Here is a 56,436-nt window from a genome sequence, read left to right on the forward strand (position 1 = left end):
GGTGATAGCCACTTTTGTCGTCCCCGGATGCTGAACTGGTGTGATCGGCATCACGTCGACTACATCGTGGGAATCGCAAAGAACAGCCGGCTGCTCAAGGAAGTGGGCGTCCCCATGATGCTGGTGCGCAAGACCCAATGGCAGGTGGGAGGGAAAGTAGCGGGGACGTTCCGCTTCCAGTATCAAGCCCGCTCCTGGAAATACCCACGCTGGGTGGTGGCCCGCCTAGAAGAAGGTGAGTTAGGCTCTAATCCCCGGTTTATCATCAGCTCTCGTTACGATGACGGCTTCAAGCTTTACTACGAGCAGTACTGTGCCCGGGGTGACATGGAGAACCGGATCAAGGATCAACAACTGAGCCTGTTTGCTGACCGGACCTCCAGCACGCACTGGTGGGCCAATCAGTGGCGGCTGATCTTGTCGGGCTTCGCTTATACGCTGTTCGAGCGGTTACGGACTTACCTGAAGCACACGCCCTTCGCGCGCATGAGTCCAAGCAACCTGAGGCTCAAGCTCATCAAAGTAGGCGCGGTCATCCTCCGCAATACGCGCCGCATCCGGGTGTTGATGAGTGACAGCTACCCCTATAAAACGGCGCTATCCGATCTGGTCAGGCGGTTGGTGCCGAACTGACTGCTCGGGCGCCCCCGGCCCGACGCAATGGGGGAAAGGGGGAAGTGTGTCTGAAGGACGGAAAGTGGTTAAAAAATAGCCGATGTAAGTCGAGCCAGTAGGTGTTTAGCGGTGTTACAGCCTGAGTGCGGTACTGGCTGAGGTACTATGAGAAATCCAGGCTAGGTAGACTTCCCAGTAGATTTACTGAGCATGGCTGCCGGGCCGAGCCCGGCGCATGGCCAGGCTAAGCAGAATCACCGGCAAGATGCCGACCACCACAATAGCCAGCGACGCGGTGGAGGCCTCAGCCAAGCGCTCATCAGACGCCAGGCTATAAGCACGTACCGCCAGAGTATCGAAGTTAAACGGCCGCAGGATAATCGTCGCGGGTAGTTCTTTCATCACATCCACAAACACGAGAATTCCGGCGGCCAGCAGGCTGCTACGCATCAGCGGCGTATGAATACGGCGCAGCGTGCCGCCTGCAGTTTGGCCCAGAGTACGCGAGGCGGCATCCATATTGGGGGTGACTTTGCCAAGGCTTGCCTCAACCGCATTAAATGACACGGCCAAAAAGCGCACGACATAGGCATAAATTAAAATAAACGCCGAGCCGCTAAATACCAGACCGATAATTTTTCCGTAGTGGGCGTGTAGCCACGTATTCAGCGTGTTATCCAGCCAGGCAAAGGGAATCAAGATACCTACCGCAACCACCGAGCCGGGAATGGCATAGCCCATCGCGGCGACCCGGGTAAATAGCCGGGCCCCGGGCGAATTGTGTAGCCGAACGCTATAGCTCAACAGCACCGCCAGGCCCACGGCAATCAGCGCCGCGACCATGGCAAGGCTTAAGCTGTTGGTAGCGAAGCGGATAAAGCGCGTGCCCAGCAGGGCGTCGCCCTGCTGAATGGCAAGGTTCAGCAAGATGCCGCTCGGCAATAAAAAGCCGATGACGATAGGCAGCAAGCAGGCGAGCGTTGCGCCAAGGGCGCGCCAACCATGCAGGCGATACTCGGGCAACTGCTGGTAGCGGTTGGTGGTATGAAAATAGCGCCGCTTCCCGCGCGAGAAGCGCTCCAGCAGCACCAGTACAATCACAAACGTCAGCAAGCAGGCCGCCAGCTGCGCGGCTGCCACGGGTTCGCCCAGCCCAAACCAGGTGCGGTAAATGCCGGTGGTAAAGGTATCTACGCCAAAAAACTGCACCGCGCCAAACTCGTTGAGAGTTTCCATCAGCACCAGCGAAACGCCACCCACCAGGGCGGGGCGCGCCAGCGGCAGGGCAACGCTTGCAAACAGGTGCCAGGGGCCGCGACCCAGCGTGCGCCCTACATCGAGTACGCATACCGATTGCTCAAGAAAGGAGGCACGGGCGAGCAAATAAACGTAGGGATACAGCACAAACGTGATCAGCGTCGCGGCGCCGCCTAACGAGCGCACGTTGGGGAAATAGTAGTCGCCGTATTGCCAGTCAAACCACCCGCGAAGCGCACTCTGTAGCGGCCCTGCCACCTGCAAAAAATCCGTGTAAGCGTAGGCGATGACATAGGTGGGCACCGCCAGCGGTAATAAAAGTGCCCACTCGAAGATTCGTTTGCCTGGGAAGCGACACATCACCACCAGCCAGGCGCTACCGGCGCCCAGGATTAATGTGCCCAGCCCCACCCAGAGCACAAGCCAAAAGGTATTCGACAGATAGCGGCTCAACACGGTGCTCGCCAAGTGCTGCCAGACGCCTTCCGTCGGCACAAAGATATAGCTCAAGACAACCAGAATCGGCAATGCCACCGTCAGTGCAATCAAGAACAGCGCACATGACCAGGGTGTGAGTGATAGCCTAAAGCGGGATATACCGTCAGCGAGTAGCGCCAATCGTGAACGGCGAGCGGGAATGGGCACGTCGTTGTCTCCTAAGACGAGGCTGGCAGGCTGACTCGTCAATGCGAAAAAATAACAGCTGTAAATGGTATCACTTGAGTGAAGGAGTGTGGCTCATCAATATCGAGCAATGTCTGTTGAATAGGCAAAAAAATCCGGTATCCAATGAAGAATACCGGATTTTCTTAGAGTCTTCGGTCATAACCGAACAGCATTACGCCTAAGAGCGGGGTGGCCGGTTAATAGCCGACCATCAAGCTGGGTAAGCCTGTGACGAGCCAGGGGAAAGAGGCCATCAGCAAGCAGGCCAACAGGATAAGCGCCACAAACGGCACCACGGCTTTATACAGATCGACAATCTCCACACCGGGCGGAGCCACGCCTTTCAGGTAGAACAGGGCATAGCCAAACGGTGGGGTAAGAAACGAAGTTTGCAGCACCACAGCCACCATGACGACAAACCACAGCGGATCAATGCCCATCTGCTGGATGATCGGCAGCATGATGGGAAAGCTCAGCAGTACGATGCCGGTCCAGTCCAGGAACATACCCAGCACAAATACCAGCAGTAGCATCATGATCAACGCGCCGGTATTGCCGCCGGGCATGGCCAGCAACAGGTCTTGAATAACCTGCATGCCGCCACCGCGCGAGAACACGCCGGTAAACGCGGTCGCGCCGACCAGCACCAGCATTACCATGGTGGTGGTTTTACCCGCCTCCAACAGCGTTCTAAAGCAAGTGGATAGCCTCCTGTCACCAAAGATTAAAAACAAAATGAATGCGATAAAAACGCCAATTGCTGAGGCTTCTGTGGCGGTGGCAATCCCGGTAAACAGCGCGCCAAGTACCCCAAGGATCAACGACATGGGCGGCACCACGTACTTGCCTAGCATGATAAGAAGCTGCCGGGTGCTAACTTCCGCGCGTTCCTCCTTGGGCACTGGCGGGCCGTAAGACGGTTTAAAGTGGCAGATCAGCAGTACGTAAAGTGCATACATAGCGCCCAGCATTAACCCTGGCACCATGGCGCCCGCAAACAGTGCACCTACCGATACCGGCGAGTAGCTGGCCATCAGGATCAGCATGATGCTGGGCGGAATCAAAATGCCCAAACAGCCGCTGGCCATGATTACGCCTGCGCTTAGCTCCTTGTTATAGCCGTACTTGAGCATCGGTACTAAGGCGATCATACCCATTACCGCAATGGACGCGCCAACAATGCCGGTCGTCGCGGCTAGGAGTACCGACACAATTACCACGGTCAGCGCCAATCCGCCACGTAGGTTGGCCAGCAGCAGGCGCATGGCATCAAACATTCGCTCGGTAACCCCGGAGTCGTTTAGAAAGCGCGCCATGAGTATAAAAAGCGGTATCGCCACGAGTACGTAGTTATCCATGGCGTTACCATAGATATTGTTGATCAGCGTGCCCAACACCCGCTCTCCGGGGCCTAAAAACGCGCCAATCACTGCTACACCACCTAGCACAAATGCCAGTGGGTGGCCCATGAAAAGTCCCACCAGCAGGCCGCCAAACATCACCAGGGCGAGTAATTCAGGACTCAGGTTCATGCCGGAGCCTCCTGACGCAACTGTATAATAGCGCGCAGTACAATAGCGATGGCCTGCAGGAGCAGCAGCACTGCCGCCAGCACAATCACGCCTTTAATGGGATACACCGGAATCGACACCATACCGTAGGTAGTTTCGCCGCGGCTAAAAGCGCGCTCGAAAAACAGCCATCCGTACTTGAGCAGCATCCAGATAAAGGGCACAAAGAAAATCAAATACCCGAATAGAGTGAGCAGCGCCTGCTTTTTGCGCGATAACAGGCGCTTTAAAACGTCGACTTCTACATGGACGTGGTGGCGCAGACCATAAGCCGCCATCAGCATGAAGTGCGCCCCAAACAGCATTTTGGTGATATCAAATGCCCAGTCGCTGGGTCGGCCAAACAGGAAGCGCGAGGTAATGTCATAAAGCACGATAAGGGTAATGACGGCGATCAAGGGGGCTATCAGGCGTCCAAAGGCTTCGTTAATCGTATCAATGGCCTGGGCAATCGCATTCATGAAAGATCTCCGATCAGCACAACAAACGCCCCGGCATGGCCGAGGCGAAACATGAGCGCCTTACAGGCAGGCTTCGATCTCTTCCAATGACGGCAAATTATCCATGGTTCGGCTCATATTGAAGGGGGCCGAAGCGTCACGCCACGTCGCATAATCCTGCAAATAGGTAATCATGGAGTGATAGACCTTGGCATGATCGGGATTTTCACAGGCGCCTTGCACGATCACCTGATTGGTCACTTCCTGAATGCGTGCAAGATCTTCTTCTGAAAACTGGTTAATGGTCACCTCGGCATCAATAAACTTCTGGGTAGCCGCGTTGGACTCAAATTCAGACCAGGCCAGCGACCAAGCCATTGTGGCATCCGCGGCGATACGTAATTTCTCTTGGGTTTCCTCGGAAAGTGCATCCCAAGCATCTTTATTAATCATTACGCCAAAGACGCTGGCCGACTGATGCCAGCCCGGCGTGGCCCAGTTATCGGCGACTTCGGCGAAGCCTGCATTGTAGTCAACACCGGGTGTTGAGAATTCACCAGCGTCAATCACTCCGCGCTCTATCGCCTGGTAAATTTCACCCCCTGCAAGCGTTACTTGAGAGCCACCCAGCTGTTCCAGTACGCGCCCTTGGTCACGGCCTGAAAGACGCAAACGCTTGCCCTCAAGGTCAGCAATACTTGCAATGGGGGTGCGGCCCATAAATCCGGACTCGTTGTTAGTAATACCGTAGGGCAGATACATCATGTTGAACTGGCCATAAATATCTTCATAGAGTTCACGCCCGCCCCATTGCTGAATCCAGTTAAGGTAATCAACGCCGTTAAATAGGCTTGTAGTAGTGGCTAGTGGTGAAAAAGCAGGATTTAAGCCTGCCCAGTAACCTGGCCAATCGCCTGCAGCTTCTATGCTGCCGGTTTCAGTCGCATCAAACACTTCGGTGCCAGGCATCAGAGTGCCTCCGGCCCGGAAACTAATTTGTAGTTCATCGCCTGCCAATTTATTAACCAGCTCAACCCAATGCTGGTCAATCTTGATGAGATCAAGGTTGTCAGGCCATGTGGAAGTCATTGTCCACTGCTCTTGTGCTTGTGCCGTCGTAGCGAGTGCGGCTAACGTCACGCTTGCCGCCAGACTGGTAAGGCTGAATCGAGTGATCATTTTCATGTTATTTTTCCTGGTTGGCATAAGGCATTGTTAGTATTTGTTACCGTGATGCAGGAAAGCGTAGCTAAGAAGTTGACGCGTACGTAAAGTGGCGATGCTTCAAGAGTAAGTTAGCATACTCTCCCCGCTGCGGCGCAATATCAGTAAGCCAAGTAAATAAACACTAAATTTTCCATTTATTAAGACAATATTTTATTTTAAATCAATTGCTTGCTGTTTTTGTTTGCACATTTTGTAAAATGTGTTGAGGCTATAAACGTTGAAAATAGATATTTTGTTCAACCAAAGTCTTAACTAGGGGGCGTGTGCCAGGAGTCGTGATGCCAGGGTTGTCATCACCAGCCAGATTGACGAGAACGTTAAGCATGATTAGTGAGCGGCCAGTTCAAGCGCTAGTTGCCCATTCCAGGCGGCTGGAGAGGAGGCGTTGGCGTCAACTGGTATGGCTAACCGGTAGGCCTTGCGAATGTCGTGCCCACGCGCATCGGCTGTGGCAGGCGGCTAACTGGGCAGCACCTTTATGGGTCGCTCATCAGGCCGATGATGTGCCCGTTGCGCCCTGGATAACGCCCCGTAAGGCGCGCACGCGTTTAGGTGCAGAGCATCAGCTCATCGTGCTGGATGCCAGTGGTGAGGCGGGCCTTGATCCTGACGCGCTAGGCGCGCTGGCAGGCACGTTGATAGCGGGAGGCTTGCTGGTGCTTATTACTCCCAAGCCTTGGGGTCGTCATCCGGACCCGGATTACGCGCGTTTTGCTGACCACCCTTGGCACTGGGAGCAGTTAACGTCGCACTATCTGGCGCGATTGGCTCGCCTGCTTTATGAGCGTACAGATGTTATCCCTTGGCATGCCCCTGGAGTGCCAAAGCTTCCCCGTTTACCCGCCAGCACGAATTGTCCACAGAGCGTTAGCGATAGCGCGTGTCTCACGGCGGATCAATCGGCTATCGTTGCCCAGCTTGTACGTTTGAAGCGCCGCCGCCCAGTGGTGATTACCGCTGATCGTGGGCGGGGTAAAAGTGCCGCGCTTGGAATCGCTTGCGCACGCCTTTTAGAAAACGGGACCTCGAATATCATTGTCACGGCTCCCAGGTTAAGCGCCGTGGAGAGTCTGTTCGCTCGGCTTGAAGCCCTGTGCCCTGACGGAGCGCGCATCGCCCCAGGGCGCTTTCAACTCGCAGATAACCGCGAGCTGAGCTTTTTGCCCCCGGATGTACTTACCGAGCAGGTTGCGGCCAAACAGTTGGGAGGCGATGGCAGCTATTTAATGGTGGATGAAGCCGCGGCGATTCCTGCTGCCTTGTTGGGTCAGTGGCTGGCGGCGTTTCCGCGTATTGCGTTTGCGACCACCGTTGATGGCTACGAAGGTTCAGGGCGAGGGTTTGCCTTGCGCTTTAAAGACGTATTGACCCGGCTGACGCCGCAATGGAAAGCCTTGACGCTGGACACCCCCATCCGCTGGAATGCCGGTGATCCTCTTGAAGCCGCGATCAACCGGTTGCTGCTACTCAAGGCGCCTTTGCCAGCCTTAGGGCAACGTGACGATGACGCGGATAGTTCATATACACTCGAACGTGCTTGCCTTGCCCAGGAGGAAGCTGCTCTTGAAGCGCTGTTTGGCCTGTTGGTGCAGTCTCACTACCGGACCTCTCCAGGTGACGTGCGTCAGCTGTTAGACGGACCCGGAACCACGCTGCGTCTACTGGGGCACAAACATGCCCCTCAAGCGGTTCTGGTGGCACGAGAAGAGGGCGGTTTTGATGCCTCGCTTGCCGAGCAAGTCGCACGGGGCGAGCGCCGCCCGCAAGGGCATTTGATGGCGCAGTCGCTGGCCGCCCACGTGGGCAGCCGTACAGCACTGACCGCCCGCTGGCGGCGTGTCGTGCGTATCGCTACTCATCCAGACCGCCGCCGGGAAGGCCTGGGGCAACAACTTATTGCCGAGGATGTTCAGGAGGCCACGCAGCAAGGCATTGCGCTTTATGGCGCCACCTTCGGCGCCGAAGCGTCGCTACTGCGTTTCTGGCTTGCTCAAGGGTTTCAGCCCGTGCGGCTGGGCATCACCCGTGAAGCGGCTACCGGGGAATTTGCGGTGATGGTTGCCAAAGCGCTGAACGTTGAGGGGCGCGCGGTACTGCATTCGTTAACGGCAGGGTTCAGCGCTGCGTTACCCAGCTTGCTGGCGTTTGAATTAACCGCGCTGCCCGCCGAGGTAGTCACACTGTTACTACGTGGGCTGCCTTCTACACCGCTAACCCCAGAAGAGCGCCAAGCCATCAACGATGTCGCCTATGCGCATCGTGACCCGGCGCTGGCGCGACCTGCGCTACAAGCGCTGGCGCGAGAAGCCAGCCACGTGCCCTCATCAGGCATGGCAACCGCACACCACCAACTGGCGGCGTGGGCTTTTCAAAACCAGCCTTTAGCCGCTGCGCATAATGCGTCCGTTCGTGCACTACGCCAAGCGGTGGGGCAGGTGGCATCAATGCATGCTTTTCCCTCGTCGCCTTGAGGAGTAAAGTGGGTCGGTTACCGATAATGAAGAGTTTTTATGAACGCACATTTAGGCGCGTTAACGCCGCCTATCGTTTGGCGCCATTTTCGTACGCTGTGTAATACGCCGCGCCCTTCTGGCCAGGAAGCTGCGTTGGTCGCGATACTAGAAGCCTGGGCCGATGCTCAAGGGCTTGCTCACGACCGCGATAGTTTTGGCAATTTACGCATTTGTAAGCCGGCATCACCTGGCTGCGAACACGCCCCAGGGGTTATTTTGCAGGGCCATCTGGATATGGTGGCCCAGGCCAATGCTGACAGCGCTCATGATTTTTCGCGTGATCCAATAAGCACCTACGTCGCCGATGGTTGGTTGCATGCTGAGGGTACGACGCTTGGGGCTGACAACGGAATGGGCGTAGCGGCTATTCTTGCCGTGCTTGAGGATGCAGAGCTCACCCATGGTCCGCTTGAAGCGCTGTTTACTCTGGAAGAAGAGACCTCAATGGGAGGCGCGCTGAACCTGGCAGAGAACTGGCTGAAAGGTTCATTGCTGCTTAACCTGGACAGTGAAGACCGCGGTGAAGTGTATATCGGCTGCGCGGGCGGTGGTGATGTGGTGGTGGATGCCCAGCTACCCAGTGCCAAGCTACGCGACGATGAGCAACTGGTCGAGATTGCGCTGACAGGCCTTAAAGGCGGCCATTCAGGCATGGATATCCACAAGCCGCTGGGCAATGCCAATCGCCTGCTGGTGCGTGCGCTGCGTACCCTTGAAGGGTTTGATGGACGGCTGGTTAGCTACCACGGCGGCACGCTGCGTAATGCGATTCCTCGTGAAGCGTTTGCTCAGCTGGCCTTGCCCGCTGACGAAGTGGATGCCGCCTTCGACGCGCTAAAAGCGCTGGAAAGTACCCTGCGTGCCGAGCTTGGCAGTGGCGATAGCGGTCTGGTGCTGACGGCAACGCGTGCGGTGAATAATGCGTCAGTAGACCCGCTAACCCTGGACGCCAGTGCCATGTTGGTGGCCGCGCTTCACGCAGCGCCCTGCGGCGTCGAGCGCGTGAGCGCTGATGTGCCCGGTGTTGTTGAAACGTCCAATAATCTGGGCGTACTCAGCCTGAAAGAGGGCCGTTTGCATCTATGTGCGCTGGTGCGCTCCTTGCACGATACCGCAATGATCGCTTTGGCCGACCGTTTTGAGGCACTGTTTGGGTTGATTGGCGCACGTGTCCGTGTCGAGAATAGCTACCCCGGTTGGGCGCCGAATCCTGGCAGTGCGCTGTTAGCGATTTTTAACAAACGCCATGCCGCGCTGTTTGGGAAAGAGCCCGCTGTTAAGGTCATTCACGCAGGGCTTGAGTGCGGCATTCTGGGCAGTAAATATCCCCACCTGGATATGATCTCGTTTGGCCCGCTGATTCGTGGGGCTCACTCCCCGGAGGAGCGGGTGGAGCTTGCATCGGTCGATGAGTTCTGGCGTATGCTGCGCGCGTTGATGGAAGACCTCGCTCAGAAAGGCTAGTCTCAGCTAAACAAAAACGGCACCGCGAGGGTGCCGTTTTTGCATCTATCGCTAAGAAGAGCGCTTATCACTTACCGAGATAGGCGTTCAGCATCCAGATGGTTTTTTCCTGCTCGCGAATGTAGTCGCTGGCTAGTGAGGCTGTCCCTTCATCATCAGCGTCAGAGGCGAGTGAGAGCACTTCGCGCTGAAGCTCAATCAGGACCTGGTATCCTTTGATAATGCCGTTAACGCAGGCTTTGCCGTCGTGTACGTCTTTATCTTCCTGAATATGCGAAAGCGTGGCGTAGTCACTGTAGGCATGTACCGGCTTGTGACTCAGGGTGAGGATACGCTCGGCGACTTCATCTACCTTGGTCAGCAGGTCCGTGTAAAACTCTTCAAACTTGGCGTGCAGTTCAAAAAAGTCGCTACCCTTCACGTTCCAGTGGTAGCCGCGCACGTTCATGTAAAAAATCTGGTAGTTCGCCAGCAGGTGGTTGAGTTTCTCGGCAAGCTGGCTGGCACTGCCTTCATGAAGGCCGATGCTATTGGTATCGGTCATGCTGTCTCTCCTTGTTGGAGCCGTGTAGCACGGCTATCAAATCGTTTGATTAGCATAAAACGCTGCTGGAACATTGCAAAACAGGTTTTTTGCATCGTACTCATAGTGTTATGACATTACCGTGACGGCAACACCATCCGGTTTTAATAACTGGATCTTAAAACGGACCATGTATCGACGTGGCTTTCACGAACGCTGCCTAACAACAGTAATGCTGCCGTTCGAGATGTTTTTCAAGGGGCCGCCGGGGTTAACCATAAACGAATAATTGTTTCACAGCGTGCCGCCAGCAACTCGGCTGTTCTGGGTAAAGCCTGTTCCAGCGTCATGGGACCATCGGCCAAGGCAAAGGCAGCGGTTACACCTTCATCAAGACAGGCTTGCCAGCCATCGCCCAGGCTGCCCGCTAAAATAATCACTGGTTTACCCAAGCGCTTGGCCGCACGGGAAACGCCAATGGGTGTTTTGCCCGACATGCTTTGTCCATCCAGGCGTCCCTCACCGGTAATGATCAGGTCAGCGTTATTGAGCAGAGTGGGCATATTCGCGTGCTGCATAATCAATTCGATGCCCGGTTTCAGCGTCGCGTTAAGAAAAGCGCTGGCTGCAAACCCCATTCCGCCTGCGGCACCTGCGCCGGGCAGGTCTCGGTAGTCATGCGCCAACGTGCTGGCGCAAATATCGGCAAAGCGGGCAAGCGCCAAGTCAAGCTGAGCTACCTCTTCAGGGGAGGCGCCTTTTTGAGGGCCAAATACCGCACTGGCGCCCCGTTCACCCAGCAGTGGGTTATCCACATCTACCGCTGCTTCCACGCTGAGTGAGGCCAGGCGTGGGTCCAGCCCAGAAATATCCAGCGATTCAAGGCCTACAAGTGCAGCACCGCCTGGCGCAAGAGGCTTGCCATGTGCATCCTGAAACCTGGCGCCCAGGGCTTGTAGCATGCCAGCACCGCCATCGTTGGTGGCGCTTCCTCCTAGCAGTAGCAGTACGTTTTCGGCGCCCTGGTTAAGCGCTGCGAGAAATAACTCGCCTACCCCAAACGTGGAGGTTTGTAGCGCGTTGCGCTCTTGAGGGCTTAAGTGTTGTAATCCGCTGGCTTCTGCCAGTTCGATAAACGCGGTACGCTGTTCGCTAAGCCAACCCCAGGCGGCATCGCGGGGTCGTCCAAGTGCATCGTGAACCGTTTGATAGCACCGCTTGGCACCGGTTGCGGCAATTAATGCATCCAGACTTCCTTCGCCACCATCAGCCAACGGGCAGCAGTGTGTTTGCGCGCCGGGGACCGCACTACGTACGCCTTTAGCCATCGCCTTGGCTGCTAATTCAGCGCTTAGGGCGTCTTTAAAACTATCGGGGCAAAGCAGGATATTCATCGCACAATCTCCGCAAATGACGGTCTCTAATCTATTGTAATGATGAGAGGAGCTTAACGCGCTGCTTGCTGATAGACCAGTTGCTGATAGACCCGTTGTGATCATCGCTTGAGGATCTAACATGAAGTCGATACCGATTAGCTTAACCTGCCTGCTGGCGCTGGCTGGCTGCCAGGTGACGCCAGACCGTCTGCCCCAGGCCGAGCCTGCCCCCTCAGCGGCCTGCTATTTTTCTAACAGTGCTGAAAGAGACTCCCAGGAAGTGCTTCGCCAAAGCGTTGCGCTGCTCACCGAATCGGGATTTGAACTGAATTCGACGGATGCGACGTTAGGCCTGGTCACTGCTAGCCGCACCCAAGCGCTGCGTGGCTATTACGATCCTTATGATAACGCCTACGGTTATGGTCGCGGCATACGTGCCTTCGGCGGGTTTGGATTGGGAGGCGGCGGCGGTATCGGCATCGGAATGGGCTTTGGGGGCGGGCTGCAACAGCAGCCAGTCGAGGTCGAACGGGTCTCGCTGTTGATCCACGACGACCATATTCGTATCTCGCGCGATATCCGCCGCTTCGACCATCTGGGCGATATGCGGGAGTCGTACAGCGCGAGCAACGATGATTTTTGTCAGCGCTTTCAAACGGCGCTTGAGCAATACAGGGTGCCAACCGGGAGAGGGTTATGAGGCGAGGCCGTTGGGATATCAGATGGGTGGGCGTGATGCTTTTGGGGGCATGGCTTACCGGCTGCGCAACGACGTCGCCGTCTGTCCCGCGTGAGCTTGTCTATCCAACCTCGGTCGATACGACGTTTCGAAGCGCTGTCGAGCTGATGATGAAGCAAGGGTATGTGATACGCCATGCCGATTTGACCCTGGGGCGTGCAGAAGCCTCGCTAGCCCGTTGGCCTGAATACCGTTTGCAGCTACAGGTGAGTGAAGCGGGGAGTGGTAGCCAGGTGAGTGTCATGGCTTGGCGTGGCAATCAACCATTGGCACCTTATTTATTGGATCCGTGGCTAGTGGATTTACAAGCAACGTTGGGATTAGCACCGTGAAGCAGTGTTGTGATCAAAGAGTAAGTACTTTTTATAGCGGCAAATGTTGGGTACTGGGCGCTGGGTTGATCGGCTTACTGATGAGCCCGCTTGCAACCGCACATCCGCATGGCTGGATTGATTTCAGTATCCGAGTCATGACCGACGACGAGGGCGTTGTGCGCGGGTTGCATCACGCATGGCGGATGGACCCTTTTTATAGCCTGGTGGTGTTTGAAGAGCTCCAGCATGTGGATGGCGTTAGCCTGGAAGTTGGGCTTGACCGATTAGGCACTGAAATACGCGATAATCTTGCGGGTCAGCACTACTTTACAGACGTTCGTTTGGATGGCGAGCCGTTGGCATTGGGTGAGGTAACCGAATACACGGCCAGGGAACATGACGGGCGGCTTAGCTTTACGTTTATCCTCCCGCTACAAACGCCCCAACCCTTGGCGGGCCATGTGCTTGATTATCAAGTATACGATCCAACGTATTATATCGAGATGGTTCATGAGTCAGAAAATAACCAGCCTAAAGACGACGCCTTGGTGCTGCACGGGGAACCTGCCTGCGAGCTAAGCATCTTAATCGCCGAACCTGACCCTGAACTGGTCCTGCAAGCTGCTCTGCTGGACCAGGATGAGGAAGCCGAACCAGGGCTTGGACGATTTTTTGCCGAAACGGGACGTGTTGATTGCCGCTAATCACAAGCCGCAGACCCGACGAACTCTATAAATGTATGAAATAAGGTAGTGCTTTATGCGATCACTCGTTATGCGCAGGCCCATTATGCTGATTGCGCTATTAGCACTTGCTGCCGGGGCCGTGATATTTCTATGGGAAGGGGGATTACAGAGCACAAGCTACCAGATGCTGGCTTGGCAGCGGAGCTTTAACCGCTCGCTCACGCTAGCGATTACCGAGCTTGCCCGCGAACCTTCTCAAGCCACCTGGTGGGTATTATTGAGCGTCAGTTTTGGTTACGGCGTTTTTCACGCGGCAGGGCCTGGGCACGGGAAGGCGGTGCTGGCAACGTATCTGGCCTCTCATGGGGGCGCCGTGCGCCGCGCGCTAGGACTTTCGTTTGCCGCGTCGCTGTTGCAAGGCGTGACTGCCATCGTCATGGTGGCCATTCTGGTGCACGGCCTGGGGTGGCTAACGCGTCAGGCCATGGGCAGTGTTGTTTGGGTTGAGCAGGCCAGTTTTTTACTCATAACGCTATTGGGTGTTTGGCTATGCGTTCGGGCTTACAAGCAGCTGCGCCGCGCTTATCAGCCTATTGCGTTTTATCCGGTTCAGCACGACCACGGCAATGGCCATCATCTCAATCACGACCACCGCCATGGCCACCACCACTGCTGTGGCGGCGCGCATCATATTGAACCCGAGCAAGCGTTGGATTGGCGTACCGCCATCATGACGGTCGGTGCGATTGGTATGCGTCCTTGCAGTGGCGCGGTACTTTTACTCGGCGCCGCCAGCCTATTGGGGCAGTTTTATATTGGCGTTTTATCGGTACTGGCCATGTCGCTGGGTACAGGAATTACGGTGTCGGCGTTGGCGCTTGCCAGCGTGTTTGCACGTCGCTGGGCAACGCGGCGTTTAGCCAGGCAGCAGCACGCTTCTCAGTCGGCGCATAAAGTGGTGGGCTGGGCGGCGCTTGCCGGCGGCATATTGATTTTTTTATTGGGCGTTATGCTTGTCACGACGAGTGTTTCTCAACCCGCCGGGGCGCCCTTGCTTGGCGAGCCGCCCGCAAGGCAAAGCAGCCCGCTTTTAAGGCCCTGACAGCAGCTAAGCGTTTAAGCGGTCAATATGCGCAATAAGTTGATCGCGCAGGTCGGCAAGTGACTCCAACTCATACGGTTCGGCGCTGCCATTGCCCCATACCGGCGCAGGCCAAGTGGCATCAGCCTGGTGGCGCACGACCACGTGGATATGTAGCTGTTTGACGACGTTGCCCAAGGTGGCGATATTCAGTTTATCGCCCTCGAAGAGGGTTTTCATCACGCTGCCCAGTTGGGTGGCTTCCCGCCATAGCTGGGCCTGGTCAGGCTCGGAAAGCTCAAATACTTCGCTGATATTATTCAGCCGAGGCACCAGAATCACCCAAGGATAGCGCGCATCATTCATTAACAGCACACGGCAAAGTGGCAGGTCGGCGATGGGGAAGGTGTCAGCGTCCAGACGTTGGTCGAGAGTGAAATCGTTCAAAGAGCGCGCTCCAGGTAGTCTTCAATGGTGTATATGATAGCCGATGCTTTGGGTAGATGACGCGGTGTAGGGAGCAACCTTCGGGAAAACAGGCGAAATTACCCAAACACTGTTACGCTAAAAGTACCCCTTGGAAAGGGTAGGCGCTACCAGAGGCGCTGTTGCTAGACACGTTAAGGAGAACTCAAATGAAAAAGCTTTTAGCGACTGGTTTTATTCTACTTATGACAGCAAGCGCGTTGGCCGGCTGTAACACGGTGGCTGGCGCAGGCCAGGATGTGGAAAGAGGCGGCCAGGCCGTTCAGGACGCCGCAAGCTAAGGTCCATGAACCCTTGACGATGTCGAGTGGGCCAGGCAATTGCTTGGCCCACTGTGTGTTTGGCCTGCATGTTAATAATCATTCGGGGTAGGTTTATGAATACGTGGCGATTCACTTATGGGTTTCAGTACGTGAAATTATTAGCCGCCAGCGGCGGCATTGTTCTGCTTTCTGCATGCGCTGCCGGTTCTGACGCGGCTAGAACGTCGGGTTCGGGTGATCAAAATGGCCAACCGGTATCCATGGACAGCTGCGATACCGCCTCAATTCGCTACGCCATAGGCGAGGCCTTCGATGAAGCGAACGTTTCGCAGTTGCAAAGCGAAAGTCAGTCGCGCCAGGTGCGCGTGCTACGTCCAGGCGATGTGGCCACTATGGACCACCGGCCGGACCGCTTGAATATCCATGTTGATAGTAATGAAACGGTCGAAGCTTTACGCTGCGGTTAGCGCAATATCAGCACTACACAAGCGGCGGTGAGCACTCCCATGGTGACGTTAAATATTCGCCAGGCACCGTCGCTTTTAATCCAATGACCGATCGCCATGCCAAACCCTGCCCATAGCGCTAAACAGGGGAAGGCAACCAACTCTACAAAACCCACCAGGATTAACGCGTTTGCAACGGTTGAACCCTGATCAGGAATAAACCCCGCGATTAACGCAAGCCCCATGACCCACGCCTTGGGATTGGCGAATTGAAACGCGGCGGCCTGCCAGAAGGTAAGGGGTATGCTGTGTGCCTTGCTCTTTAAATCAGGCGGTGGCGCGCTGGCAATTTTCCATGCGAGGTAGAGCAAGTAAGCACTGCCTAACCAGCGCAGGGCTAATTGTAGGGAAGGATAGCGCTCAAACAGCACGCCTAACCCCAAAGCAATACTGAAAAACAGCAAAAAGCAGCCGCCGACAATACCCACCATATGTGGCAGCGTGCGTTTAAAGCCAAAGTTGGCGCCTGACGCGGTTAACATAATGTTATTAGGGCCGGGCGTTAGGGTCATCGACATCATGTAAAGGGCGGCTGGCCCAAGAATAACCCACTGACTATTCATAACGATCCTTCCAACGTTGGCGATTCACCTGCTCTTTAAGCATTTCAAGCATATCGTAAAGCACCAATTCTGTGATTCGTTGGCTGCCTTCATCGACGGTCAGCCAGCTGTTAAAGCCGCTCTCTGCGGTGCGTTCAACCACTTGCCTAAACTCGGGAGAATGGATGCCCAGCGCAAGCTCATCCACTAACCGTTGGGCAACGCCGCTAATAGACGCCTGCATGGCATTCGTGGCGGTTTGGCCCATCGGCAGGCGGTGCAAGCGCTGAATCTCGGGGCTTTCACGTAGCGTGCGGCTTACAAGTTCATCAATGGCTTGCATCGCGTGCGTGCGATTTTGTTGGTACGCCTCGCCCACGGTACTTTCCAGACGCTGCACAATTTCACTAATCAACTGCTTTTTGCGCGGCATGATGACTCGGTCGACCACCCGCTCAGTTAGCGAGTCGCTGGACAGAATTTGCTGCTGTACATTGCCCAAAAGCCGTAGCGCGATACGATCAGAAAGCTCTTCAAGCAGGATATCGTAATATTTAAAGAAAAATTGATATATCGACCAGTGAGTAATGTTAATAAGCCGCAGACGATGTAAGCGATGAAGTAATGACACCACACGCAGTATTCTGAGTAGGCGAAAACCGCTTAATGGAATACAGCCCAGAACGTCATACCAGTGCACAAAGGGGTAGAAAAACCAGCGATGATAGCGCCTTTCGGCCACGGCGACGGTCCAGCCCAGCAGAACATCGGCAACAAAAAAAGCGACAAAGAACAGATCAATCGTAAAAAAGCGGCTATGGACTTGGGTATCGTAAAATGTATAAAAGGTGGGTGCCAGGCCTGCAATGGCCTGGTTAACAGGCTCGATTAAAAACAGTGAATCAAACAGCAAAAGCCCTAAATTAAGCACCACCGCGATGAGAATCAGTAAATCCCAGCCAATATGAGCGTACTCAACAGGCTTGGGCAATTGTGGGTAGCGCCGTCTGGTGGGCATGTAACCTCCTTGTGAATGGGTATTAAAGCAGCATCAAGCGCTTAGCCCACCTGATTCGGCCGCTGCCTGCGACGCCTCGTAATATCCGGGTTAGCCTATTAAGCCTGCGCCTGACTATTAAGCCTGCGCCTGACAGTTAAGCCTGCGCCTGATAGTGCTGCTGGGTAAGTTTTTCTTCCTGCTCTGCCTGTTTACGATGCTTTTTTCGCAGTGCTGCTTTTTCAAAACGGAGCTGTTGAATAGGGGTGGTAAGCGTCAAAGGGGGAACGCTGGCGGGTTTTCCGTCAGGGTCCACCGCGACCATGGTGAGGTAGCAGCTATTGGTATGGCGAATGAGCTTATTACGGATATCTTCGGCGACCACCTTAATGCCGATCTCCATTGAGGAGCGACCAACATGGTTAACGCAGGCCAAAAAAGTGACGAGTTCGCCCACGTGAATGGGCTGTTTAAATAGCACTTGGTCGACGGAAAGGGTGACGACATAGTGCCCCGAATAGCGGCTGGCACAAGCGTAAGCGACTTCATCCAGTTTTTTAAGAATAGCGCCCCCGTGTACTTTACCGCTGAAGTTCGCCATATCGGGCGTCATTAGTACGGTCATTGACAGCTCATGCTGTCCTGGTAAGGCCGTGTGTGCGGCATCTGACATAACGTGTCCTTGGTTAACGCTGCCCGCCCTGTGGGGCGGGCAGATAAAAGCTTAGAACCAGACCAAGCCCATGGAAATAATCACCCCGGTGACAAACAGCTGAATCAGGCAGAAGCCCATAATATCTTTGGCTTTTAGGCCTGCGATGGCAAGCACCGGCAGCGCCCAGAAAGGTTGCAGCAAGTTCGTCCAGGCATCGCCCCAGGCAACGGCCATAGCCACCCGTGAGATATCGGCACCCAGCGCCTGGGCCGCTGGCAGCATCACGGGCGCTTGCACTGCCCACTGGCCGCCGCCGGAAGGCACAAACAGGTTAACAATGCCCGCGCTAATAAACGACCAAAAGGGCAGTGAGGTTGCTGTCGCAAACGAGATTAGCCACTCCGACATGCTTTGGGCCAAGCCTGACTGCACCATAATGGCCATAATGCCGGCATAAAACGGAAACTGAATAACGATGCCAGCGCCACCCTTAATGGCTTCGTTAAGGCTAATCAGCAAACTGCGTGGCGTGCGATGAAGTACGATAGCTAAAAACAGAAACAGAAAGTTCACGATATTCAGGTTTAAGCCGCCGCCCCGAAGAATAAAGTGATCAAGCAGATACAAAAGCCCTGGCACGCCCACCAGTAGCGAAAGTACCAGGCTATTTTCGAGTTTTTCCGCCGGGCGGGTAATACGCTCCTTCGGCGCGGGGGCATCTTCAAGCAGCTTGCTATCGACATACACACTGTCTTTTTCGTCGGGCAGCATTAACCGATTAACCAGTGGTACCGCGATAAACAGACACACAACAATCGCCAGGTTAAAAAAGGCGAAGATCGTTGAGCCGGTGCCAATCACGCCAATCGCATCGGCAGTGAAGTGTCCTTCGGTGGCGATAGTCAGCGGCACGGAACCCGCAAGGCCACCGTGCCACACGATGAAGCCCGAGTAGGCACTCGCCACGAGCAAGCGGTAATCCACGCGTACCAACCGAGCTAACTCCTTGGCAAACAGTGCCCCCACCACCAGGCCAAACCCCCAGTTAATCCAGCTGGCCACAAGCGAGACCAGCGTCACCAGGATAATCGCGCCACCGGCACTTTTTGCTGTTCCGGCAAGCTTTTGCAGGATACGCTTCACGGGCGGTGAGCTTGCCAGCATAAAGCCGGTTACCAGGACCAGCAGCATTTGCATCGAGAAGGTTAACAAGCCCCAAAAGCCGTCTCCCCACATGCGCATCACCGCAAGGGGCGTTTGGCGCTCCACGGCAATGGCGGCAGCGGCCGCCACGATCGTCAGTAGCAAAACAAAAATATACGGGTCGGGTAGATAACGCTCAACCAGCTTAACCGCTGGTTTCGATATCATTTTTAGCATGACGGGCTCTCTTGTTTGTTATAGGAAGTACATGGCTAATATACGGCGATGCGCCATGGCTTTCACATTTAAAGACGTACTTTAGAACGATAGCGCAGCTAGCCAATAACGGGAGGAGGGGTTTAAACGCTTATTGCCAACGCGAGTGCCGGTAGCGTTGATAGTAACCAATCAATACACCCGAACGCACCGTAATAAACAGGGTAAAAGCGAACCATAAGCCATGATTGCCTAGCCCTTGGGTCAGCCACCAGGCCGGCAGGTAAACCAGCATGGCGATAAAGATACTATTGCGCATTTCACGCACGGCGGTAGCACCAATAAACACGCCATCCAGAAGATAGCTCCAAACGGCAATCAGCGGCATCACCACCATCCACGGAAGGTATACCGCGGCCGCAGTGCGTACTTCGTCAAGCCCGGTTAAAAGTGCCACCAACTGATTGCCGCCAAGGGCAAACCCCAGTGAGGCACCGGCCGCTGTCCAAAAGGAGAATTGGGCTGCCCTGCGAACAATGAGTGAAAGCTCCTGCCAGTCACGGCGACCAAAGGCGCGACCCACCAGCGATTCTGCCGCGTGGGCAAAGCCATCCAGGGCGTAGCTGGTGAGCATAATAAATTGCAGTAGCACCGCATTGGCGGCCAGCACCGTATCGCCTTGGCGCGCCCCTTGAGCCGTAAAGAAGGCCATGACGAACAGCAAGCCAAGCGTGCGTACAAACAGGTTGGCGTTGATATTGAAAAGGGCCGTATAGGCCGACAGTGCCAGCAGGCGTACACGCGATAAATGCCCAGAAAGCGTTTTAAGTTGGCGCGTCACCAAATAGCCGCCAAACGCTAGTGCACTGTAGTCGGCAATAACGCTTGCCCAGGCAACACCATTGCTGGTCATGCCCAGGCCCACCACAAACCACAGGTCGAGCACGATATTGACGCTGTTGGTCAGCAACAAAATCATCAGCGTAACGCGAGAGTTTTGTTGGCCTAAAAACCATCCTAATATTGCATAGTTGGCCAACACGGCAGGCGCCGACCATAGGCGTATTTCGGCATATTCACGGGCCAGCGGCGTAGCTACCTCGCTACCGTCCAGCAACCAAAGCCCTAGGGAAATAAGCGGTGACGAGAAAAGAATCAGCAGTGCACCAATCGCCCCAGCAATGATCAGCGATTGGCCCAGTAACAGGCGCACATCGCTATCGCTTTCACGGCCGATAGCCTGAGCGACCAGTCCGGTGGTGCCCATGCGCAAGAAACCAAAGCCCCAGTAGAGAAAGCTGAAAAGAGTGGCGCCCAGCGTCACCGCCGCCAGATAACGTGAATCGGGCAGATGCCCAACCACCGCGGTATCGACCAGGCCCAGCAGCGGGACGGTAATATTGGAAAGGATAATTGGCCATGCGATGGCCCATATACGCACGCGATCGTCGCTTAGGCAGCAGTAATAATGCGGTACTTCTCTAACAGCTGCTGCTGCGTTTCCTTGCGTGCCGGGTCAAGCGGAATACAGTCTACCGGGCAAACCTGCTGGCACTGTGGCTCATCGAAATGGCCAACGCACTCGGTGCACAGGTTTGGATTGATGATGTAAATCTCTTCGCCGGGCGAGATAGCATCGTTCGGACATTCGGGCTCGCAGACGTCGCAATTAATGCATTCATCGGTGATCATCAGTGCCATGGGCATACCTCGCAAATGGCTGGCACACCCGGGAATAGCGGCAAGAAATACCCGAGTGTTTTACTCAACAATGTTAGTGGTTACGTAGTGTAGTGCTTACGCAAGGCTTCTGCGACCTGGGAAGGTACCAGTGGTGAAATATCGCCGCCCAATTTGGCAATTTCACGCACAATCGTGGAGGAAATATACGAGTTTTCTACGCCAGGCGTTAGAAAAACACTTTCCAGCTCCGGGTTTTGAGCGCGATTCATGTTGGCAAGCTGAAGTTCGTACTCAAAATCGGATGCGCCACGCAGACCACGTAAAATGATGGTGGCGCCTTGCTCGTGCATAAAGGTCGTCAGTAGATTGGAAAAACCCACTACTTCAACGTTGGAAAGCGACGCACAGACGTCTTTAGCCAAGGACATGCGGGCTTCTAAATCAAGGCTTGGCCGCTTGCCGGGGCTGGCTGCCACAGCAATGATGACCTTCTCGAACATCCTCGCACCACGCGCTATAAGGTCCATGTGACCGTTGGTGATCGGATCAAAAGTGCCAGGGTACACGGCAATATTGACGCGTGGCGTGTTCATTCCGAGGGCTCCTCGTTGATGCTACCAAAGGGGTTATCACTGGTAAGTGATACCGCCTGGGCATAGCCTGGAATATGAATGCGGTCAGCGTGAATATCCAGCTCCGGCCCTTCCAGCACCTCTTCGCCAAACTGATAGCGCGGCGCATAGTGGCCTCTATCCGCTTGAGCCAGATAGGCATCTGCCTGGGCGCGTACGGTTTCACGACGCGTTTTCCAGGCGTTGATGGCATCGGCGCCATGGCGCTGGAGCAACAGGCGCTCGGTAACATCGGGTGAAAGCACCACGCCGGTGGCGTTATTGCCGCCAAAGCCCTTGGCATTAATAAAGGCAGCATCTGCCTTAAAGGCGATAGGGGTTTGGAAAAAACGCAGCCGGTCGGCGTAGACATCGTCTGCCACTTCATTAAGCGTGGGGATGCCGGGCAATATGTCATGGGCAAAACTGCCGAGCGCGCTTACCAGCTGGTCGCCCGCTGCCGAGCCTTGGGAGTGGCCAATAAATGACTTGATGGCGACGACTGGCCAGTCGGTAATGCCATTCGCACGGGCAATTTCATCCAGCACATGGGACTCAGTCGTGCGATTTTTCGGCGTACTGGTGCCGTGAGCATGCAGAAAACTGCGCTCTCTTAGTGCTTTTTCCCCTAACAGGTCACGCACCAGCGATGCGGCCTTGCCCAGGGTAATGTAATTGCCAATACCCGGCGCGGAAATCGAGCGTTTAAAGCCGTCTGCGTTGACAAAGACATCCGGTACCGAGCCCAGAATGTCTGCGCCCAGCTCAAGCGCCAACGCGTCATCCATCAACAGGATAAACTGGCTGGCTTCTGCCATGGTAAAACCACAGTTAAGCGCAAACGGTCGGCTGGCGCGCTGGTAATCCGCATCTGTTAATAGCTCCAGGGTATCCAGCGCTTTTAAGCTAGCGTCGTCTGCCAGGGCGCCCATCGCGCGAAAACCTTCAATAATTTCCGGGGTGATCGGCGCGTCAGCGGTGCCTACCATGACCACTCTGCGTCGCCCCGAACGAATATCTTCAGTACCCAAGCGCAGGTTATAGAGAAAACTGGCGCAGGCACCTAATACCGCCCCGGTACTGCCAACGCTACCCAGCACATAGGCATTTAAAAAGTCGGCGGGCATTTGCCCGTACCCTAACGGCATCTGTTTTGAGGTGGCGCGTTGACCGCTCACCAGGCTCTTCATCAAGCCGCCCCAGCCCGCATCATCCAACTGACCAATGGAGTTGCCTGCATAAACGGCGATGTGGTCAGGATTAAGCGTTTGGCGCAGCGTCTCCCAGGATAAACCGCTGGCACCCAGGCAGTCGCTGGCGCCAAAAATCGCCATCGAGAGTCCGCGAGGGTGATGCACGCTGCGGTATAGGCTTGCCGGTTCAAAACCGTGAGGAAGCTGCGCGGCTGCACATACCTTGGGGCGCTGAGCGTCGGGCAGCAGCGTCTCAAAAACGCCTGCCGGTACAGTGACCTCTACCTCACGGGCGCCCAGTTCGCGGACCTGCCAGTTTTCCGGTAAATTTTCCGGAAGTTGGCGGCGGCGCAGCGTAAAGCGCAGCGGCTCGCTCAAATGAAGGCTGGCCTGACGATTGGCAGGCAGCCCCGGCTCCAGGAACCTGGGGTCCTCGTTGCGGCGAACCAATGTGTGGTTAAGCACCTGATCACGTAACGACTGAGCAGGCGAATCTACGGGCAGGCCTGCGCGATCGTGCCACCCTTTTTCGGAGTGCTCGACAAGCTGCATAAGGGCCGCCAGGCCCTCCAGGGTCTGGCGCTGCTGGTCAGCGGGAAGGGCATCAAGCACGGTACGACGGAAGGCCTGATGGCCTGAGGTCCTGCCGGCGGGATTGATGCCGCCCATGCCGACAATCACCGGTAAGTGTGACAAGCCGGGTTCCTCGTGGTGCGGTGGTTTTTAATAACAGTTATCGCCAATGGCAGGGTAAAAAGTACGCGGCCATTGAGCTTAATAAATATCTCGGGCGTGATCATAGCACCGGGCACCTTATGACGTCATGCTGCAAGCGCAGGAGACTGATAGAATCACCTCTTTTTAAGTCTGAGGGATGGCATGCAGAACACTTCTCGCCCCGTTATATCCAATCAGCCAGGCCCTCACCATGATCTAGCGCGCCGGATCGATCGAGCGTTGGCAACGCCACTACGTAAACCCATTGCGGCTCATACTCAGGAAGCATTTGAGCAGGCTAACCGCTGGTATCAAGCGCGTCATGCGCCGCTGATCATCGATGCCGGGTGCGGTGTTGGAATTTCGACCCGCCAATTGGCTGCACAGTTCCCTGACCATGCCGTGATCGGGGTCGACCGCAGTGAAGATAGGCTAGGGCGTGATCATGGCGCGCTACCGGATAATGCGTTGCTGGTCCGGGCGGACCTGGTTGACTTTTGGCGCCTGGCGGATCAGGCGCGGTGGCAACCTGAACGCCACTATTTGTTGTACCCCAATCCGTACCCCAAGGCCGCTCATTTAAAGATGCGCTGGCATGGGCACCCGGTTTTACCCACACTGTTGGCACTTGGTGGCCAGCTTGAGGTGCGTTCCAACTGGCCGCTTTATATTGAGGAGTTTGCCTTGGCAGTCGCGCAAGTGACGGGAAGGCAAGCAGACATCGGCGTATGGACGCCCGATAGTGAGTACTTAACCCCCTTTGAAGCTAAATACGATAAAAGTGGCCAAACGCTTTGGCGCTTACAGGTTCAACTCGAGCGCTTATAACGTTTGTGTTAGGTGAAAAACCTGGCCTGTCCGCGCGGATGGATATCGCCCTGATAGTGGTAGGTGTGGTGGTGATGCACGTGTTTTCAAAATGAATAGACATTGAGGCCGATAACAGTGACGTACTTCTTTAAAGCAACGATGCGCAAGTGGCGTGTGACGATGACCGCCGGGGTAGCCGCCGCTTCACTACTGGCGAGCCCTGCGCTATTTGCCGATTTTAGCCGTTTGGGGCAGTTGCAGGATAAGGGGTTTGCGATAAGCGCGGAGGCGCGCCTGCTTGATACTGATGCGCCTGAGTTGCTGGGAAGCATCAACCCAGAGCGCCAGATGGCGCCCGCCTCTGTTACCAAGGCCTATATGGCGGCCGCCCTGTTAAATCGCTTTGGCCCTCAGCATCGCTTTACCAGCCAGCTGGTAAGCAGTGGCGCTATCGATAACGGCATTTTGCGTGGGGACCTGGTGTTTGAAGGCGGCGGCGACCCTGGGCTTACGACAGAAAATCTGTGGCGCCTGGTGCAGCGCTTACAAATGGCCGGTGTTAATGAAGTGGATGGTGCGCTCGTCGTAAGCCAGTGGCGTTTTGGCCCTGTCGACTGTATTACCAACGACCGCTGCAACGCCCGCACCCGTGTGACCAATGCTTATAGCGCGCCGCTTACCTCCGCGGGGGTTAATTTCGGCAGCTGGTGTGTCAACGTAGCCCCTTCTCAAGTGGCGGGTGAACCCGCCCGTACCACGCTTTGTGATAGCCAGTTACCATTAATTGATATCGATAACCAGGTCATCACACGTCCGGCCAATAGCGGAACCGAAATTAGCGCCGAGCGCGTCACCGATGAGCGTGGCGATGTAATGCGCCTGAGTGGGCAAATTTCAACCAACGCCATGGCTCGGGATATTTATCGAGGAGCCGGCGACGCCGCTGAAGAGACCGCGCAGATACTGCTTGGCATGCTAAACCAGGCGGGCATTGCTGTCAGGGACCCATGGCGTGTCACTTCCACTCAGCCTCTTGCCAGTGCGAAGCGCTTGGCGGCGGTGGATAGCCAGCCGCTACAAGAACTCCTGCTGCGCACCATGAACTACTCCAATAACTATATGGCTGATGTGCTGGCCTTAAACCTGGTGGAAACGCCGCAAGCCCAGCTGCGTCAGGCGGGTTCAGCACTGGAAGTTTATGCCGAGAGCTTATCAGGCCACGGTCCTGTCACCTTATATAGCGGTAGTGGACTGACGACAGAAAACCGTACCTCGGCTCATGGCGTTAATGTAATGCTGGAAGACATGTATCTGAAGAGTTCGCTGTTTCCAAGCTTCGTGGCCGCCTTTCAGTCGCCTGCCAACGGCGTCATGCGATTTATTCGACGCGGCTCATCCACGTTTCAAGATAACGTCATGCTCAAAACCGGTACGCTGAATCAGCCTTTTGCCGTACGCGCTGTGGCAGGTTACTTTCGTACGGCCTCCGGGCGTTGGGGTGTTTTTAGTGTATTGGTGAACGGAAGTGGTAACACTCCTTATATAAGCTGGTCTGAGGTGCTTGATCCGTTGTCGCTCGATTTGGACGCAATGATTCTGGCTAATTAATTTCCTCGACGCTTAAAGTGAGACGACTTGCATGAAACCAGAGCATACCGGTCTAACCCATTTGGTGTACTCAACACGCTACTCCTGGAAAGGATTAAAGGCTGCCTTTCGTAACGAAACGGCCTTTCGCCAGGAAGTGTGTATTACCGCCGTGTTGTTGCCTTTTGCCTGGTGGATCAGTAATGACTCGCTAAGCTGGTTACTGCTGGTGGGCAGCTTGTTTCTCGTGCTCATTGTTGAGCTGTTAAACAGTGCGATTGAAAACGTGGTCGACCGCATTGGTACAGAGCATCACGAACTTTCCGGGCGGGCCAAGGATATTGGGTCCGCCGCCGTCATGCTGTCGTTAATAATGGCCGGGCTTACCTGGGGGCTCTTGGGTTGGCAAAAAATCTTTGGCTAGCGTGTAAGCGCTTGGCGGTGAGGTAGCTATGCAACAGGATAATTCGTTTATATCTTTAAACGCGCTGCCTGAGGTGCTTCAGCAAGAGGGCCAAAAGGTGGGCCAGCGGCTGAACGATGCGCTTAGTCAAGCGGATAATACTGCCTCATTGACCCAGCAGCCGCTGCCCTCGGAAGGTTGGCAAGCGCTTACTCAACCACGCCGCGAGGCGCTGGCCAAGGTGCTAAGCGTATCCACCTTTGTGCTGGATACCTTCACCCGCTACCCGGGCTGGCTTGCAACGCTTGAAGCCAACGGCGAATTGGATACGGCACCGGCCCGCCATGATCAACAACAGTGGCTGCACGACGCACTGGAACGCGCAGAAGATGAAGCGGCCATGCAGCGTGTGTTGCGGCGTTTTCGGCGTGCACGAATGGTGGGCATTATCTGGCGGGATCTAAATCGGCCTGATGGTTATACCATGTGGGATACCGCTCACGCGGTTTCTCAACTGGCTGAGTTGTGTCTTGAAGCCGCGTTACGTTGGCTTGAAGGTTTTTATGCGCCTCGTTGGGGTATGCCAGCGCCCCGTGCCGATGGCGCTGCCCAGCGCTTGGTCGTTCTTGGAATGGGGAAGCTGGGCGCAGGCGAACTGAATCTCTCCTCTGATATCGACCTGATTTTTGCCTTCCCTGAAAAAGGCGAGACGCAGGGCGGGCGCAAGCCGCTGGAGCATCAGGAATACTTTACCAAGCTGGGCCAAAAGCTGATTGCCGCGCTGGATGCCATGACCGCAGATGGCTTTGTCTTTCGGGTGGATATGCGCTTGCGGCCGCTAGGCGATGGCGGACCGCTGGTAGGCAGTTTTGCCATGCTCTCAAGCTACTATCAGGACCAGGGACGCGAGTGGGAGCGTTACGCCCTGCTCAAGGCGCGCCCGGTGGCGGGAGATATAGAGGCGGGGGTTGAGTTATTGGCTGGCCTGCGCCCGTTTGTATATCGCCGTTACCTGGATTTTGGCGCCATTGAGTCGCTGCGCGAGCTAAAAGCCATGATTAACCGTGAAGTAAAGCGCAAAGGGATGCAGAGCAATATCAAGCTCGGCCCTGGCGGCATTCGCGAAGTGGAATTTGTGGTGCAGGCGTTCCAACTGATTCGTGGCGGGCGGGATACGGAGCTGCAGGTAACGTCGTTGAAAACGGCCTTGAATCGCTTGCCCGAGCTGGGGCTACTGCCCCAAGCGGTGGTCGATGAACTCATGCCTGATTACGCATTTCTGCGCGACCTGGAGCACGTCATCCAAGCGCTTGAAGATCGCCAGACGCAAATGCTGCCAACAGATGAGACCGACCAGGCCCGGATTGCTTTTGCCATGGGCTATCAAGATTGGGCACTACTGATGGCGGCGCTTGATGATGTTCGAGAGCGTGTTCGGCGTCATTTTGATGCCGTGATTGCTGACCCCGAGGAGGATGCGGAAGAAACCAACGACGCAAGCCGCTTGGCGCCTGCGCAGTGGCGTTTGATCTGGCGCAACGAGCTGGAAGCGGACGAAGCAACCGCTTACTTACACAGCGCAGGGTTTGCCGAGCCCGATCAGGTATTGAAGCGTCTGCAGAGTTTCTATCAATCGCGCCAGGTGCAAAGTATGCAGCGAATCGGCTTTGAGCGTCTTGATGCGCTAATGCCGCTACTGCTGGCCGCCGTGGCTGAAAATGAGACACCGGATATCGCACTTGCCCGCGTACAGCCTTTGATTGAGGCGGTACTACGGCGAACCGCTTATTTAGCGCTGCTGCGTGAAAATCCTCAGGCGCTTGAGCATCTTATGCGCTTATGCGTTGCCAGCCCATGGATTGCCGAGCGCCTTTCTCGCTATCCGATTCTGTTGGATGAGCTGTTAACGCCAGAAACTCTTTACACCCCAGCGGATAAAGCACGCTTGGCCGATGAGTTGCGTCAAACGTTAAACCGGCTGCCTGAAGATGATGAAGAAGCCCAGCTTGAAGCATTGCGGGTATTTAAACACGCCAAAATGCTTCATGTTGCCGCCTCTGATATCGCTGGTACACGACATTTAATGAAAGTAAGTGATTACTTAACCTATATCGCTGAAGTGATTCTGGACGCCGTTTTGGCGATGGCCTGGAAACATGTGACCCGTAAGCACGGAGTGCCCAAGGGGCTCAACGACCATGAACCGGCTTTTCTGATTATTGGCTATGGAAAGTTGGGCGGTATCGAGCTGGGTTATGGCTCTGACCTTGACCTGGTTTTTCTGCATGATAGCGACGGTAAAGGGGCTACCGACGGTCCTCGACCCATTGATACGCCGCTGTTTTTTACCCGTTTGGGCCAACGCATTATCCACCTGCTAACCGCGGTGACGCCCGCGGGCAGCTTGTACGACGTCGATATGCGCTTGCGCCCCTCAGGCAATGCGGGACTATTGGTGACCTCGCTTGATGCCTTTGCCGACTATCAACAGCAAAATGCCTGGACCTGGGAGCATCAGGCGCTAGTGCGCGCACGGGTCGTCGCCGGAAGCAGTGCGCTTGCCGAACGGTTTAACCAGATTCGTGGAGACATCCTAGGCATGCAGCGTGATAAACACGCCCTGCGTGATGATGTAGTCAACATGCGCCACAAAATGCGTGACCACTTGGGCAGTAAAACCCAGGAGCCGCGCTTTAATTTAAAGCACGACGCTGGTGGCATGGTGGACATTGAATTTCTCTGCCAGTACGCGGTGTTAGCGCTGGCTCACCAAACACCCTCGCTGGCTACCTACAGCGATAATATGCGTATTTTAGAGATGCTTGCCGAGAGTGGGCACTTACCTTCAGTGGAGGCTGAGCAGTTAAAAGAAGCTTATCTGGCCTACCGAAGCAGAACACACCGCGCAGCACTAACGGGTGAGAAACTCATTGGTGAGGTCGATGACTTTAAGGAGCATCGCGCTGCCGTCGAAGCCCTTTGGCAGCGCTTTCTTGAACCATAAACCAGGCTTGGGTTGGTGGGGCTAGGGTCATTTGTTCTGGGCAATTAGCTTTGCGTCTTTCAGTCAAACGCCGCTATTCAGAACAGTGGAGCCGTCATAAAGGCTTCCTGATTGCTTTGGGAAGCCTCATGCCGATGATTAGCGCCGTTAATCACGCGGCGTTGCCTTGTTATCTTCGTGTGTTTTTACCTCGTAACTTCCTTCCAGAACATCCTGCTGACGTGACCGCGTATGAGGCTCTGCGTAACCGCCGCCAATATCCTGAGCTTGCTCAGCGCGCATCTGCTCCATCCGCTTTTTCATTTTATGGCGCACAAAAGGCATCATGGCCCAGCCAATTAAAAGAAAGAACAGGCCTAGTATGACGCCGACCACCATTAGCACGCCAAACGCCAGCCACGTTAGCAGCAATTTTAAGCTACCCATTAGCCCGCCGGGCTGCGACTGCGCTGCGCGTGTACGCCATTGTTGAGCAGCTTGCCAAGCGGCGTTACGTTGATCGCGATTCATCTGTGGCATAAAAGCCTCCATCGTCGTGTGCCTTATTGGAACATAGTTTGTTAGCCAAGTTCACTGAAGGCTGGCCTATATCTTGCTTTACTAGCGTTAGGGAAACGGTTTGCCTTGAAATACCTCCTATAAGGAACGCTCATGCAAGATAATAGTATTCTTGAACTTGCTTACGGCATTACAACGATTACGCGAGAAAAAATCGGCATGATTGAAAAAATCATGCAGCAAACTGAAATTTTGGCTTTGAATGCACGTATAGAAGCGGCAAGAGCAGGTCCCAGCGGTGCGGCCTTCTCCGTCGTTGCTCAGGAGATGGGACGTGTATCCGGTGCGATCAATGAAATCGCCCGTGATTTTCGACACCAGGTGGAGGCGCACACTGAAAGTATTGAAACGGCCGGTACGTCAATGGCCAATGAGTTTCGCGGGCAGCGCTTTACCGATATTGCTTTGAATGCAGTTGAAATCATTGACCGTAATTTGTTTGAGCGCTCCTGCGATGTGCGCTGGTGGGCGACGGATAGCGCTGTGGTCGAGGCCATACAGCATCCCAATCAGCAGCGCTGTGATTATGCGAGCCATCGGCTGGCCACTATTCTGCGCTCGTATACCGTTTATCTGGATTTATGGGTGGCAGATGCAGAAGGCAATGTGATTGCCAGCGGTCGTCCTGACCACTATCCTGGCGTAAAAGGTGTAAACGTAGCCGACAATGAATGGTTCAAGCGTGCCATGAAAACACCTGATGGAGACGCGTTCGTGGTTAACGATATTGAGCACAATGCCCTGTTGGACGACGCAGCGGTGGCAACGTATGCCACGGCTATTCGCAAAGGCGGAGAGAGTGATGGTGTTGCCATTGGCGTTTTAGGCATATTTTTTGACTGGGCCCCTCAGGCAAAGGCGGTTATTGAAGGGGTCGGGTTAACCGAAGAGGAGCAGGCTTGTAGCCGCGTTTTATTACTCGACTCCAAGAATCACATCATTGCAGATACTCAGCAAAATACCATTGGCAACCGGTATCCGTTAGCACGCGACAGCGAACAACGCGGGTATTATCAGGAGAAGGGGAGCTTGATAAGTTTTGCTGAAACGCCCGGCTATGAAACGTATCGAGGATTAGGCTGGTTGGGTGTTGTTGAATATCAGGTAATAGATAATCCGACTGGATAGGATCGCTAGCACCAAAATGATGCGGCTTGGCTAAAAAAGAGCATTTAATGTTTTATTTTGGTGCAGTGAGCGCGCTAAAGAAGGTGACGGAAAACAATTGTTTGCCCATTTAGATAACGGCGTTAAATACGCATGCCCTTCATGAATAAACGAAGACTGTACATAAACATCGTTAACCCGCTAGGGTTACAACGTCTATGTATAGTTTCTTTCATTCAATTACTTATCTAACAAGGTGGTTGTATGGCAAATCATGGAGGAAAGTCGGTGTTTATTGCATCGGCTGTCATCATTTTCAGCCTGGTAGTAGTGGGCGCAGCCTTTCCCGAAGGGTTCGGAAGTGCAGCCGAGTCGGCTCTCGCATCGGTGACGCGGCTTTTTGGTTGGTTTTATCTGTTCTCTGTATTTGGGTTTGTTGTGTTCCTTTTTTCACTCGCCTTTAGCAAGTATGGCAAGGTACGTTTAGGACCTCAGGACAGTACGCCCAGCTACACTTTTTTCTCATGGATCAGCATGCTGCTGGCGGCCGGGTTTGGCGTAGGGCTTGTGTTTTATGGCATGGCCGAACCCATGTCGCACTATATTGAGCCGCCCTACGGCGATGTGCCCGCCGAAACAGAAGCAGCCGCCCGCTATGCCATTCAATACAGCTATTTCAACTGGGGTATTCATCAATGGGCGGCCTTTTCGGTGGTGGGCCTGATCATTGCCTATTTTCAGTTCCGTAAAGGTCAGGCAGGGCTTGTGTCATCGGTGCTCTCATCCGTTACCGCTAAAAGGCCACGGCTTCGCCCGTATGCCTCGTGGCTGGATGTGTTTGCGGTTGTCGCGACCGTAATGGGGGTGGCTACCTCGCTAGGGCTTGGGGTATTACAGATGAACGGCGGCTTGAACGCTGTTTTTGGCCTGCCTGAAAATGGGTTTTGGCAGTTTATTATTCTGTTGATAATGTTCTGCGCCTATATGGCGTCGACTTGGTCCGGGCTTGATAAAGGTATTAAGCGCCTTTCAAACCTGAACATGGTGCTGTGCATCGGGCTAATGGTGTATGTATTGGTGACCGGCCCGACCATTGCGATCCTTGAAACGATTACGCTAGGCATTGGGGACTACCTTCAGAACTTTATTGGGATGAGCCTACGTATCTCCCCGTATAGTGATAATGAGTGGGCCAGTAGCTGGACGATTTTCTATTGGGCCTGGGTCATTGCATGGTCACCGTTTGTAGGTACGTTTATTGCGCGCGTGTCCCGTGGCCGTACGATTAAAGAGTATGTGTTTGGCGTATTGCTGGTTCCGCCACTGTTGGCTTGTCTCTGGATTGGCGTATTTGGGGGAGCAGCGCTAAACATGGAGCTTAATGGCACAAATGTAGGCTTAGCGGCCGCCACTCAGGAAAATATCACCGTGGCGCTGTTTAAAATGTTCGAGCTGATGCCGTTCTCTAACGTACTTTCTGTCGTTGCCATGATGCTCATCTTTATCTTTTTGGTAACATCGGCCGACTCTGCTTCTTATATCGTGGCGCAGATGACCGACAACGGCTCTATTAATCCCCCGCTTTATAAACGTATTATCTGGGGTGTGCTGATTGCGGCAATTTGTTTAACGTTGATTGTGGCGGGAGGCCTTTCCGGGCTTCAGTCAGCAGCGGTGCTGTCGGCACTACCGTTTACCTTTATTCTGTATATGATGGTCATTGTGCTGGTACGTGAGCTACGCGCAGATCGTAAGGCTATGTTGACCCAGCTTTATCGCCGCCACGGTGAAACGCCTGTTGGCGCCGATGCCTTTGAAGCTGAGCAGATGGGCGAAGAGGAGCGCTTACGCCGTGCACCTAATGTTATCAATCGGCGTATTAATAGCTAGGTGAACTTAATCAGGTCTTCAGGAGCAAACACATGGAGCGAGGATACTGATGGCTCGGCGAGGACGCCACGGTGCAACACGACGCCAGCCCAAGGGGCAGGCGCTTGAGCGTTGGTTGGACCGCTGGCTGGACCGCGTCGTTACGGTCGCCGTTGTAACGGCACTGGTGATTGGCCTGTCGGCTGTCCTGGCACATTGGCTTTTGTAGGCCAACCTGGTGTAACGCAGTCCTGATTGAAATGCAGTCAAAGCGCCCGGCGATAAGCCGGGCGCTTTCTTATACAGTAAGCTTTAAGCGTTTTGTCATACCTTACAGGCGCTAATGTGCAGGCTTGCCACTGCCCCTAAAGAGAGACTCCCGATGTTGCTAAATGATGCTGCCAAGGCTGCTTCTTCCTACGCTTCACGCCGCGAAATATTCGGCTGGGCCATGTTTGATTTCGCTAATCAGGCGTACACCTTGCTGATCATTACGGTGGTATTTGGTGAGCTGTTTACCACCGTGATTGTAGGGGATCGAGGCGATGGTTTTCGGTTGGCCAACTTTCTATGGAGCCTGGCGCTAGCGGTCAGCTATTTAATGGTGGTCGTAACGGCCCCACTTTGTGGTGCGATTATGGATTATCGGGCCGAGAAAAAACGCTTTCTGTTTTTTAGCTATCTGGCCACGGTCGCCACCACCGCGATGCTTTACTTTGTATCTCCCGGCTATGTCGTGCTGGGGCTTGTTCTTATTGTGCTGTCCAATTACGCCTACTCCATGGGGGAGTCCTTTATTGCGGCCTTTCTACCGGAGCTTGGGCCGCCTGAAAAGCTTGGCAAGATTTCCGGGTTTGGCTGGTCACTAGGATATATTGGCGGGCTGTTTGCGGCGGGCTTTACCCTCGTCGTACTGGGGGAGGCAACCGTTGAAAACTATGAGCGTATCCGCTGGGTGGGGCCCTTCGCGGCCGGTTTTTTCTTGATTACCGCTATTCCCACCTTCCTGTGGCTTAAAGAGCGCGGCACGCCCAAACTTTCTGGGGTGGCGTATTGGGATATTGCTCAACAGCGCGTACGTTCAACCCTGCATGAGTTGCGCTATTTCAAAGACTTGAGTGTGTTCCTGGTCTCGCTGCTGTTTTCCATGGCGGGGGTCTACATCATTATTGCGTTTGCGTTTATCTATGGCGCCCAGGTGATTGGCTGGGATGAAAGCGTACGTAATATCATGTTTATTATCGTTCAGATAACCGCGGCGGCCGGAGCGCTCGGGTTTGGCTGGCTTCAGGATCGGTTAGGCGCGAAACACACCTATCAAATAACGCTTGGCCTGTGGGTGGTTGCGATTATTGCCATTTGGGCAACGCCCGAAATAACCGCTTGGGCCAATGTGCATTTTGGTTGGCAGTGGCAGGCACAGCATGTCTTTCTAGCGGTTGGTTGCCTGGCGGGGCTCAGTTTAGGATCTAGTCAGTCGGCAAGCCGCGCCTTGGTGGGGGTGTTTTCACCGCTTGAAAAATCGGCTGAGTTTTTTGGCTTTTGGGGTCTGGCGAATAAATTGGCAGGCGTGATGGGCATCGTGATGCTGGGTGTACTGCAAGCGATGATTGGCCTACAAGCGTCTATCCTTTTATGTGCAGGCCTGTTTGTTATCGCAATGCTGATTTGTGCAAACGTTAATGAGCGACGAGGGCGTGATGCCGCCATCGCGTGGCAGAGCGCTTAATATACCGCAAACGGGGAGCACATAATGCAGACAGCACAGCGTGGCAGCATCGTGATGATGCTGCTTTTCTGGGTACTGTTAATCGGCTTGGGTACCTGGTGGCTGGATGGGGGGATGGAAAAAATACTGAACCCTAATGCCCATATCGTGCAGACTGCGACTGACGGCGGCCCCGTTACTTTACAGCGTAACCGTTCGGGGCACTTTGAAGCACCGGGCGAAATTAACGGTGAGCCGGTGACGTTTTTACTGGATACCGGCGCTACCTATGTGGCCGTTTCAGATGAGCTGGCCAATCGGTTGGGGCTCGAACGTGGGCGCAGCGCCTGGTTTAATACGGCCAACGGTCGCGTACAAGGAAACCTTACTCAGCTTGATGAAGTAACGCTGGGGGGGATCAATATCCGCAATGTACAAGGCTCCATCAGCCCCGGTATGGAGAATCATGTCGTGCTGCTGGGGATGAGTTTTTTGCATCTGCTGAATATTGAAATACGCAGCGGCGAAATGGTTCTGAGCCTGCCCGATGCGTAAGCGATACTTGTGAATAGTGTATTGGTGTGCTTAGCTAAAAGCCCACGGAAACAAATAGGCAAGGAGTGGCTATGGGTATTGAAGTCGGTGGATTACTAGGTCTGATTTGGCTCATTATTATTATTTGGGCCATTGTCAAAGTTGCTAAAAGTTCAGCAGGCGGTCTGGCTAAAGTGCTGTGGATATTAGCGCTGCTGATCTTCCCACTGGTAGGCCTGATTGCATGGCTACTATTAGGGCCCAAAGGATAGCCAAGCAGGCTAAAGGCTGCGCTGCCGGTTAGCGGTGGCGCTGCAAAAATCGGCTTTAAAAAAGGCAGGCATCGCGCCTGCCTTTTCTATAAGTATGTACCATTACGCACTGTTTCCATTACTGGGCGGCGCTTTATAGTGGCCAGGGATGGTTACTCTTTCCCCGTTGGGTAAATCGCGCACTTGAGTAGGAACATAAACACGCTTGATAACACTTTTAGCTTTACCATCTTTCATGGCTTACTCCTCCAGCCAGATTGTCGACAGTCCGCTGTCTACATTAGTCCTCTGTTTTGGAAGAATCAAGCGGTGTGCGACGGCGAGTAGAGAAAAGCGGCTACTGCTCAGGAGAAGTGTTTGCTGGGTTTTGAGGTATCCTGTGAACAGGTAACCGGCTACCTTTTGAGAACGACTGACGACATGAATGACTAACTGCCTAAGCGGAGTGAAGGATAAGATGGATAATCACTTGGAACAGAAATTTCAGGCGCTTGGGTCACAAGAAACCGTTATGCCTGACTATCCCGCTCAGGATCATATTCTGATCATAGAGGATGATCAGCGCTTGGCTGAGCTGACTCGCGACTATCTGGAAGCCAACGGTTTTCAGGTCACGCTAGAGGCCGATGGGGTGAAAGGGATGGACCGCATTCTTACGCTACAGCCTGACTTGGTCATTTTGGATTTGATGTTGCCCGGCGAGGATGGTTTGTCGATTTGTCGCCGAGTGCGGCCCAATTTTGCGGGCCCCATCATGATGTTGACGGCACGCACTGACGACGTGGACCAAATTCTTGGGTTGGAAATGGGGGCAGATGACTATGTGCCCAAACCGGTGCAGCCTCGTGTGTTGCTCGCCCGTATGCGTGCCTTGCTACGGCGTGCAGATGGCCCAGCGCCCAATGGCGAAATGCGCCTACGGTTTGAAAATCTGGAAATTGATAATGCGACCCGAGAAGCGTGGCTTGCCGGTGAACGTATTGATTTAACCAGCGCCGAGTTCGACCTGTTGTGGTTACTTGCCCGTAATGCGGGCCGGGTATTGACCCGTGAAGAGATCTTCAATGAGTTACGTGGCATTAAGTACGATGGCCAGGACCGTTCTATCGATGTACGCGTATCGCGTATTCGACCCAAGGTGGGTGATGACCCCAACCAGCCTCATCGAATCAAGACAGTGCGCAGCAAAGGCTACCTTTTCGTGAAGGACAGTTGATCAACACAGGGAAGGAAAAGGATTTATGCAGCGGCTGCTTAGCCATAGCGCGTTTTTAAAATTCTATCTACTGCTAGGCTTGGCGCTTTGTGTCGTACTGCTCATCGCGCTCGGCGGCCGCTCTTTTATTGAACAAGTACGGCGTGAGGATTACCACGAGCAGCTGGCAGCACTGCCCATGTCATTAATGACCCAGCAACTGGCCGGTGTCTCCGAAGAAGAAAGAAATTCGCTGGTTAATTATTTTGCCGAGCGGCTGGGTATGCAGCTTACTTTGCGGCGTATGAGTGAGGTAGAGCTTGGCTACTTCGCTGATAAACGCATTGAGCGTGGTAGCGTATTGGTGACTGAAGATCCTTGGCGTCTTCGTCAGCGAGTGCCTGAAAGCCAATGGTTTTTGGAAGCGACCCTGCCTGCCTGGAGCGAACGCCAATGGGAGGGCAGCCTGCTGCTGCTGGGCGAGTGGCTAAAAGCCTTGCCGCGTGACGAGCGAGAAGCCAACCTGACGTCGCTGCGTTCCGGCAACTGGCCGCTCACTCTGCTTAATACGCTGCCCGATAACATAACGTCTCAGCAGCAAAGCCAACTGGCGTTAGGCAATGTATTAACGCTGCTCGTATCCGAAAAACTGGCCGTTAGCCTGCTTTATCAACTGCCCGATGAAGACGTCTGGTTAATGGCCGGTCCTGTCTCGCGCGGTGATACGCTGCCCATGAATTTACAATTGCCGCTGTTGATTGGTGTCATGGCTGTGTTGGGTTTAATTATCTATCTGATTATGCGCAGCATCGAAGCACGTATGGCGCGCCTTGAGCTGGCGGCTACCCGGATTGCCAGCGGCCGTCTTGAAACGCGCGTAAAAATAGAAAGTGACGACTTTCTGGGCCGGTTAGGCATGGCGTTTAACGGCATGGCCAGCCAAGTGCAAACGCTGCTGCGTGGCCAGCAAGAGATGATTCGTGCTGTCTCCCATGAGCTTCGCACGCCGGTGGCGCGTATTCGCTTTGCCGTACAGATGGTCGAGGACATGACTGATCAGCCCGCTATTCGGCGCCAGTTGCAGGGAATTGATGCCGATATTTCGGAGCTTGACGAGCTGGTGGATGAAATCCTTACCTATGCTCGCTTGGGCGGTGAAACGGTGAACGGGGCCGAGCTTGAAATGGCGCTGGTGGACTGCCGGGCAATGGCCGAGCGTGTGATTGATACGCTGGCGCCACTCAATGAAGGGCTTACTATTGAACTGGCGGATGGGCCGGACATTGAGCTTTTAGCCGAGCCCCGCTATTTACAGCGGGCGCTGCAAAACCTGGTGGGTAACGCCTGCCGCTATGGCAAAAAACACCTTATTATCCGGCTTTGGAGCGAAGATCAACTGGTGCGTATTGATGTTGAGGATGACGGCCCAGGCATTCCGGCAGATGCCCGTGTGGATATTTTTAAGCCGTTTACTCGGCTGGACGATAGTCGGGCCCGCAGCCTGGGAGGCTACGGCTTAGGCCTCTCTATCGTGCAAAAGATTATGGCGGGCCACGGCGGTAGCGTCACCGTGGATACCAGCCCTGCGTTGGGTGGCGCACGCTTTACGTTGCTGATTCCTCGTCGTGAGTCGCTGGTTTAATGCCTGTGAGTACTGCAAACGAGGTTTCACGTGCGGTACGTAGAAAATCCTTCATCCAGGGCGCTTCCAGCGTCTCTTCTCGAACGGCCGCGTACAGCGTGCTCCAAATGCCGTTTTCACCCAGCTTAACGGCGCTGACGTAATCGCGCTCGAGATACTCCGTTAGCGCCCAGTTGGGCAGGGCACATACGCCTCGGCCGCTGGCGACCAACTGCATCATCATGATGGTAAGTTCGGCGGTGCGAATCTCCTGAGGACGTACGTTCGCCGGGTCTAAAAACTGCGTAAATACATCCAGGCGTGCCTGCTCTACGGGGTAGGTGATCAGCGTTTGGTCTGCCAGGGCTTGAGGCTCGATAAAGAGCTTCCCTGCATAAGCGTGCTGACGTGCTACGGCCAAAAGCCCTTCATAGCGAAACAGCGGCGCATAGTGAACACCCTCCAGTGCCTGAGGGTCGGCAGTAATGACCAGATCCAACTGCTCGCGTGCCAGCGCTGGTAGCGGGTCAAAGTGATGGCCGCTGGGAATATCAATTTCCACTTCCGGCCAGTGGTCGCGAAAGTAGTCGACGGTAGGCATTAGCCATTGAAAGCAGCTGTGGCACTCAATGGCCATGTGCAGCCGCCCCTGCTCGCTCCCCGCCAGCCGGGCCACATCGCGTTCGGCTTTGCGCACTTCCGGAAGTATCTGGTCGGCCAGGGCTAATAGCCGTAAACCTGCCCGAGTAAACTCGACGGGCCGTGTTTTACGCACAAAAAGCGGGCTGTTAACCCGACCTTCCAGGTCTTTGAGCTGATGCGAAAGGGCCGACTGGGTAAGGTGAACGCGTTCGGCGGCCTCCACCAGTGAACCCGTTTCACGTAGGGCAAGCAGTGTGCGTAGGTGGCGTAACTCAATCATGGATAATATCTTTCAATTTGAAAGGATTTATCATGACAGTCTCTCATGTACTTGGCTATTGGCGTAGGCGTCTTTGCATGAGTTTAAAAGTGTGAGAAGCGTGCCTGCCAGCAGTAAAGCCGCTTATTAACGGCATTACTGCGCTTACTGGATTTTTCCGGTCTGTGCTAGCTTTTGGATGCGAACGCGTAAAGCAGGGTCTCCTGAGCGCTGATCGCATCGCTATCACCAGGGTCCTGTAAGCGATAGGAGCCATCGCTTTGCAGCAGCCAGCTCTGGCAATTATCGACCAGGTAGGTTTCCAGGTCTTTACGCACTCGGGTGGCGAGCTTTTTATCCAATAGCGGAAAGCAGGTTTCTACCCGGTGGAACATGTTGCGCGACATAAAGTCAGCGCTTGAACACCAGGTTTCCGATTTACCGTCGTTATGGAAGTGAAATACCCGGGTGTGCTCCAGAAAACGGCCAATAATCGAGCGCACACGAATGTTTTCAGAAATGCCCGGAAGGTTGGGTTTTAGGCAGCACATGCCACGGATAATCAAATCGCACTCAACCCCCGCTTGGGAGGCACGGTAAAGTGCTTTAATCAGCCTGGGCTCGGTCAGTGAATTACACTTGATAATGATGTGCCCACGTTTGCCCTTTTGTGCCAGCTGCGCTTCCCGGTCAATCATCTCCACCAAACGCTCATGCAGCGTAAACGGTGCGTGCAGCAGCGTATCAATTTTGCGTGCCCGGCCCATCCCTGAAAGCTGCTGGAAGACCTTGTGCACATCGGCACATAGCGCTTTGTTGGCGGTTAACAGGCTGTAGTCGGTGTAAAGCTTGGCGGTTTTAGAGTGATAGTTGCCCGTGCCCATGTGCGCGTAGTGGCGCAGCTCGCCCTTTTCACGCCGGACAATATGCAGCATCTTGGCGTGGGTTTTATACGCCATAATGCCGTAAATAACGATGGCCCCGGCTTCCTGTAGGCGTGAGGCAAGCTGAAGGTTATCCGCTTCGTCAAACCGCGCGCGTAGCTCGATAACGACGGTGACTTCCTTGCCTTGGCTTGCAGCATCCACCAGCGCGGTCACGATAGGCGATTCGGCGCCGGTGCGGTAAAGCGTCTGTTTAATGGCCAGAACGTTTGGGTCGCGAGCCGCCTCACGCAGTAGTTCCTCAATAGGTGAGAACGACTGGAAGGGGTGGTGAAGTAAAACATCGTTTCTGGCAATCGAGTCAAACATGGAGCCGATTTTAAGCGTCTTGGGCACACTCGGCGTATACGGGCGATACACCAGTTCGGGGCGATCAACGTCTCCCAGCACCGACATCATGCGGGTCAGGTTAACGGGCCCTTCAACGCGATAGAGATCCTCGGCATCAAGCTCAAACTGGCGCATTAAAAAGTTGGTCAAGTCGTCGGGGCAATTATCGGCGACTTCCAGGCGTACACCTCTGCCATAACGGCGGGCCAGCAGCTCGCCTCGCAGCGCCGATGCCAGGTCAGAAACCTCTTCCGGATCAACGGTCATGTCGGCGTTGCGCGTCAATCGGAATTGATAGCAGCCGCGCACGCGCATACCGGGAAATAGCTCCTCAGCATGGGCGTGAATCATGGAGGAGAGGAAGATATATTCAGAGTAGCCTTCGGCGCAGAGCGCTTTGGGAAGCGCCATTAAACGCGGGAGCGAGCGAGGGGCAGGAAGAATGGCCATGCCACCTGCGCGGCCAAAGGCATCTTTACCTTCCAGCTCAACAATAAAGTTAAGGCTCTTATTGACCAGCCGCGGGAACGGGTGCGAAGGATCAAGGCCTATCGGGCTGATGACGGGCATGATCTCGTTATTAAACATCTCATGTACCCACTGCTTTTGCGCTTCGGTCCACTGTGCGCGGCGCCGAAAACGCAGGCCCTGTTGCTCCAGGGCGGGAAGCAGCGTGTCGTTAAGAATTTTGTACTGACGAGCGATCTGCTGGTGGGCAATTTCGGAAATTTCAGCAAGCACCGCCTTGGGCAAACGACCATCGGCCGCTGTCGTATCATCGCCCATGGCCATCTGGTGTTTTAAGCCCGCCACGCGAATTTCAAAAAATTCATCCATGTTGGATGAGAAAATAAGCAGGAACATCAGTCGATTAAGCAGTGGATGCGCATCGTCCAGTGCCTGTTCCAGAACGCGAATATTAAATTGAAGGTGGGAAAGCTCGCGGTTTAAATAGAGTTGGGGATCGTCCAGATCGGTTTCACTAAGGGTATCCTTAGCGTGCACACCGTTAGGCGTACGATTAATGCGTAACGGTAAACCATCCATTTCAACGTTGGGTAGTTCGCTAAGTGATAGCGCTGTAGATGGTGTAACGTGATCGTCCATATAAGGCTCCCCCGCATTAATGGCTTCAAACTAGCATAGCGTGATACCTGCCGTGCAAAGCAGTATGCGGGAGAAAGATGACAGAAAAATGTCATATATCTGTCATCTTGAGGGCGGGCTTCTAGCGTTGATTCAGCAATAGTCGAGCGGCTTCCAGTGCAAAATACGTCAAGATGCCGTCGGCCCCGGCACGTTTAAAGCACATTAGTGATTCCAGGATCACCGGCTCGGCTTCCAGCCAGCCGTTATCAAATGCGGCGCGGTGCATGGCGTACTCACCGCTTACCTGATAGGCAAAGGTGGGCACTTTAAGCTCGGTTTTAACCCGATGCACCACGTCCAGATAGGGCATGCCGGGTTTCACCATGACCATGTCAGCGCCTTCACTGATATCCATGGCCACTTCGTGCAGCGCTTCATCGCTATTGGCCGGGTCCATCTGGTAGGTACGCTTGTCGGCCTTGCCTAGATTGGCCGCCGAGCCGACCGCGTCACGAAACGGGCCGTAGTATTTGGAAGCGTACTTGGCGCTGTAGGCCATGATCCGCACATTGTGCAGAAGCTCTTGCTCCAGTACTTGGCGGATAGCGCCAATGCGACCATCCATCATGTCTGAAGGCGCGACAACATCCGCCCCGGCTTCAGCATGGGAAAGCGCCTGCTTAAGCAGCGTTTCTACCGTGCGGTCGTTCTGAACGTAGCCTTGCTCATCTAAAATACCGTCCTGGCCGTGACTGGTGTAAGGGTCCAGGGCGACATCGGTAATAATGCCCAACTCAGGCAACGCCTCTTTAAGCGCGCGCACGCTGCGCTGAACCAATCCGTTGGCATTATAAGCCTCTTCGGCAAGCTCGCTTTTCTGCTCGGTACCTACCACTGGGAAGAGCGCCAGCGCGGGAATATCTAACGCAAACGCTTCCCTGGCTTGTTCAATCAATAAATCAATCGACAGGCGCTCAACGCCGGGCATGGAAGCAATGGCTTCACGCTGATTTTCACCCTCTAAAACAAACACCGGCAAGATTAAATCAGACGGTGTCAGGGTCACTTCCTGCATCAACCTACGGGAAAAATCATCGCGGCGCATGCGGCGCAGCCGAGTGTTAGGAAACTGGCGGGGAGTGAGTGTGCTCAAGAGGTCTCTCCGTAATAAAGGGTCATAAATAAAGATGCCCATAGGCTTGGATTGAGTATATCAGGCATGTCTTACGGCGAAAGCCGTCTTGTGGCAAACCGCCACACTGACTAAAGTGAGCGATTGCTTTGCTGTATTGCATTCGGCAGACACTGCGATAAGGGGGATAGGCATGACCAAACAGGTGGCAGTGGTATTAGCGGGTTGTGGCGTTTTTGATGGTTCTGAAATTTATGAAACCACGTTAACGCTGTTGCGTTTGGACCAGTTGGGCATCGGTTATCGCTGCTTTGCGCCCGATATTGAGCAACATCATGTTGTTAACCACCTCACTCAGGAAGCTGTAGAAGGTGAGTCACGCAACGTGCTTCAGGAGTCAGCGCGCCTTGCGCGTGGCGACATCCAGCCGATGACTGAGCTAAAGGCTGATGAGTTTGATGCGGTCATTGTGCCGGGTGGGTTTGGCGTGGCGAAGAATTTGTCTGACTTTGCAAGCGCAGGGGACGGCATGCAAGTGTTGGAGGCACTAAAAGACGCGCTTTCCGGCTTTCGGGAAGAGGAAAAACCGATTGGGTTAATGTGTATTGCGCCGGTGTTGGTGCCACGGCTTTTGGGTGAGGGTGTTGCGGTTACCGTGGGCCATGACCCAAGTGTGTCGGGGGCTATCAGCGCCATGGGTGGCCTGCATCGCAGCTGCGCAGTGGATGACATTGTGGTCGACCTGGAGCACCGAGTGGTCACCACGCCCGCCTATATGCTGGCAACGCGTATCAGTGAAGCCGCCACCGGTATTTTTAAGCTGGTAGACCGCATTGACGAAATGATGGATTAATAAGCGGTAGACGCTGCGCTATAAAAAAGCCTCTGTCATGAATAATGACAGAGGCTTTTTAACGTGGTGATAACGTCAATAGCGATGCGGTGGGTTTCAGGTGGTAGAAGCGCTGTTTACGGCTACTGCTCCTCGGTGGCTTGCTCATCACGCCGCTTGCGCACCAGGCGACCAAACAGCAGGCCTACCTCGTAAAGCAGATACATGGGCAGTGCCAACAGGCTTTGTGATACCACATCTGGCGGTGTTAGCAGCATCCCTATGACAAAGCAGCCCAGAAAAACATAGGGCCGCTTTTTGGAAAGGCTCTCTACGCTGGTGGCGCCCGACAGGATTAACAAAAAGGTCGCAATGGGGATTTCAAACGCCACGCCAAAGGCGAAAAAGAGCTTCAGTACAAAGTTCAGGTACTGGTTAATATCGGTCATGACCGTGACGTTTTCAGGCCCGGCCTGGGTGAAAAAGGCAAACAGTAGCGGAAATACCACATAGTAGGCAAAAGCCGCACCCGCATAAAAAAGCCCAATACTTGAGACCAGAATGGGAATCGCCAAGGCTTTTTCATTATCGTATAGCCCTGGCGCGATAAACGCCCATGCCTGATGTAGTACAAAGGGTATAGCGATAAAAACGGCGACCACCAGGGTTAGCTTAAAGGGCGCTAGAAACGGCGAGGCTACTTCGGTCGCAATCATCTGCGAACCCGGCGGTAGCAGAGCCATCAGCGGCTCGGCCACAAAGCCATAGATATCATTGGCAAAAGCATAAAGGCCCAGAAAAACCACTAAAATGACCACCACCGCACGGACAAGGCGCATGCGAAGCTCAATCAAATGCTCAATCAATGGGGCCTGCTGCTGATCGTTCTGGGGTTCCCGAGCGTCGCCAGAGGTACTCATGGGTTCTGACTATCCTTTTTAGAGGTCGCCTTTAAGGGCTCGTTGGAGGTATGGGGCGCCGCTTCGTTCACTTCCCGCTGCGCTTCATCCAACTGGGCACTTGCCTGGGCTACACGTTGCTCCGTTTCACTCTGGCTTGCCGATGAAGAAGTGCTGCGCGAGGAGGGAGTGTCGAGAATGCTCTCAACGTCTTTTTTAGCACTCTTCAGACTATCGTTAATGGTCTTTTGCTGTTCGTTCAGCGTTTGGCGCAGCTCTTCTGCTTCAAGCTGCGCGCTAATTTCGCGCTGCATGCCGGATATCGTGCGCTTGATTTTACCAACCCAAAGGCCTGCCGTACGCGCCGCCCGAGGGAGGCGCTCAGGGCCAAGTACCAGTAGTCCCACGACACCGACAAGCATCAGTTCAAGAAAGCCGATATCCAACATAAATTATTTGGGCTCTTCGTTACGGGCCTTGCGATTTTCTTCGGCCTGAACGTCATAAGTGTTGCCAGGTTCTTCGTGGCTAACCTTGGCATGCGGAGGCTCGGCGTCTTTCTTTTCGTCGTCTTTCTCGTCTTCATGCACCGCTTTTTTAAAGCCTTTAACCGCGCCGCCCAGGTCGGTGCCCACATTACGTAGCTTTTTGGTGCCGAAGATTAAAATAATGATGCCTAAGACAATTAGCAGCTGCCAAATACTGATGCCACCTAACATATGCGTATCCTCGTTAATTCAAATGCGTGTTATTTATTATGGCGTACGTGCGGCTTTTTCGTCATGGCCGGAAATGCCAAAGCGCCGCGCCAACTCGTTTAACACATCCTGATGATCCAGCTCCAGGTGAGAGAGCATAACCAGCGTATGGAACCAGAGGTCGGCGGTTTCCGAGACCAGTGCCTGGCGCTGCTCGGGGCTGCCGTGTTCTGCATCCTTTGCGGCAAGCAGCGTCTCGGTGGCTTCTTCACCCACTTTTTCGAGTATCTTGTTCAAACCCTTATGATGCAAGGAGGCAACGTAAGAATCTTCAGAAGAAGCGCTGCGCCGCTGCTTTAGTACCTCGGCGAGGGTGTCCAGCACGGGGGCGTGATTAGACGTTAAAGGGGTATTCATGAGTCTCCTTTACAACAGTGAGCATCATCATTCGTTAGTGAAAGTCCCACCACGTGCGAACGTCCAACCACGTTTATAACAACGCTATTGCCATAACAGTAGCAGCAAGCCAATGGCGGCTGCGCCTAAAATCGGCCAATCCTGAGTAGCGGCCCAACTGACAAGCGGCTGCCAGGCCAGTGCAATTGCTACCAGGAGCAGACCAATCCGTAAGCGGTGATGGCGTTTTCCTTGATCCGCCATTTGGCGCTGCATGTGATGAATCGAGTCGACCTGTTGGTGACGCTGGCGATGTTCAACTTCCATCCGGGTCAGCGCCTGGTGGGCAAGAACGGGCAGTTCAGGCAACTGATGAGAAAGCTCAGGTGCTTGGCGCTTTAACGACTCCCACAGCCCGCTAATGCCCGCGCGGTCTTTCATCCACTGTTCAAGATAGGGCTTGGCAGTGCTCCATAGATCAAGCTCCGGATAGAGCTGGCGGCCAAGGCCTTCAATATTGAGCAGGGTCTTTTGCAGCAGTACCAACTGAGGCTGGACTTCCATATTAAAGCGCCGAGCCGTTTGAAAAAGCCCTAACAGTACTTGGCCAAAGGAAATGTCTTTTAAAGGCTTTTCAAGGATCGGCTCGCAAACGGTGCGGATGGCCGCGGCAAACTCATTCGCGCGAGTATTTTCGCCCACCCAGCCAGACTCGATGTGCAGCGCGGCGACTTCATAATAGTCTTGATGGAAAAATGCCAAAAGGTTACGCGCGAGATAGTCCTGATCCTCGCGGGTCAAACTGCCCACAATCCCACAGTCGATCGCAATGTATTGAGGATCTTCGGGATTATCGCAATTAACAAAAATATTACCCGGGTGCATATCCGCGTGAAAGAAGTTGTCGCGAAATACCTGGGTAAAAAAGAGTTCTACGCCGCGCTCAGCGAGTTTCTTTAAGTTGACCCCACGGGCGGTCAGCGTCTCCATATCCGCGACGGGTACACCGCGAATACGCTCCTGAACCATCACGTGTCGACGTGTGAATGGCCAATAAATAGTCGGTACAAACAGCAGCGGTGAATCCTTGAAGTTACGCTTGAGCTGTGAGGTGTTGGCCGCTTCTTTATAAAGGTCCAGTTCGTCGAATAGCGTGGCCTCATAGTCGCGAATCACTTCGACCGGGCGCAGTCGGCGGGCTTCGGGCACCTTGGCAAACAGTTTGGCAACCTGATACATCAGCGCCATGTCCTGGCGCATGATGCGGTCGATACCGGGGCGGATAATTTTAACCACCACCTCTTCGCCGGTATGTAACTTGGCCGCATGTACCTGGGCGATGGATGCCGAGGCAAGCGGCGCCTGCTCGAATTCAGCGAACGCTACATCAAGTGACATCTCCAGCTCTTTTTCGACCCGGGCGGCGGCAAGTTCGCCCGGAAAGGGCGGCACCTGATCCTGTAGGCGTCTAAGCTCGTTGGCGACATCATCCGGTAAGAGGTCTCGACGCGTGGAGAGCATCTGGCCAAATTTGATAAAAATAGGCCCCAGCGCTTCCAGCGCCAGGCGCAATCGCTCGCCACGACTGCGGCGACCAACCGAAAAAAGCCGCAGCGGCGAAAACCATAAAAGCGCTCGCAGCCAAAACGGCAGCCGCTCCATAGGAATCAGAGTGTCTAGCCGGTGGCGCGCAATAATCCAAAGAATTTTGAACAGACGCAGGCTCATGCCGACGGCTCCTGTGAGGCAAGCGATGAGTCACGCACCAGACGGCGATGGAGTCGGTTAAAGCGGGCTTCCAAACGGTCAGTTGCCACTTCAAGTTCGGTTAAGTGGTCACGCAGCACATCACGCTGCTGGCGGCCTGGCAGTAAACGCGCTTCTTCAAATACATACTCTGAGACATCCTGAAGAAGCTCATTCTTGGTACGCAGCCCCCAGCGCGTCAGGCGGCGCACGCCTTCGGCCAACGAGTGAGCGGGGATATCGCCCAACCAGTTGGCAAGCTCGGCTTCCCAGTCGATATCCAGGTCAAACAGCAGGTCGCGGGTAGCTTCCAGCAGATGAAGGCGTCCGCGCACCGCGAGCTTGCCGTCAAACATGAGCCGCTCAATGGAGGCGCCGCTGATCCATTCAGAGAAGGTTTCAGGCGTGAGTTCTACCACTGCGTCGACATCGGCTTCGTCTACGTCATCCCCACGGAGTAGGTCAATACCCGCCAAATGGTAATGCAGTACCAGCTGCAGATGTGGCTTTTCCAAACGCACCAAAAGCCGACTGCCCGCCAGGGCCGCTAAGCGAGCCGGTGCGGCAGGGTCGCGAGCGAGCAGGGCATTAAGCGTACGTTCACAACCGGCCAACACAAGTGTCGGGGTTAACAGCATGCTGACCTCGTGATCGTTGATACCACTATCGACGATAACGTCATAACTTGATGCCACGGTGCAGGGCCACAATACCGCCCGTCAGGTTGGTGTACTCCACCCGCTCAAGGCCTGCTGCTTCCATCATCGCTTTAAGCGTTTCCTGGTTCGGGTGCATGCGAATGGACTCCGCTAAATAGCGGTAGCTTTCGCCGTCTCCAGCGACAAGCTCGCCCATTTTAGGCAGCAGGCGGAAAGAGTACTCATCGTAGGCTTTAGAAAGCAGCGGGTTATTGGGCTTGGAGAACTCCAGCACCAGCAAGCGGCCACCCGGTTTTAGCACGCGGGCCATGGAGCGTAGTGCGGCGTCTTTGTTGGTCACATTACGCAAGCCAAACGCAATTGTAATACAGTCAAAGCTATTGTCAGGGAAGGGCAAGCACTCAGCGTTGGCCTGAACGTATTCAACGTTGCCACCGACGCCATTATCCATCAGCTTGTCGCGGCCAACCTTCAGCATGGAGGCGTTGATGTCGGCAAGCACGACTTTGCCGCGCGGGCCAACAATACGTGAGAACTTAAGGGTTAAATCTCCGGTGCCCCCCGCGATATCTAAAACGTGGTGGCCGGGGCGAACGCCCGCACGCTCAATGGTGAAACGTTTCCATACACGGTGGATGCCCATCGACATTAAGTCGTTCATAACGTCGTAACGGGCGGCGACAGAGTGGAACACATCCGCTACACGTGATGCTTTCTCGTCGACCGGGACTTCTTGATAACCAAAATCGGTGGTGCGCTTTTCCGTGGGGCTCATGGGGCTTTAGCTCCCGAGTTCGAGGCGGTAACAATCGACCAGATGGTCGTCGTATAAAAAGTTTGGCGATATTGTAGCCTTGTCTGCCCCAATTTGTCTGCGCCTGGTCGGATGCGCTGGGTCATGGTTTTTGAGTTTGGTTCTTGGCTTATGGTTCTTGAAGCATGCTTCAAGAATCACAGCTGCTTGAATTGGATACCTGCTGGCTCGCGCGATGCACCGGCTTCTTTTAGCCGCTGCAGGTAGTTCTCCCAATAGGCTTTTTGATGCGTGGCGAGTTCAAACAGGTATTCCCAGCTATAAATGCCGCTGTTATGCCCGTCATCAAAGTAAAGCTGTAGCGCATAGTTGCCTGTCTGGACGATGTTTTGTAGCCCAACATCCTTTTTACCGACTTGAAGCACAGCGGTATCACCGCCATGGCCACGTACCTCTGCAGAGGGCGAGTAAACCCGCAAAAACTCTATCGGCAGCCGGAAGCTCTCACCGCTGGCATAGCCAAGCTCAAGTTCGCGGGCCTTTTTATGATAGTGAACCCGGTTGGGGGCGGGAGCGTTCATGCACAAACCTCTTGGCTTATTGCCGAGATAGCTTGCCCACCTTCTGCGCCCCATTGAAACAGGCATCAGTGGGCAAGCGATTTAAGCGATCATTACAGGATATAGCGCGACAGGTCTTCGTCGACAGCCAGTTCACCTAGTTGGGCATTCACATAATTGGCATCAATGACCAGCGGGCTGTCCATATCGCCGCCCTTGAACGAGGCTTCTTCCAGCAAGCGCTCCATCACGGTGTGCAAGCGGCGAGCGCCGATATTCTCGGTGCCTTCGTTAACCTGCCAGGAAATCTCGGCGATACGCTCAATCCCGTCAGGGGTGAACTCAATACCCAGCCCTTCGGTTGCCAGCAGCGCCTGGTACTGTTTGGTCAATGATGCGGATGGTTCGGTCAGAATGCGCTTGAAGTCGCCCGGCGTTAGCGCATCAAGCTCCACGCGGATCGGCAGACGGCCCTGTAACTCGGGGATCAAGTCAGACGGACGCGCCAAGTGGAAAGCGCCGGATGCGATGAACAGGATATGGTCAGTTTTCACCATGCCGTACTTGGTGGAAACCGTAGAGCCTTCGATCAACGGTAGCAGGTCACGCTGAACGCCTTCACGAGACACTTCACCACCGCTGGACTGTCCGCTGCCCTTGGCGACTTTGTCGATCTCATCCAGGAATACGATGCCGTGCTGCTCTACGGCCTCAACGGCACGCGCTTTGATTTCATCTTCATTCACCAGCTTGCCGGCTTCTTCATCGCGCAGCAGTACCAGCGCTTCTTTGACCGTTACGCGGCGCTGCTCGCGTTTCTGCTGGCCCATGTTGGAAAACAGGCTCTGCAGTTGGTTGGTCATCTCTTCCATGCCGGGTGGCGTCATGATGTCGACACCCGCGCTCTGGGAAGAGACCTCTATATCGATCTCTTTATCATCCAACTGGCCTTCGCGCAGTTTTTTGCGGAAGCTTTGACGCGTGCTGGAGTCTTCACGAGGCTTGTCTTCCTGGCCGCGGGGCGGCGGCAGAAGCGCATCAAGCACGCGATCTTCAGCGGCATCATCGGCACGATGGCCGACTTCCTCTTTGGCATGCTCGCGCACCATTTTCATGGCCGATTCCATCAAATCACGAATGATGGATTCCACATCGCGTCCAACGTAGCCTACCTCGGTAAATTTAGTAGCTTCTACTTTGATAAACGGCGCACGGGCGAGTTTCGCTAAACGGCGCGCAATCTCGGTTTTACCCACACCGGTCGGCCCGATCATCAAAATATTTTTCGGGGTTACTTCAGGACGCAGGTCGTCGTCAAGCTGCATGCGGCGCCAGCGATTGCGCAGCGCAATGGCAACGGCGCGCTTGGCGTCTTGCTGGCCGATGATGTATTGATCAAGCGCGTGGACGATTTCGCGGGGTGTCATCTGAGTCATTAAGTCAGCCTCAACGTTCGTTGGTATTCAGCTCTTCGAGCGTCACGTGATGGTTGGTGAATACACAGATGTCACCGGCAATTTGGAGCGATTTCTCGGTGATTTCACGCGCGGAAAGCTCGGTATTCTCAAGTAGCGCTCGGGCACTTGCCTGGGCAAAGTTGCCGCCTGAGCCAATCGCGATAATGCCGCGTTCAGGCTCAACCACATCGCCGTTGCCGGTAATGATCAGCGAGGCGCTGTGGTCAGCGACGGCAAGCAGCGCTTCCAACCGGCGCAGGGCACGGTCGGTGCGCCAGTCTTTGGCTAGCTCAACGGCCGCCTTGGTCAAGTGACCCTGGTACTTTTCAAGCTGGGCTTCAAAGCGCTCAAACAGCGTAAATGCGTCAGCGGTGCCGCCTGCAAAACCGGCGAGCACCTTGCCACGGTAAAGGCGACGCACCTTGCTGGCGTTGCCTTTCATCACGGTGTTGCCAAGTGATACCTGGCCGTCGCCTGCCAGGGCAACCTGATTACCGCGACGTACGGATACGATAGTGGTCATGGAGATAACTCCTTGGGGGAGGCGTGCTCCCGATAACTGAACGGCCGCTTAAACGATGATAGAGCGACCGCCTATAAAAGACGATGAACAATAAAATGCGGGCGGCTGATAAAAAATCAACCGCCCGCTGGGTAACGCCTACCGCTTTATTCGTTTGAGGCCCGGTTATTAAAATCAGTTTTGCAGCTGTATCAACAAGGGTTCAATGCCTTGCGTGGTCATTAAATCCTGGGCGCGGTTCAACTCGCGTGTGTCTTCGTAAGGGCCTACCTGGACACGGTGCCACGTATCGCCGCCTGCTTGCACTTCGCTGATTTGCGCCAGTAGGCTCAAATTACGTAACCGGCTGCGTAGTTGCTCGGCATCGCTTAGCTCACGAAACGAAGCGGCCTGCAATACGTAGCGATTAGGCGCGCTGGTGCTGGCGGGGGCTGTCGGCTGCGCGGTACTTGCCTGCTCTTCCGGCCGCGTGTTGGCCGCAATCACCTGAGCGATAGGGTCGTCAGTTGATGACGTTTGGGTTGAGGCGCTCTCGGCGGCTTGCACATCAACTTGCTCGGCAACTTCCGGGCGGGTAACGCTTGAAGGAAGCGTGACACCCGGGGCAATGACCTCGGTTTCAGGCAGCAAGGTATAGAACTCGAACGTGGGCATCGAGGGTTCGCTTGCGGTTTCGTTTTCCCTGGCGGCGGCACGCTCGGCACTTTCGGGTTTGGAGAGTACCGTTGCCTGCGGCTGGTCACTTGGCGTGTCCTGCCAGGGCGCCGTGCCGTGCTGGTGCTGAGCAAGGAAAAAACCTGCGGCCATACCGGCAAGACCCCATACCCAGCCCGGCAGGCGAAACCCTCTGCCTTTGGTGGAGCGAGGGGCTTTACGCTGCGAGGTAGCGCCCTGGCGAGGGCGAGCAGGCTTTTTGCGCGGGCTGGCCATGGCTTACATCTCCTCGGGGGCACTAACGCCCATCAAGTCCAGGCCATTACGCAGTACCTGACGGGTTGCCAGACCCAGCGAGAGACGCACGTTACGAAGCGTATCGTCTTCGACCATGACTTTGACCGCGTTGTAGCAGGTATGGAAATCCCCCGCCAGGTCCAGTAGATACTGCGCCACTTGCTGCGGTTCGCGGTTTTTCGCCGCGTTTTGAACCACTTCTGGATAGCGCGCCAGGCGGTTAAGCACGGCTTTTTCCTGGTCGCTTCCCAGCAGCGCGAGGTTGGCAAGCGCCAAGGCATGATCAAAAGGCTGGCCCGCTGCCTCTGTTTTACGCAGCATGCTGCTTACGCGTGCGTGGGCGTACTGAATGTAGTACACCGGGTTGTCGTTGGACTGTGAGCGCGCCAGGTCAATATCGAAAGTTAGCTGTGAGTCGGCGCGGCGTGCAGCGAGGAAGAAGCGCGTGGCATCACGGCCCACTTCATCAATCAGGTCACGCACCGTAACGTAGCTGCCTGCCCGCTTGGAGAGTTTTACTTCAACGCCAGAGCGCGTGACCATCACCATCTGGTGCAGTACGTAGTCGGGCCAGCCTTTGGGAATGCCCACTTCCAGCGCTTGAAGGCCCGCACGCACACGGGTAACGGTCGAGTGGTGGTCGGCCCCCTGCTCGTTAATCACGGTGGTAAAGCCGCGCTGCCATTTATCCAGGTGGTAAGCAACGTCGGGCAGGAAGTAGGTATAGCCGCCTTCACGCTTGCGCATGACGCGGTCTTTGTCATCGCCAAAGTCAGTGGTACGCAGCCACATGGCGCCATCTTCTTCATAGGTGTGGCCGTTGGCGACGAGTTTTTCAACCGCTTCGTTGACCTTGCCGTCCTGATAAAGCGATGACTCCAGGAAGTACACGTCAAATTCAACGCCGAAAGCCTTTAGGTCCAGATCCTGTTCGCGACGCAGCCAGGCAACGGCAAACTCTTGAATGGCCTCCAGGTCATCAGCGTCTGCCTTAGCGGTTACTTCACGGTCATCGGCAGTGACCGTTTTACCCGCCAGGTAGTCGTTAGCGACATCGGTAATGTATTCGCCGCGATAGCCGTCTTCCGGCCAGCTTTCATCATCAGGGCCCAGATTTTTGGCGCGCGCCTGTACCGAACGGGCCAGGTTGGCAATCTGCGCGCCGGCATCGTTGTAGTAAAACTCACGCGTGACGTCGTAACCGGTTGCTTCCAGCAGGCGGCACAGGCAGTCGCCAATCGCGGCGCCGCGGCCGTGGCCTACGTGTAACGGGCCTGTTGGGTTGGCCGATACAAATTCGACCTGCACTTTTTCCGCCTTACCCACCATGCTGCGGCCAAAGGCGTCGCCGCTATCCAGCACTTGCGCCACAATTTGGGCGGCGGCATCTGCGGCGGCAAAAAAGTTGATAAACCCGGGCCCAGCAATTTCGGTTTTTTGAAGTGCATCGCTTTCTGGCAGCGCGGCAATCAGCGCCTCGGCCAGCTCACGAGGGTTTTTACCAGCAGGCTTGGCCAGCATGAGTGCCAGGTTCGTGGCGTAATCGCCGTGCGCCTTGTCTTTGGTGGGGTCAACTTTGATGTTGGGCTGAAGGTCATCAGGCAGCACGCCTTGGTGCTTAAGCGCATCAATGGCGCCGTTGAGCAGGGAAACAATCGTGTCTTTCATTTAGGTATCCGGGTAACGTCGGTGGCGGCGTGTGCAAGTGCGCACTTACGAAGTGCATCAGCAAAGCGGCCATTATCAGCATTTGGCGCGCAGTTTCAAAGGTGTTGATGCGATCCTTGCATAAGTGCCCTTGGCAATCCTGGCTATTTTCAACGGCGGCGACGCAGGCTAGGCAAGCGTTTGAGGGTCGATATCAATCGACCAGCGCACCTTGCGCGCCTCGCGGTTGGCCTCAAGCCATTGCACCAGCCAACTGGCCGCCACGTGCAATTGACTGCGCTTATTGGCGGTCAGCATCAAGTGCATGTGGTAGCGATTTTGGCGTCGCTCCATGGGCGCAGGCACGGGGCCCAGGCAGTAAGTGGTAAGGCCCGACGTTTTCAGCCACTCGCGCAGCGCTTGGCCTGCCTGTTGCGCTAAGGCAAGGGCCGCCGGTTCCTGGGGGCTTTCGATCCGTAGTAGCGCCATAAACGTGAACGGCGGCAGGTGTGCCTGGCGGCGCTCTTCCAGTAAGTTTCTCGCCAATGCTCCATAGCCCTGTTCGGCCAGCAGCCCTAAGTGAGGGTCATCCGGATGCAGTGTTTGCACCAGTACCCGCCCCTGGTCGGCTGCACGTCCTGCGCGCCCGGCCACCTGTTCCAGCAGCTGCGCGCTATGCTCCAGGGCACGGAAGTCGGCGGCGTAAAGACCGCCGTCAGCATTCACCACAACCACCAGTGTGACGTGAGGCAGATGATGCCCTTTGGCAAGCATCTGCGTACCCACCAGCAGGCAAGGCTCACCCCGCTGAATCTCCTTTAGGATCTGCTCAAAGCTGTCTTTCTTGCGGGTGCTGTCGCGATCAATACGGTGCACGGTGACCTTGGGGAAAAGGCCCTGGAGCGTCTCTTCGGTACGCTCGGTGCCGCTTCCCAGCGCACGTAAGTCGCCGCTGCCGCACTCGGGGCAGGCATCCGGCAGGGCGCGACGGCTATCGCAGTGGTGGCAGGCAAGTAGCGGCGGCTGGCGGTGCAGCGTCATGCGTGAGTCGCACTGGCCGCATTCCGCCATCCAGCCGCAGGCGTGGCAGGCAAGCGACGGCGCAAAGCCGCGCCGGTTGATGAAAATCAGCACCTGCTTGCCCGCACTCAAGGTGCTTTTGATCGCTTTGATAGCACCCGGTAGCAGGCCCCCCTGGCGGCGCTGGTGGCGTAAATCAAGAAGCTCCAGCTTGGCGGGCTGATGACGGCTGGGCCGCTGAGTAAGGCGCAGGTGGCGATAACTACCGGAAAGCGCCTGCTGTAGGCTCTCAAGCGAAGGTGTGGCGCTGCCCAGCAGTAGTGGAATGCCGTGGTAATGAGCGCGTGCAACGGCCAGGTCGCGGGCGTGGTAACGCAGCCCGTCGTGCTGCTTGTAAGAGCCGTCGTGCTCTTCATCGACAATGATCGCGCCTAGGTTGGCAAGCGGGGTAAAGATCGCCGAGCGTGTTCCGATGATAATCAGCGCCCGCCCGTTTGCCGCGGCTTCCCAAACGTCCAGCCGTTCGGGGTCGGTTAAGCCGGAGTGGAGTGCCACCACGGGCACCCGAAAACGGTTTCTAAAGCGCGCCAGGGTTTGCGGCGTCAGGCCGATTTCCGGCACCAATACCAGCGACTGCTTGCCTTTGGCGGCAATTGCTTCAATAAGCTGCAGATACACTTCTGTCTTGCCGCTGCCGGTAACGCCTTCCAGCAGGCAAGGGTGGTAGCTTTCAAGCTTTTCGTGTAGCGCCGCAAGGGCGGTGGCCTGCTCACGATTGAGCGGCAGTGCCGGTGTGGCAAGCAAACTGCCACTCGGCGTCTCGGGGGCGGTCAGGGTGATTTCCTGGTGGGTGACCAGCCCCTTCTTGCCCAGTGCTAGCAGCTGGTCGCGGCTAAAGCCGTGGGCGCTGACAGCCCGTGAAGGCAGGCCGTGCGGATGCTGGCATAAAAGCGCATACAGCTCGGCTTGTTTGGGCGCTCGGCTTAAATCCGGCGGGGTATGCGTTACGGCAAACCACAGCGTTTGCGTGCGCCCAGCCATTGGGTGGCCCTGGCGCAGCCGTGCAGGCAGCGCATGATGGAGCGTATCGCCCAGGCTGTGTTGGTAGTAGCGTGCGGCAAACCGGCATAGCCACAGCCAGTCATTGGGAAGTGGTGCATCATCCAGCGCTTCGCTGACAGCACGTAACTGGCTGCGTGGTAGTTCGCTGGTGGCAGCCAGTTCAACTACCACGCCCACCACTTCGCGCCGCCCAAAGGGTACGCGTACACGAAGCCCAGGCTGCCAGCCGCAAGGGGGAGTGCGGCTGGCGGGCAGGTAATCAAACAGGCGTCGGAGTGGGGACGGCAAGGCGACTTTTAGCACCTGCAAAGAAACAGTGTCAGGCAATTGGCCTCCGGCGATAAGTTTTGCTAAAATATGCGGCCGCTCTGAATCTAAACGATCAGACGGTTAACCGGTTAGTAGTTTTTCCAAACCCGTATGCGGTGCCTGGCAACGGATCAGGTGGCGGCATACCGCTTGAGAGATCATCACGATGAGACAAGGTATTCACCCGAATTACAATACGGTCACCGCTAACTGCTCTTGCGGTGCTAGCTTCCAGGTGGGCTCTACTTCTGGCCAGGATTTCTCGCTAGACGTATGCTCCAACTGCCACCCGTTCTACACAGGTAAGCAGAAGCAAGCGACCACCGGTGGCCGTGTAGAGCGCTTCAACAAGCGTTTCGGCGCTGCTGTTAAGCG

Annotated in this window: 56 protein-coding genes (1 of these 56 only partly in view); 23 read left to right on the forward strand and 33 right to left on the reverse strand. The window is 55.0% G+C overall.

Annotated features, from left to right (window positions below; all coding sequences use genetic code 11):
* A partial coding sequence (locus INT20_RS09890; RefSeq protein WP_193056820.1) for a transposase occupies positions 1-633 on the forward strand: 633 nt, incomplete at its 5' end.
* A gap of 183 nt (positions 634-816) precedes the next feature.
* On the opposite strand, the gene INT20_RS09895 is transcribed toward INT20_RS09890, so the two are convergent.
* The 4 genes from INT20_RS09895 to dctP all read right to left on the reverse strand — a co-directional run bounded on the left by INT20_RS09895 (position 817) and on the right by dctP (position 5,734).
* Positions 817-2,517, reverse strand: a complete 1,701-nt coding sequence (locus INT20_RS09895; protein ID WP_193056821.1) for an ABC transporter permease — start codon at positions 2,515-2,517, stop codon at positions 817-819.
* 218 nt (positions 2,518-2,735) lie between these two features.
* Positions 2,736-4,070: a TRAP transporter large permease gene (locus INT20_RS09900; RefSeq protein ID WP_193056822.1), complete on the reverse strand. Its 1,335-nt coding sequence runs from the start codon at positions 4,068-4,070 to the stop codon at positions 2,736-2,738.
* The gene (locus INT20_RS09905) at positions 4,067-4,570 is read right to left on the reverse strand and encodes a TRAP transporter small permease subunit (RefSeq protein ID WP_193056823.1); all 504 of its coding nucleotides are present in this window, start codon (positions 4,568-4,570) and stop codon (positions 4,067-4,069) included. Before INT20_RS09905 ends, INT20_RS09900 begins: the two co-directional genes overlap by 4 nt.
* A gap of 60 nt (positions 4,571-4,630) precedes the next feature.
* A complete protein-coding gene (dctP, locus tag INT20_RS09910; RefSeq protein WP_193056824.1) occupies positions 4,631-5,734 on the reverse strand; it encodes a TRAP transporter substrate-binding protein DctP in 1,104 nt (367 codons plus the stop codon).
* Between the two features lie 365 nt (positions 5,735-6,099).
* Between dctP and INT20_RS09915 the strand changes: the two genes are divergently transcribed.
* Complete coding sequence (locus tag INT20_RS09915) at positions 6,100-8,247, forward strand: tRNA(Met) cytidine acetyltransferase TmcA (RefSeq protein ID WP_193056825.1); 2,148 nt, start codon at positions 6,100-6,102, stop codon at positions 8,245-8,247.
* A gap of 39 nt (positions 8,248-8,286) precedes the next feature.
* Positions 8,287-9,753, forward strand: coding sequence for an aminoacyl-histidine dipeptidase (locus INT20_RS09920; protein WP_193056826.1), 1,467 nt, complete (start codon positions 8,287-8,289; stop codon positions 9,751-9,753).
* 67 nt (positions 9,754-9,820) lie between these two features.
* On the opposite strand, the gene INT20_RS09925 is transcribed toward INT20_RS09920, so the two are convergent.
* Both INT20_RS09925 and INT20_RS09930 read right to left on the reverse strand, forming a co-directional pair.
* Entirely contained in the window at positions 9,821-10,297 is a 477-nt protein-coding gene (locus tag INT20_RS09925; RefSeq protein WP_172117354.1) for a Dps family protein, read from the reverse strand.
* Positions 10,298-10,530: 233 nt separating this feature from the next.
* Positions 10,531-11,670: a glycerate kinase gene (locus INT20_RS09930; RefSeq protein WP_193056827.1), complete on the reverse strand. Its 1,140-nt coding sequence runs from the start codon at positions 11,668-11,670 to the stop codon at positions 10,531-10,533.
* Between the two features lie 121 nt (positions 11,671-11,791).
* On the opposite strand from INT20_RS09930, the gene INT20_RS09935 reads away from it, so the two are divergent.
* Genes INT20_RS09935 through INT20_RS09950 form a run of 4 tightly spaced genes read left to right on the forward strand, consistent with a single transcriptional unit; the run spans position 11,792 to position 14,493 of the window.
* Entirely contained in the window at positions 11,792-12,352 is a 561-nt protein-coding gene (locus tag INT20_RS09935) for a hypothetical protein (RefSeq protein ID WP_193056828.1), read from the forward strand.
* Positions 12,349-12,723 carry a hypothetical protein gene (locus INT20_RS09940; protein WP_193056829.1) on the forward strand — a complete coding sequence of 125 codons (375 nt, stop codon included), beginning with the start codon at positions 12,349-12,351 and terminating at the stop codon, positions 12,721-12,723. Before INT20_RS09935 ends, INT20_RS09940 begins: the two co-directional genes overlap by 4 nt.
* Before the next feature lie 53 nt (positions 12,724-12,776).
* A complete protein-coding gene (locus INT20_RS09945; protein WP_264299232.1) occupies positions 12,777-13,409 on the forward strand; it encodes a DUF1007 family protein in 633 nt (210 codons plus the stop codon).
* A gap of 55 nt (positions 13,410-13,464) precedes the next feature.
* Complete coding sequence (locus INT20_RS09950) at positions 13,465-14,493, forward strand: nickel/cobalt transporter (protein ID WP_226912121.1); 1,029 nt, start codon at positions 13,465-13,467, stop codon at positions 14,491-14,493.
* Positions 14,494-14,499: 6 nt separating this feature from the next.
* Here the strand turns inward: INT20_RS09950 and INT20_RS09955 are convergent, their stop codons facing one another.
* Positions 14,500-14,919 (reverse strand): HIT domain-containing protein, encoded by a 420-nt coding sequence (locus INT20_RS09955; protein WP_193053317.1) that lies wholly within the window; start codon positions 14,917-14,919, stop codon positions 14,500-14,502.
* Between the two features lie 188 nt (positions 14,920-15,107).
* On the opposite strand from INT20_RS09955, the gene INT20_RS09960 reads away from it, so the two are divergent.
* Positions 15,108-15,239: an entericidin A/B family lipoprotein gene (locus tag INT20_RS09960; protein ID WP_193056831.1), complete on the forward strand. Its 132-nt coding sequence runs from the start codon at positions 15,108-15,110 to the stop codon at positions 15,237-15,239.
* A 131-nt stretch (positions 15,240-15,370) separates the two neighbouring features.
* Positions 15,371-15,688 carry an I78 family peptidase inhibitor gene (locus INT20_RS09965; protein WP_319643852.1) on the forward strand — a complete coding sequence of 106 codons (318 nt, stop codon included), beginning with the start codon at positions 15,371-15,373 and terminating at the stop codon, positions 15,686-15,688.
* On the opposite strand, the gene INT20_RS09970 is transcribed toward INT20_RS09965, so the two are convergent.
* The 8 genes from INT20_RS09970 to INT20_RS10005 form a co-directional block, all read right to left on the reverse strand.
* A complete protein-coding gene (locus INT20_RS09970) occupies positions 15,685-16,290 on the reverse strand; it encodes a LysE family translocator (protein ID WP_193056833.1) in 606 nt (201 codons plus the stop codon). The genes INT20_RS09965 and INT20_RS09970 overlap by 4 nt on opposite strands.
* Complete coding sequence (locus INT20_RS09975; RefSeq protein ID WP_193053315.1) at positions 16,283-17,287, reverse strand: ion transporter; 1,005 nt, start codon at positions 17,285-17,287, stop codon at positions 16,283-16,285. Before INT20_RS09975 ends, INT20_RS09970 begins: the two co-directional genes overlap by 8 nt.
* Positions 17,288-17,423: 136 nt before the next feature.
* Positions 17,424-17,939 (reverse strand): acyl-CoA thioesterase, encoded by a 516-nt coding sequence (locus INT20_RS09980; RefSeq protein WP_172117363.1) that lies wholly within the window; start codon positions 17,937-17,939, stop codon positions 17,424-17,426.
* 51 nt (positions 17,940-17,990) lie between these two features.
* On the reverse strand, positions 17,991-19,301 hold the full coding sequence (locus tag INT20_RS09985; RefSeq protein WP_193056834.1) for a short-chain fatty acid transporter: 1,311 nt from the start codon (positions 19,299-19,301) through the stop codon (positions 17,991-17,993).
* A gap of 130 nt (positions 19,302-19,431) precedes the next feature.
* The gene (locus INT20_RS09990) at positions 19,432-20,721 is read right to left on the reverse strand and encodes an MATE family efflux transporter (protein WP_193056835.1); all 1,290 of its coding nucleotides are present in this window, start codon (positions 20,719-20,721) and stop codon (positions 19,432-19,434) included.
* Positions 20,722-20,732: 11 nt separating this feature from the next.
* Positions 20,733-20,981: a YfhL family 4Fe-4S dicluster ferredoxin gene (locus INT20_RS09995; protein WP_087105869.1), complete on the reverse strand. Its 249-nt coding sequence runs from the start codon at positions 20,979-20,981 to the stop codon at positions 20,733-20,735.
* Positions 20,982-21,061: 80 nt separating this feature from the next.
* The gene (coaD, locus tag INT20_RS10000) at positions 21,062-21,556 is read right to left on the reverse strand and encodes a pantetheine-phosphate adenylyltransferase (protein ID WP_193053311.1); all 495 of its coding nucleotides are present in this window, start codon (positions 21,554-21,556) and stop codon (positions 21,062-21,064) included.
* Positions 21,553-23,436 carry a beta-ketoacyl synthase gene (locus INT20_RS10005; protein ID WP_193056883.1) on the reverse strand — a complete coding sequence of 628 codons (1,884 nt, stop codon included), beginning with the start codon at positions 23,434-23,436 and terminating at the stop codon, positions 21,553-21,555. Before INT20_RS10005 ends, coaD begins: the two co-directional genes overlap by 4 nt.
* A 210-nt stretch (positions 23,437-23,646) precedes the next feature.
* On the opposite strand from INT20_RS10005, the gene trmB reads away from it, so the two are divergent.
* The 4 genes from trmB to glnE all read left to right on the forward strand — a co-directional run bounded on the left by trmB (position 23,647) and on the right by glnE (position 29,288).
* Positions 23,647-24,312: a tRNA (guanine(46)-N(7))-methyltransferase TrmB gene (gene trmB / locus INT20_RS10010; RefSeq protein WP_172117367.1), complete on the forward strand. Its 666-nt coding sequence runs from the start codon at positions 23,647-23,649 to the stop codon at positions 24,310-24,312.
* Positions 24,313-24,453: 141 nt separating this feature from the next.
* Positions 24,454-25,902 (forward strand): D-alanyl-D-alanine carboxypeptidase/D-alanyl-D-alanine endopeptidase, encoded by a 1,449-nt coding sequence (gene dacB, locus INT20_RS10015; RefSeq protein WP_193056884.1) that lies wholly within the window; start codon positions 24,454-24,456, stop codon positions 25,900-25,902.
* Between the two features lie 31 nt (positions 25,903-25,933).
* Positions 25,934-26,305: a diacylglycerol kinase gene (locus INT20_RS10020; RefSeq protein ID WP_193053309.1), complete on the forward strand. Its 372-nt coding sequence runs from the start codon at positions 25,934-25,936 to the stop codon at positions 26,303-26,305.
* A gap of 28 nt (positions 26,306-26,333) precedes the next feature.
* Positions 26,334-29,288 (forward strand): bifunctional [glutamate--ammonia ligase]-adenylyl-L-tyrosine phosphorylase/[glutamate--ammonia-ligase] adenylyltransferase, encoded by a 2,955-nt coding sequence (gene glnE, locus INT20_RS10025; protein ID WP_193056836.1) that lies wholly within the window; start codon positions 26,334-26,336, stop codon positions 29,286-29,288.
* Positions 29,289-29,435: 147 nt separating this feature from the next.
* Here glnE and INT20_RS10030 read toward each other — a convergent pair whose 3' ends face one another.
* A complete protein-coding gene (locus tag INT20_RS10030) occupies positions 29,436-29,807 on the reverse strand; it encodes a hypothetical protein (RefSeq protein WP_193056837.1) in 372 nt (123 codons plus the stop codon).
* Between the two features lie 132 nt (positions 29,808-29,939).
* On the opposite strand from INT20_RS10030, the gene INT20_RS10035 reads away from it, so the two are divergent.
* The 6 genes from INT20_RS10035 (at position 29,940) to INT20_RS10060 (ending at position 35,336) form a co-directional block, all read left to right on the forward strand.
* A complete protein-coding gene (locus tag INT20_RS10035; RefSeq protein ID WP_193056838.1) occupies positions 29,940-30,974 on the forward strand; it encodes a methyl-accepting chemotaxis protein in 1,035 nt (344 codons plus the stop codon).
* Positions 30,975-31,217: 243 nt separating this feature from the next.
* Complete coding sequence (locus tag INT20_RS10040; RefSeq protein ID WP_193056839.1) at positions 31,218-32,843, forward strand: BCCT family transporter; 1,626 nt, start codon at positions 31,218-31,220, stop codon at positions 32,841-32,843.
* 49 nt (positions 32,844-32,892) lie between these two features.
* Positions 32,893-33,051, forward strand: coding sequence for a hypothetical protein (locus INT20_RS10045; protein ID WP_193056840.1), 159 nt, complete (start codon positions 32,893-32,895; stop codon positions 33,049-33,051).
* A gap of 153 nt (positions 33,052-33,204) precedes the next feature.
* On the forward strand, positions 33,205-34,551 hold the full coding sequence (locus tag INT20_RS10050; protein ID WP_193056841.1) for an MFS transporter: 1,347 nt from the start codon (positions 33,205-33,207) through the stop codon (positions 34,549-34,551).
* A gap of 24 nt (positions 34,552-34,575) precedes the next feature.
* Entirely contained in the window at positions 34,576-35,085 is a 510-nt protein-coding gene (locus INT20_RS10055) for a retropepsin-like aspartic protease family protein (protein WP_172117374.1), read from the forward strand.
* 71 nt (positions 35,086-35,156) lie between these two features.
* Positions 35,157-35,336 carry a PLDc N-terminal domain-containing protein gene (locus INT20_RS10060; RefSeq protein ID WP_172117375.1) on the forward strand — a complete coding sequence of 60 codons (180 nt, stop codon included), beginning with the start codon at positions 35,157-35,159 and terminating at the stop codon, positions 35,334-35,336.
* 102 nt (positions 35,337-35,438) lie between these two features.
* Here the strand turns inward: INT20_RS10060 and INT20_RS18235 are convergent, their stop codons facing one another.
* Positions 35,439-35,573 (reverse strand): hypothetical protein, encoded by a 135-nt coding sequence (locus INT20_RS18235; RefSeq protein ID WP_254908543.1) that lies wholly within the window; start codon positions 35,571-35,573, stop codon positions 35,439-35,441.
* 220 nt (positions 35,574-35,793) lie between these two features.
* On the opposite strand from INT20_RS18235, the gene INT20_RS10065 reads away from it, so the two are divergent.
* Both INT20_RS10065 and INT20_RS10070 read left to right on the forward strand, forming a co-directional pair.
* Complete coding sequence (locus tag INT20_RS10065; protein WP_319643853.1) at positions 35,794-36,552, forward strand: winged helix-turn-helix domain-containing protein; 759 nt, start codon at positions 35,794-35,796, stop codon at positions 36,550-36,552.
* A 25-nt stretch (positions 36,553-36,577) separates the two neighbouring features.
* Positions 36,578-38,173, forward strand: coding sequence for an ATP-binding protein (locus INT20_RS10070; RefSeq protein ID WP_193056842.1), 1,596 nt, complete (start codon positions 36,578-36,580; stop codon positions 38,171-38,173).
* Here INT20_RS10070 and INT20_RS10075 read toward each other — a convergent pair.
* From INT20_RS10075 to hemB, 3 genes are all read right to left on the reverse strand, one after another.
* Positions 38,136-39,074 (reverse strand): LysR family transcriptional regulator, encoded by a 939-nt coding sequence (locus tag INT20_RS10075; RefSeq protein WP_172117377.1) that lies wholly within the window; start codon positions 39,072-39,074, stop codon positions 38,136-38,138. The genes INT20_RS10070 and INT20_RS10075 overlap by 38 nt on opposite strands.
* Before the next feature lie 167 nt (positions 39,075-39,241).
* Positions 39,242-41,434, reverse strand: coding sequence for a polyphosphate kinase 1 (gene ppk1 / locus INT20_RS10080; RefSeq protein ID WP_193056843.1), 2,193 nt, complete (start codon positions 41,432-41,434; stop codon positions 39,242-39,244).
* 121 nt (positions 41,435-41,555) lie between these two features.
* Positions 41,556-42,569 carry a porphobilinogen synthase gene (gene hemB, locus INT20_RS10085; RefSeq protein WP_193056844.1) on the reverse strand — a complete coding sequence of 338 codons (1,014 nt, stop codon included), beginning with the start codon at positions 42,567-42,569 and terminating at the stop codon, positions 41,556-41,558.
* Between the two features lie 172 nt (positions 42,570-42,741).
* Between hemB and elbB the strand changes: the two genes are divergently transcribed.
* A complete protein-coding gene (gene elbB, locus INT20_RS10090) occupies positions 42,742-43,401 on the forward strand; it encodes an isoprenoid biosynthesis glyoxalase ElbB (RefSeq protein WP_193056845.1) in 660 nt (219 codons plus the stop codon).
* 122 nt (positions 43,402-43,523) lie between these two features.
* On the opposite strand, the gene tatC is transcribed toward elbB, so the two are convergent.
* The 13 genes from tatC to INT20_RS10155 all read right to left on the reverse strand — a co-directional run bounded on the left by tatC (position 43,524) and on the right by INT20_RS10155 (position 56,079).
* Entirely contained in the window at positions 43,524-44,300 is a 777-nt protein-coding gene (gene tatC / locus INT20_RS10095; protein ID WP_193056846.1) for a twin-arginine translocase subunit TatC, read from the reverse strand.
* The gene (gene tatB, locus INT20_RS10100; protein ID WP_193056847.1) at positions 44,297-44,728 is read right to left on the reverse strand and encodes a Sec-independent protein translocase protein TatB; all 432 of its coding nucleotides are present in this window, start codon (positions 44,726-44,728) and stop codon (positions 44,297-44,299) included. The genes tatC and tatB overlap by 4 nt, the downstream gene beginning before the upstream one ends.
* Positions 44,729-44,731: 3 nt before the next feature.
* Positions 44,732-44,998, reverse strand: coding sequence for a Sec-independent protein translocase subunit TatA (gene tatA / locus INT20_RS10105; protein WP_193053297.1), 267 nt, complete (start codon positions 44,996-44,998; stop codon positions 44,732-44,734).
* Between the two features lie 36 nt (positions 44,999-45,034).
* Positions 45,035-45,394: a phosphoribosyl-ATP diphosphatase gene (locus INT20_RS10110; protein ID WP_087105914.1), complete on the reverse strand. Its 360-nt coding sequence runs from the start codon at positions 45,392-45,394 to the stop codon at positions 45,035-45,037.
* Positions 45,395-45,478: 84 nt separating this feature from the next.
* Positions 45,479-47,101, reverse strand: coding sequence for a ubiquinone biosynthesis regulatory protein kinase UbiB (ubiB, locus tag INT20_RS10115; protein ID WP_193056848.1), 1,623 nt, complete (start codon positions 47,099-47,101; stop codon positions 45,479-45,481).
* Entirely contained in the window at positions 47,098-47,757 is a 660-nt protein-coding gene (locus INT20_RS10120; protein ID WP_087105919.1) for a ubiquinone biosynthesis accessory factor UbiJ, read from the reverse strand. Before INT20_RS10120 ends, ubiB begins: the two co-directional genes overlap by 4 nt.
* A gap of 40 nt (positions 47,758-47,797) precedes the next feature.
* The gene (gene ubiE / locus INT20_RS10125; RefSeq protein ID WP_172117386.1) at positions 47,798-48,553 is read right to left on the reverse strand and encodes a bifunctional demethylmenaquinone methyltransferase/2-methoxy-6-polyprenyl-1,4-benzoquinol methylase UbiE; all 756 of its coding nucleotides are present in this window, start codon (positions 48,551-48,553) and stop codon (positions 47,798-47,800) included.
* A 176-nt stretch (positions 48,554-48,729) separates the two neighbouring features.
* On the reverse strand, positions 48,730-49,113 hold the full coding sequence (locus INT20_RS10130) for a gamma-butyrobetaine hydroxylase-like domain-containing protein (protein WP_193053294.1): 384 nt from the start codon (positions 49,111-49,113) through the stop codon (positions 48,730-48,732).
* Between the two features lie 92 nt (positions 49,114-49,205).
* Positions 49,206-50,528, reverse strand: coding sequence for an ATP-dependent protease ATPase subunit HslU (hslU, locus tag INT20_RS10135; RefSeq protein WP_172117388.1), 1,323 nt, complete (start codon positions 50,526-50,528; stop codon positions 49,206-49,208).
* Between the two features lie 10 nt (positions 50,529-50,538).
* The gene (gene hslV / locus INT20_RS10140) at positions 50,539-51,072 is read right to left on the reverse strand and encodes an ATP-dependent protease subunit HslV (RefSeq protein ID WP_172117389.1); all 534 of its coding nucleotides are present in this window, start codon (positions 51,070-51,072) and stop codon (positions 50,539-50,541) included.
* A gap of 174 nt (positions 51,073-51,246) precedes the next feature.
* Positions 51,247-52,002, reverse strand: a complete 756-nt coding sequence (locus INT20_RS10145; RefSeq protein WP_193056849.1) for an SPOR domain-containing protein — start codon at positions 52,000-52,002, stop codon at positions 51,247-51,249.
* A gap of 3 nt (positions 52,003-52,005) precedes the next feature.
* Entirely contained in the window at positions 52,006-53,691 is a 1,686-nt protein-coding gene (argS, locus tag INT20_RS10150) for an arginine--tRNA ligase (protein WP_193056850.1), read from the reverse strand.
* A gap of 168 nt (positions 53,692-53,859) precedes the next feature.
* Positions 53,860-56,079 carry a primosomal protein N' gene (locus INT20_RS10155; protein WP_193056851.1) on the reverse strand — a complete coding sequence of 740 codons (2,220 nt, stop codon included), beginning with the start codon at positions 56,077-56,079 and terminating at the stop codon, positions 53,860-53,862.
* 148 nt (positions 56,080-56,227) lie between these two features.
* Between INT20_RS10155 and rpmE the strand changes: the two genes are divergently transcribed.
* Positions 56,228-56,436, forward strand: the 5' portion of a protein-coding gene (gene rpmE, locus INT20_RS10160) for a 50S ribosomal protein L31 (RefSeq protein ID WP_087105934.1). It continues 7 nt past the right edge of the window; only the first 209 of its 216 coding nucleotides appear in the window; its start codon is at positions 56,228-56,230; the stop codon falls past the right edge of the window.

The sequence above is a fragment of the Halomonas citrativorans genome (genome assembly GCF_014898005.1).
Taxonomy (GTDB): Bacteria; Pseudomonadota; Gammaproteobacteria; order Pseudomonadales; family Halomonadaceae; genus Vreelandella; species Vreelandella citrativorans.

Excerpts from the sequence above, each read along its gene's own strand:
- glnE (WP_193056836.1), top strand. The coding sequence starts at position 26,334 with ATGCAACAGGATAATTCGTTTATATCTTTAAACGCGCTGCCTGAGGTG.
- INT20_RS10060 (WP_172117375.1), top strand. The coding sequence starts at position 35,157 with ATGGGTATTGAAGTCGGTGGATTACTAGGTCTGATTTGGCTCATTATT.
- INT20_RS09920 (WP_193056826.1), top strand. The coding sequence starts at position 8,287 with ATGAACGCACATTTAGGCGCGTTAACGCCGCCTATCGTTTGGCGCCAT.
- INT20_RS10110 (WP_087105914.1), bottom strand. The coding sequence starts at position 45,394 with ATGAATACCCCTTTAACGTCTAATCACGCCCCCGTGCTGGACACCCTC.
- INT20_RS09970 (WP_193056833.1), bottom strand. The coding sequence starts at position 16,290 with ATGAATAGTCAGTGGGTTATTCTTGGGCCAGCCGCCCTTTACATGATG.
- ppk1 (WP_193056843.1), bottom strand. The coding sequence starts at position 41,434 with ATGGACGATCACGTTACACCATCTACAGCGCTATCACTTAGCGAACTA.
- INT20_RS10005 (WP_193056883.1), bottom strand. The coding sequence starts at position 23,436 with ATGGGCGGCATCAATCCCGCCGGCAGGACCTCAGGCCATCAGGCCTTC.
- INT20_RS09940 (WP_193056829.1), top strand. The coding sequence starts at position 12,349 with ATGAGGCGAGGCCGTTGGGATATCAGATGGGTGGGCGTGATGCTTTTG.
- INT20_RS09905 (WP_193056823.1), bottom strand. The coding sequence starts at position 4,570 with ATGAATGCGATTGCCCAGGCCATTGATACGATTAACGAAGCCTTTGGA.
- tatB (WP_193056847.1), bottom strand. The coding sequence starts at position 44,728 with ATGTTGGATATCGGCTTTCTTGAACTGATGCTTGTCGGTGTCGTGGGA.
- INT20_RS10020 (WP_193053309.1), top strand. The coding sequence starts at position 25,934 with ATGAAACCAGAGCATACCGGTCTAACCCATTTGGTGTACTCAACACGC.
- INT20_RS09900 (WP_193056822.1), bottom strand. The coding sequence starts at position 4,070 with ATGAACCTGAGTCCTGAATTACTCGCCCTGGTGATGTTTGGCGGCCTG.
- ubiB (WP_193056848.1), bottom strand. The coding sequence starts at position 47,101 with ATGAGCCTGCGTCTGTTCAAAATTCTTTGGATTATTGCGCGCCACCGG.
- INT20_RS10055 (WP_172117374.1), top strand. The coding sequence starts at position 34,576 with ATGCAGACAGCACAGCGTGGCAGCATCGTGATGATGCTGCTTTTCTGG.
- INT20_RS09915 (WP_193056825.1), top strand. The coding sequence starts at position 6,100 with ATGATTAGTGAGCGGCCAGTTCAAGCGCTAGTTGCCCATTCCAGGCGG.
- INT20_RS10130 (WP_193053294.1), bottom strand. The coding sequence starts at position 49,113 with ATGAACGCTCCCGCCCCCAACCGGGTTCACTATCATAAAAAGGCCCGC.
- INT20_RS09995 (WP_087105869.1), bottom strand. The coding sequence starts at position 20,981 with ATGGCACTGATGATCACCGATGAATGCATTAATTGCGACGTCTGCGAG.
- INT20_RS09980 (WP_172117363.1), bottom strand. The coding sequence starts at position 17,939 with ATGTCAGATGCCGCACACACGGCCTTACCAGGACAGCATGAGCTGTCA.
- INT20_RS18235 (WP_254908543.1), bottom strand. The coding sequence starts at position 35,573 with ATGAAAGATGGTAAAGCTAAAAGTGTTATCAAGCGTGTTTATGTTCCT.
- INT20_RS09975 (WP_193053315.1), bottom strand. The coding sequence starts at position 17,287 with ATGCCCACCAGACGGCGCTACCCACAATTGCCCAAGCCTGTTGAGTAC.
- INT20_RS10030 (WP_193056837.1), bottom strand. The coding sequence starts at position 29,807 with ATGCCACAGATGAATCGCGATCAACGTAACGCCGCTTGGCAAGCTGCT.
- dctP (WP_193056824.1), bottom strand. The coding sequence starts at position 5,734 with ATGAAAATGATCACTCGATTCAGCCTTACCAGTCTGGCGGCAAGCGTG.
- INT20_RS09950 (WP_226912121.1), top strand. The coding sequence starts at position 13,465 with ATGCGATCACTCGTTATGCGCAGGCCCATTATGCTGATTGCGCTATTA.
- INT20_RS10145 (WP_193056849.1), bottom strand. The coding sequence starts at position 52,002 with ATGGCCAGCCCGCGCAAAAAGCCTGCTCGCCCTCGCCAGGGCGCTACC.
- INT20_RS10120 (WP_087105919.1), bottom strand. The coding sequence starts at position 47,757 with ATGCTGTTAACCCCGACACTTGTGTTGGCCGGTTGTGAACGTACGCTT.
- coaD (WP_193053311.1), bottom strand. The coding sequence starts at position 21,556 with ATGAACACGCCACGCGTCAATATTGCCGTGTACCCTGGCACTTTTGAT.
- dacB (WP_193056884.1), top strand. The coding sequence starts at position 24,454 with ATGCGCAAGTGGCGTGTGACGATGACCGCCGGGGTAGCCGCCGCTTCA.
- INT20_RS09935 (WP_193056828.1), top strand. The coding sequence starts at position 11,792 with ATGAAGTCGATACCGATTAGCTTAACCTGCCTGCTGGCGCTGGCTGGC.
- INT20_RS10065 (WP_319643853.1), top strand. The coding sequence starts at position 35,794 with ATGGATAATCACTTGGAACAGAAATTTCAGGCGCTTGGGTCACAAGAA.
- INT20_RS10070 (WP_193056842.1), top strand. The coding sequence starts at position 36,578 with ATGCAGCGGCTGCTTAGCCATAGCGCGTTTTTAAAATTCTATCTACTG.
- INT20_RS09925 (WP_172117354.1), bottom strand. The coding sequence starts at position 10,297 with ATGACCGATACCAATAGCATCGGCCTTCATGAAGGCAGTGCCAGCCAG.
- tatA (WP_193053297.1), bottom strand. The coding sequence starts at position 44,998 with ATGTTAGGTGGCATCAGTATTTGGCAGCTGCTAATTGTCTTAGGCATC.
- trmB (WP_172117367.1), top strand. The coding sequence starts at position 23,647 with ATGCAGAACACTTCTCGCCCCGTTATATCCAATCAGCCAGGCCCTCAC.
- INT20_RS09960 (WP_193056831.1), top strand. The coding sequence starts at position 15,108 with ATGAAAAAGCTTTTAGCGACTGGTTTTATTCTACTTATGACAGCAAGC.
- tatC (WP_193056846.1), bottom strand. The coding sequence starts at position 44,300 with ATGAGTACCTCTGGCGACGCTCGGGAACCCCAGAACGATCAGCAGCAG.
- INT20_RS09985 (WP_193056834.1), bottom strand. The coding sequence starts at position 19,301 with ATGCTAAAAATGATATCGAAACCAGCGGTTAAGCTGGTTGAGCGTTAT.
- ubiE (WP_172117386.1), bottom strand. The coding sequence starts at position 48,553 with ATGAGCCCCACGGAAAAGCGCACCACCGATTTTGGTTATCAAGAAGTC.
- INT20_RS10075 (WP_172117377.1), bottom strand. The coding sequence starts at position 39,074 with ATGATTGAGTTACGCCACCTACGCACACTGCTTGCCCTACGTGAAACG.
- INT20_RS10035 (WP_193056838.1), top strand. The coding sequence starts at position 29,940 with ATGCAAGATAATAGTATTCTTGAACTTGCTTACGGCATTACAACGATT.
- hslU (WP_172117388.1), bottom strand. The coding sequence starts at position 50,528 with ATGACTCAGATGACACCCCGCGAAATCGTCCACGCGCTTGATCAATAC.
- INT20_RS09930 (WP_193056827.1), bottom strand. The coding sequence starts at position 11,670 with ATGAATATCCTGCTTTGCCCCGATAGTTTTAAAGACGCCCTAAGCGCT.
- elbB (WP_193056845.1), top strand. The coding sequence starts at position 42,742 with ATGACCAAACAGGTGGCAGTGGTATTAGCGGGTTGTGGCGTTTTTGAT.
- INT20_RS10045 (WP_193056840.1), top strand. The coding sequence starts at position 32,893 with ATGGCTCGGCGAGGACGCCACGGTGCAACACGACGCCAGCCCAAGGGG.
- argS (WP_193056850.1), bottom strand. The coding sequence starts at position 53,691 with ATGAAAGACACGATTGTTTCCCTGCTCAACGGCGCCATTGATGCGCTT.
- INT20_RS10040 (WP_193056839.1), top strand. The coding sequence starts at position 31,218 with ATGGCAAATCATGGAGGAAAGTCGGTGTTTATTGCATCGGCTGTCATC.
- hslV (WP_172117389.1), bottom strand. The coding sequence starts at position 51,072 with ATGACCACTATCGTATCCGTACGTCGCGGTAATCAGGTTGCCCTGGCA.
- INT20_RS10050 (WP_193056841.1), top strand. The coding sequence starts at position 33,205 with ATGTTGCTAAATGATGCTGCCAAGGCTGCTTCTTCCTACGCTTCACGC.